This is a genomic window from Collinsella sp. SGI.180 (assembly GCF_050313455.1).
In the GTDB taxonomy this organism is placed as follows: domain Bacteria; phylum Actinomycetota; class Coriobacteriia; order Coriobacteriales; family Coriobacteriaceae; genus Collinsella.
Genome location: NZ_JBNPLL010000002.1, coordinates 1 through 57,671 on the forward strand (window position 1 = coordinate 1; position 57,671 = coordinate 57,671).

Consider the following 57,671-nt stretch of genomic DNA (forward strand, 5'->3'; position numbering starts at 1 on the left):
TTTGCGTGCGGAACTCGCGACAAACTTAACCGCCCCGCCCGGCAGGCGAGCTGCGGAAACTCGGTCGGTCCAGAGCAATATCGTGCGAACGAAATTTTGGCTGATAATTTGTTCGCCTGGTTGATCTGGTTGATGCGGTTGTCTATACCCTCCTGTGAACTGAGGAGTATCCCGAACTGTCGGCAGGAAGGAAATGTCCCTCAGTACCGGGTTACTTGAAAAAAGGCGGGGACCCCTGATGGAGTCTCCGCCTTATATACAGGGGGCGATGTTATTCGCAAGCTGCGGGATTAGACCAGACGGGCGTTGATCGTCTTAGCGATTTCGGCAGCGTCGGTAGAACCCTTAACGGTGGCACGGAAGCCCTCGTCCATGAGCGCCTCGGCGACCTTGGACAGGATCTTGAGGTGCGTGGTGCCGGCCTGGGCACCGGGGATGAGCAGGGCAATAGCCACGTTGACGGGAGCGCCGTCCATGGTGTCCCAACCGGTCACGCCAGAGTCGTCCTTGACGACGATGACGGCGGCCTCGGTAATGGCACCAGACTTGGCATGCGGAATAGCGAAGCCCTCCATCATGCCCGTGGTGCCCTCGGCCTCGCGGGCCAGGAAGGCGTTCATTACGGCGTCGGCGTCGTCAGCGATACCGGCCTTGACAGCCTGGTTGGAGACAAAGCTCAGGGCCTCGTCACGAGAAGCAAAATCCTCGGCGACAAAAACGTTCTCGACCTTCACGAAGTCGGAAGCCTCAGCCTTGGGGGCCTCGACGGCAGCGGCCTTGGCAGCCTCGACCGGCTTAGCGGCAGCGGCGGGAGCGGCCTTCTGTTTCTTCTCGAAGTCATACTTCTTGAAAGCAACGAACAGGATGCCACCGACCACGGCGCCGATGAGGATCGCGAGGACCCACAGCGGACCGTTCTCGACAACGGGCAGGACCAGGAAACCACCGTGAGGCGCCGGATCGTGGACGTTGAACATAATGGTCAGGATCGAGGCGATGGAGGAACCGAGCATCATGATGGGCATGACGGGCCAGATGTTCTTGGTCATGAACGGAATGGCGCCCTCGGTGATGTGGGTGCAACCAAGGATGAGGTTGACGATACCGGCGTCATGATCCTCCTGGCTGAAGTACTTCTTGCCGACGATGACGGCGAAGGTGGTGATCAGCGGCGGAACGATGCAGGCGGCGGAGACGGCAGCCATGAAGTTGGTGCCGAAGTTATAGGTGTCGGTGCCGACACCGGCAGCCAGGGCCTCGGTGAGCATAGCGGTACCGGTGACGTAAGCAGCCTTGTTGACCGGGCCGCCCATATCAAAGGCGCACATGCAGCCAATGGCAAGACCCAGGACAACAGCGCCAGAGGCAGACAGACCCTTGAGGAAGTCCATCATGGCGGTGTTAATGGCAGCCATGGGGCCGGAGATGCCGAGCATGACCAGACCGACGATGGCGGTCGAGAACAGCGGGTACAGGAAGATAGCCTTGAGGCCGTCCAGGTTCTTGGGCAGCTTGGCAAAAACCTTCTCGAGCAGCAGGATGACATAGCCAGAGAGGAAGCCGCCGACGATGCCGCCCAGGAAGCCGAAGCCCACGCCGGCACCGCCGGCATCGATCATGCCGGTCTCGGCATTAACGGGCAGGCCCTGGATGGCGATCATACCGGCGACAAAGCCGGGAACGAGCGCCGGGCGCTTGCCGATGGACTCGGCGATATAGGCGGAAAGCACGGGAACCATGAGGTTCATGGCGATGCCGCCGATGATCTTGAGCATAGCGGCAAAGCTGTTGTAGTCGGCAGCCGTCGAATCGAAGGACGTGATGCCCCACAGGAACGAAACGGCGGTCAGAACACCACCGGCAACGACGAAGACCAGCATGTGGCTGACGCCGTTCATGAGGTGCTTATAGATGATGTGACCGATGGACTCCTTCTCCTCGACCTCATCCTCGACATCGGCAGCAGCCGCAACCGTGTCGTCGCCCTTGGCGGCGAGAGCGCGGTCGATCAGCTTACCGGCAGCCTCGACGGACAGGGCCTTGGAAACACCGACGGAAACCATGGGCTTACCGGCGAAACGCTCCGCCTGGACATCCTTATCGGCTGCGACGACGACGGCCTTAGCACCGGCGATCTCACCCTTCGTGAGTTCGTTCTCGACACCGACCTGGCCATGAGTCTCGACCTTAATGGTCAGACCGCGCTCGGCTGCTGCCTTCTCCAGCGCCTCCTTCGCCATGAAGGTGTGCGCGATGCCGGTCGGGCAACCGGTGGCGGCGATGATGTCAAACTTAGCCATGTGTCCCTCCTTCTTGAGTACTGCGCCCGCGGGCGCTCCCCTACACGCGCTACGGTGCGCGCTTTTCCACTCCTGAAAGATACCAAGCCACCGCTTATATGAGAAGCAATCAAGCCTATTTCTCCGGTGAAAGGTTCTTTCACAACCGTAAACGGTCGATGAAAGTTTACCATCAACTTTTGAAACAGCAAGGTGTATCTTGTAATTGAAATCCCCGTATACTAGAGCGGCACACAACAAGACAGCTTTTAATGCCAACCAGGAGTCATCCATGTCCGATAGCAGCAAGAGCGCACTCTCCCTTATTAGCACGCACAAGGGATACAGCGAGTCCGAGCAGCGCATTGTCGACTATATCCTAGAGCACCAGTCCGAGGCACCGCTCCTAACAGCCGCGCAACTCTCGCGCGCCGCCGCAACCTCCGAGGCCACCGTCTCGCGCTTCTGCCGCAAGCTGGGCTTTGGAAGCTTTCGCAGCTTTCAGTTTTCGCTGGCGCGCGATCTGGAGAGCCAGCGCAATGAAGGCCTCACAGACGAGGTCTCGCTCGATAATATGGAGCAGAGCCTCAAAAACATCCTCGCCGCAAAGGTCAGTGAACTCAATGCGACCATCGATGGTATTGATCACGATACTCTGGCAGCCGTCGTGCACGCGTTTAAGAACGCAGGGGCTATCGAGTTTGCAGCCGTAGGTAATACCAACGCCGTTGCGCTTGACGCGACGTTTAAGTTTTCGCAACTGGGCCTTCGCTGTGTGTCAAGCACCATCAGCGAGACATCAATCGGCTTTGCGCTCACGTTGCGCCCCGGCGACGTTATCGTGCTGATCTCGAACTCTGGCAAGTCGCGTCGACTGAATCGCATGGCAAAAGCGGCTCGAGGCTGTGGTGCCACCGTAGTCGTCATCAGCAGCGACAGCAAGTCTCCGCTTGCTCGCCTAGCCGACTACACCTTTAATACCGTGAACCACGAGGCGCTGCTCACCACGGGCGACTTTGCGTTCTCCAAGATCAGCGCCACGATGATCATCGAGGTTATCTACAACTTCCTGCTGCCCGAAATCGAGGACGCCCGAGAGCACATTAGCTACTACGAGGAGCTTATCCAGCCGGATAAGGTCGTGGAATAGAAATTTTGGCGAGCCGACAAACGCCACTCGCCACGAAACCGGCCCATCTACTACGTTTTATCAATATAGCCCAACCACAAACCGAAAAAAGAAAAACCGCAGGCGTTCTACCTGCGGTTTTCTTTTTACAATTCAAGGCGTGGTTGCCGATAGCCTATTAAACGTAGTAGATGGGCCGGTTTCGTGGCGGCCGGGTCGAACATACATGTAACGGCTCGGCCTAAGCACGCGCTTCCTCGAGCATCTGCTTAGCGTGGGCCAAGCTCGCCTCCGATTGATCGCCGCTCAGCATACGGGCGATCTCTGCGGTACGGGCGTCCCCGGCCACCTCATCCAGATGGGTTTGGGGAACGTCGCCGGGCTCTTTGCTCACCACGTAATGTTTGTCGGCCATGACGGCGACCTGCGCCAGGTGCGTTACGACAATCACCTGATGCGTTGCGGCAAGATCTGCCAGAACGCTCGCAAGGGCGCGTGCAGTAGAGCCGCCAACACCGGCATCGACCTCGTCGAACACCAACGTATCCACGCCGTCCGCGTTACCCAAAACAACCTTGCTCGCCAACATGACACGGCTCAGCTCGCCGCCAGACGCAATGCGGCGCAGGGGGCGCGGCGTCAATCCGGCACCGCTACGATACAAAAGCTCGTAGCTCGACGGGCCCGCCGGCGTCCACTCGGCGCGCGGAAGATCGCGCGAGTCCCAAACGAGCTCGGCGCCGCCCATCTCCAGGCGCGCCATCTGACGGCCAACCTCGTGGCAAAAGCGCGGGGCTGCCGTATTGCGTGCACGCTTAAGTGCCTTGGCGGCGGCGAACAGTTCGCGCTCTGCCGCGCCAAGCGCTTCGCGCGCCTTCTTAATCTGCTCATCACCATCGTCTACCAGCGACAACAGCTCTCGCGAGCTATCGCGCATGGCAAACACGTCGTCCATGGTGGGACCCCACTGACGCAAAAGTCCCTTAAGGTCGGAATACCGCTCGCGCATACGAGCCAGCTCGCGCGGGTCGAAGGCGACCCCATCGCGATAGGCGCGCAGCTCGTTGGCACAATCCTCGAGCGAGATGCAGGCATCCGAAAGGGCATCGGCGATATCACCCAACTTGCGATCGACAGTAGCCATACGCGAAAGCTCCGCGACGGCACTGTTCACGGCATCGAGTGCTCCCCCTTCGGCAGCAAGCGACGCATGGGCATCGTTGGCCGTTGCCACCAGCACCTCGGCATGCTCGGAGCGCGGCAGCAGCTCCTCGAGCTCCTCATACTCACCCGGCTTGGGGTCGACCTCGGCGATGCGCTCCAGAACGAAGCGCGCCTCCTCGACACGACTCCCCTGCGCGCGTGAGGCCTCTTCGACGCGACGGACCTCTTTGGCAGCCGCGCGAGATGCCCTAAGGCAAGCACGATAGCGATCGAGCGCCTCGAGCGCCGGGCGCCCCGCCCATGCATCGACCATGGCAACATGATGCGCAGGGTCGAGCAGGCGCTGGTGCTCGTGCTGGCCGCAAAGATCCATCATCACGCCGACGCGCTCCGAAAGCTCACGCACGCTGGCGATGCGGCCGTCAATTTTTACGCGGCTACGGCCCTCGGCAGAAAGGCTGCGCTGCACGGTGAAGCCCTCCGTGTCGTGCGGACCGTCAAACAGGCGCGCCTCGACGTTGGCAAGCGTCTCGCCCTCGCGCACCGTCGACGAATCCGCGCGCTCGCCCAAAATGAGCTTAAGCGCCGAGAGCAACGCAGTCTTACCGGCGCCGGTCTCGCCGGTCAGAACCGTTAAGCCCGCGCTCGGAACCAACGTCGCCTCGCGAATGAGGGCAATGTTGGAAACCTGCAGCTCATCGATCATGACGCACTCCGTAGAACACGCGGCTCACCGAGTTATAGAAGCTCTCGGGGCCGTAATCCAGCAGCAGAACATCGCCGGGACCGCGACGCACGGCCACGCTCTCGACCGTGCCATCGCAGGAAATAAACTGTCCATCGATGGCGATCGCAGGCACGCTCGGGCGGTCATCGGACATAAAAATCTCGACGACATCGCTTGGCGAGGTCAAAAAGGCGCGAGCCTGAATGGTATGTGGGGCGATGGGCACGCAAACCATGCCCGTGTAATCGGGACTGACGATGGGGCCGCCGGCGGAAAGCGCGTAGCCTGTGGAACCGGTCGCTGTCGAAACGACGACGCCGTCACCGCGCAGGCGGTCGATATGATGGCCAGACACCGTGATGTCGAACTCAACCATATCGGACAGGGGCCCGCGCGTAAGCGCCATATCGTTAAGGGCAAACGTGCGCACGACATCCTTCGTGCCATCTTCGCGCACCGAAACGATATCCGCGGCGAGGGTGGCGCGGCGACTCACATGGAGCTCACCGGAAAGGGCATCGCTCACGACCTGCAAAATATCGCGATCCTCGGGGCTCGCAGCCGTCAAAAAACCCAAATGACCATAGGAAAGGCCCAGAATGGGGATCTCGCGGTAGTTGAGAATGCGGGCGGCACGCAACAGCGTGCCGTCGCCGCCGAGCGTAATGACCAGGTCGGCATCGTCAACATCGGGCGCACGCTGGATCTTGGAACGCTGATCGGCAGCCCATGCGACCTCGTAGCCCTGGCGCGAAAGCCAAAGCTCGAGCATTAGGCCGCTCTCGACCGCCTCTTGCTTGTAGTAATTGGGAACCAGAAAGACCTTCATAGCGTTGCAGCTTTCTCGCTCAAAGCCGTTACCTGTGATTGCAGTTCATCGTCGGCACGCTCGCCAGAGGCAAACCTCGTGCCGTACAGGAAAAACTCGACGTTGCCCTTGGCGCCATGGATGGGCGACACGCACACGTCGAGCGGAAACAGACCCTTGGCGGTAAAGAGCTCAATCGCCGCCACAAGCGTATCGCGGCGGACGGAGGGGTCGGTCACGATACCGCCCTCGCCCACCAGCGCAGCCGGCGCCTCAAACTGCGGCTTTACGAGCGTGCAAAACGAACCCGAAGGCTTCAGGCACGCCAACACGGCGTCGATGATATTCGCGATACTCGTAAACGACACATCGCAGACAGCCAAGTCGATAGCGCCGCCGTAGCCAAGCTCGGGCAGTTGTGTCACGTTGGTGCGCTCATGAAGCCTCACCCGCTCGTCTTGGCGCAGCGACCAATCAAACTGAGCGCGACCCACATCGACCGAAACAACCGTTGCGGCGCCACGCTTGAGCAGGCAATCGGTAAAGCCGCCCGTGGAGCAGCCCACATCGAGGCAAGCAAGGCCCATGGGATCGATCCCAAACGCATCGAGCGCGCCCTCGAGCTTGAGCCCGCCGCGCCCCACGTAGGGAATACGGCCCTTCACGTGCAGGGGCAGACCGGGCGTCACCTTAAGGCCCGGCGAGGTCAAACGCTCGCCGCCACTCGAGACTAAGCCGGCCATAAGAGTGCGAAGGGCATCCGCGCGATCGGCGCAGATGCCCTGTGAAATCAGTTCGTCATCGAGACGCACGCGTTTCATGAATGCCATCAACCATTCGTATCCGGAGACGCGGCCTGGCTATCCTGGGATTCGTTTGCCGCATCCTCATCGTATTCCTGCTCGAGCTTATCGGCCTCACGAGGCGTCAACTCAAACTTGTCGACCATATCGACCGCACGGGAGCCAAGTTCGATCGCCTCGTCAAACAAATCGAGCGAACGCTCCAAGGACGTATCCTTGGAGCGAACGGTAGCGATGATCTGGTCCAAGCGGTCCGAGATCTCATCGAAGTTGCGGACGGAACCCTCTGGCATGGCTACTCCTCGACGGTACCGGTCTCGACCTCGGCGACCTCGGTACCCTCGTCGAGAACGCCGGCCGCAGCCTGAGCGGCTGCAACCTTGGCGGCAGCCTCGGCGGCCTGGGCCTCCTCGCGGGCGCGGTCCTCGGCCAGCAGCTCCTGATACAGGTCCTCGCCCGGCAGCTCCTCGCTACGCGCGATCTTGCCCAGCACGCCATTGACAAACGACGCGGACTGGTCGGTGCCATAGGCCTTGGCAAGCTCTACAGCCTCGTTGATCACGATGGCGTCCGAGACCTCCTCGTCGGTGAGGAAGCGCATCTCATAGACGGCGATACGCAGCAGATTGCGATCGGCGCCGGGCATGCGCATAAGATCCCAGTTCTTGGCGATGGAGCGCAGGGCGCAGTCGATGCGGTCGATATACTCGTAGGCACCGCGGCACAGCTCCAGAGCGTAGGGGTCGAGGGGACCCTTCGAGATCAGGAAATCGCCCTCGAGGACGCGCTCGAGCGGGCTGTCCGTGGCCTCGGCCTGGAACAGCAGCTGCAGCGCCTGACTGCGGGCAAGCGTACGCCCGCGATAAACCTTAAGGCTCAAAGGTTACTCCTTGGGGAAAACGAGGCCGTCGATGCAAACGTCAACGCGCTCGACCTCGACGCCTACCTGGGCATCGATAGCTGCGACCACGGCGGAGCGAACGGCCTCGGCGAGTTTCTTGAACGGATAGCCAAAGAACACCACGACGCGCACGGTGAGTGCGAGCTTGTCGCCGATGACCTCGGCCTCTACCGGCGGCTCGGAAGCCGGGGCCTTGGACGAAAACATCATGGAGACAAGGTTGGTGGCAAGGTCCTTGACGCCCACGGAGGCGATGCCCTCGACATCCGTGACGGCGCGCGAGACGATGGCGGTCAGAACATCGGGCGAAATACCGATGCCGTCAATCTTGATTTCCTGGGGCATGAGTCCTCCTAGAAGAGTTGGTTGCTAGACGCGGGAGACGAACTTGCCGTCGCGGGTGTCAACCTTGATGACCTCGCCCTCGTTGAGGTACATAGGGACCTGGATGACAGCACCGGTGTCGATGGTGGCCGGCTTGGTGGAACCCTGAACGGTATCGCCCTTAAAGCCCGGGTCGGTCTGGACGATGGTGGTCTCGATGAACATCGGCGGGGTCACGCCCATGAGCTCGTCGTCGGCGAAGAGCAACTGGCAGGTGTCGTTCTCGCGCAGCCACTTGGAGTTCTCGCCCACCATGTCCTCGGGAACGGGAACCTGCTCGTAGGACTCATTGTCCATGAAGATGTAGTCGGCACCGTCGTTGTAGAGGTACTGGAACTCACGGGTGGTGAGCATGACGCTCTCGAACTTGGTACCGGCGTTGCAGGTGTTCTCGACGACACGACCGCTCTTGATATCGCGGGTCTTGTAGCGCACAAAAGCACCGCCCTTGCCCGGCTTGACGTGCTGGAACTCGACGATGGTGTAGACCTTGTCCTTAATGCGGAGACCGAGGCCGTTCTTGAAGTCGGCGGTAGAAATGGTAGGCATAGCGACCTTTCTTGTTATGGGTAGAACGCACAAGCGTCCAAATTACATACGAGCGAAATTATACACTTGCAGGCGGCGCCTGCGGCGAGCGCATAAAAAGAGAACGCGGGGCGCCCGAATCATTTCGGACGCCCCGCTTCCAAAATCAAACTGAATGTCTTAGCAGTCGATGACGTGCAAGTCGTGCGGGGTCTTGGTGAAGGGCTCATAGCCGTTCTCGGTGACAACACCGTAATCCTCCAAGCGCACGCCGCCCACGCCGGGCAGGTAGACGCCGGGCTCCATGGTGACAACCGAGCCGACCTCGATGATGTTCTTGCTGCGGTTGAAGTTGGGCAGCTCGTGGATGTCGATACCGACACCATGGCCCAGGCCATGGTTGTAGTAATCGCCATAACCGGCATCGCCGATGATCTTCTTGGAAAGCTTGAAGATATCGTTACCCTCGACGCCCGGATGGATAGCGGCGACGCACTCCTCGTGGGTGCGGCGCACGAGCTCGTACAGGTCGAGCTGTTCCTGCGTGGGCTCGCCCATCACGACGGTACGCGTCATATCGGAGCGATAGTCGCAGTAGCCCGCGCCATAATCCATGAGGACGAAATCGCCCTTCTCGATGACACGGTCGCTCGGGACGGCATGCGGGTTGGCGGTATTGGGACCGCTCGCGACGATGGAGCCAAAGGCCAAGCTGTCGGCACCGTTGGCGAACATAAAGTTCTCGAGCTCGTTGCGAACCTGCTTCTCGGTCATACCGGGCTTAATAAAACCGAGCATGTGCTGGAAGGCGGCATCGGTGATCGACTGCGCGTGTCGCATGAGCTCGATCTCCTCGGCATCCTTGATGGCGCGCATCTTACGAATGTCGTCATGCATCAGCGGCAGCATGCAGGCGACGGAGCGATCCTCAAGACCACGCTGAATACCCTGGTAAAAGTTAATCTGCATGTCATCCTCGACGGCGCAGACACGACACTTGTTAGCCGCGATCTTGTCGGCAACCCAACCGGGGATGGTGCCCTCGTCCATGTCGTAGACCCAGGGGCTGCCGGCGGGCGTGTTCTCCTCAAAGCTGTTGAGATAGCGCGAGTCGGTATGGAACAGGCACTGATCGGCCGTAATAAATGCGGCGTGCGGAAACTCGAAGGTGTAATCGAAGACGCCCTTCACACCCGTGAGCCAACGGAGGTTGGCCTCATCGCGCACGACGATGGCATCGTAGCCGCGCTCGACCATCAGGGCACGGACACGCTCGATACGACCGGCAGGACCGGCAGCAAACTCAGACATTCAGATTCCTTTCTTATTGTCCTCAAAAAGAGCAGGACGGGCTTCAAACGAATAGCCGAACCACAAGCGATTCGCAACCGATTGAAAACCCGTCCCTCAAAATGATACGAAAGACGATGGATGTCAATAAAGTTAAAAAAGTTCCTTGCGAGAAGCCAGATACGCCTGCGCATGGCGTTCGAGAATCTCGTCCTCGACATTTGTCAGGCGAATGGCGCCGAGCGCCGCGGGCAGCGGCAGCATGCTGCGGTTTGAGCGGGCAAACTGCTGCTTGCGGAACTCCTCGATAAACGCGGCGGGCTCCAAGTCGAAGGCAAGCTCTTCGATGCCAAAGTCCTCCAGGCAATCGTCGAGATCAAACACATTGTCGATATCGAAGTCGCAGGCATCATGTGCTAGGCGCGCCTCAAAGCGCATACCCTCGGAAAGGAGCTGGTATGCGGGAACGTTAGCCGCGGCCTCGCCCAGGCAGGCGCGAAGGGTGCGCTCCCCTGTCTTACCAAAATCGAGTGCATGGCGAGCACTGGGGTTCGTGGCCATGAGCACATCTTTGCGCGCGGTCTGGGACCACTGCACAGCATTGACGAGCGCGACCTCCTCGCCGGAAAGAATCTCGGGAACAGTCTCGGTAAACTGATTCCAGCGGGACTTGCTGCTCGAAAGCATGGTGCCAACAAGCACCACATAGCCGAGCTTGAGATCCTCGGGGTCCGCCTCGCGAACAAGGTCGAGGTCACACACGACCAAGCCCGATTCGGGACGGAACGCGATAGCGGGAAGCGCATTCGACGACGAGGCGACGAGCGGCTTCATGGTCGTCGCGACCGTGAGCATGGCGTCGAACGTTGTCGGCAGCAAGGCGCACTCGGTGCGACCGCACCACTGATTAGCACACCAGCTAACAACCGAGCAGGTTGCGGCATCACCAACGGCGACAACCAGATCGTCGCAGGTAATGCCGTTGGCAGATAGGGCGCCAAAGATGGCATCGGCATCGGCCAGCGTGGCACCAGCAGGCGAAATCTCGAGTGGGAGCTGCGACACGACAAAACCGGCATCAACCAGCGCATGCTCGACGACCTCGCCAAAACGCTCTGACGTGGCGTCGTTCCAAACCACCAACGCGCGCTTAGGCTTGCCCACAGCCGAGGCAAACATGCGCGACAGCTCCTCGAACGCGCCCAATCCGACGCGGACATCGACACTGCGGTTTTGGAAATTGATCAGTTGACGGCGAATCATAGCAGCCCACGCTCCAAAAGCATCTCGGCACAAAGGTAGGAAACGTCCTCGAAGGACTTGTTGCGAATATCAAGAGTAATATCGGCGGCCTGGCGATATAGCGGACGGCGATGCTCAAACAGGCGCGCGGCATGCTCGGGCGAACGGAAATCGGGACGCGTGTCGGACCGACGAATCTGGCGAATCGAATCCTCAAAGTCACCTTCGAGATACACACAGATACCCATCTGGTGCATAAGCTCAATATTCACCGGAGTCTCGACGATACCTCCGCCGCAGGAAACCAGCAGGCTGCGCTCGCTTTGGAGCGAACGGAGCGCCGAGGTCTCGAGCTCGCGAAAACGCTCCTCGCCCTCGGTCTCAAAAATCTCGGTCACCGATTTACCGCAACGACGCACGACAAGGCGGTCGGTATCGATAAAGCGACGTTTGAACATAGTGCCCACGTTGCGCGCAAGCGTCGATTTGCCCGCGCCCAAAAAGCCGATAAAGAAGATATGGTCGCAGCCGTGTTTGGTGTGCTGGGACATAGCGAGACCTATTCCTCGCAGGGAAGGTCGCGCAGGGCCCGGCGCTCAAAGATACGGAAGATCTGCGTATACCACAGGTCCTGAGTGGCCTGCGGCTTTACCAGGATGGTATCGACGCCGGCGAAATTGCCGCTCCACACGTCGGTGTAGAGCTGATCACCGATCAGCACCGCCTCGTCGGCCGTGGCGCCGAGGCGCTTAAGACCCGCCTTGAGGGCAAACGGAGCCGGCTTCATGGCGTGGCTAATGGCCTCGAGTCCCAGCTCGCGCGCAGAGCTCATGACCTGGTCGCGATGCCAGTTGTTAGACACCATGCACAGCTTAAAGCCTTTGGCGCGGGCGGCGTCGAGCCAAGCGGAAACCGCGGCGGGAACCTGCTCGGTGTCGCGCGGCACCAGGGTGTTATCGCGATCGAGCAGAATGGCGCGTTTGCCGTCGGCCCACAGGGTATCAAGGTCGATGCGGTCGACGGATGCAACATATCGTTTGGGGCTGAAAATCCTCATGTTTAATTCCAAGACTGTTGGTGCTCTTCGTAGGTTTGCGAGAAGTACTCCTCGTCCTGCGTAATGTAGAAATACAGGTCATCGGAGTCGGTCGGCTCAAGCGTGGCCTTGAGTGCCTCGAGCGACGGGGAGCAGATGGGCGTGGGTGGCAGACCCTCGTGCTTATAGGTGTTGTACGGGCTATCGCTCTGCAGGTCGTCGGCGGAAACCTCGCCACCGGTGACATACATCATGGTCGCATCGCTGTTGAGATAACGCAGACCGTCGAGCTTGCCGGCAAGGCGGTTGTAGAAGACCGAGGCGACATGTGCGCGCTGCTCGGCGTTGAGACCCTCGCGCTCAACGATGGAAGCGAGATTGATGATGTCGTAATCGGACATCTCCACGCCGTAACGCTCTTTGATCTTGGCCTCGCACCCGGCAAAATCGAGAGACTTGTACTCGGTGTTGAACTGATCGAGCATGGCACGGATAACGTCATCGGCGCTCGGGTCCTTGCCCAGCGAATAGGTCTTGGGGAACAGAAAACCCTCGAGCGAATCGTTGGCGGCGCCCTTAAGGAAGCTATAGTCGTCCACGTAGTTGGAGGCCTTGGCCTGGTTGAGGAAGTCTTCCTTAGAGATGCTGTCGTAGGCCTGGGCCACACGGTCGGCGACTTGATCGACCGTTAGACCCTCGGGAATAGTAAGCGCATTGGAGCCCGCATTGGGGCCTTCCATGAGCTGCTGAACAACCTTGGTCGCATCCATGAATGTGGTGAACGAATAGGTACCAGGCTTGAGCGACATATCGGCATTGAGCTTTTTGACCGCCGCATAGTAATCCTTGGGATTTTCGACGATATGGTTCTCGGAGAGGATCGAGGCGATGGTGTCGCCCGAAGCACCGTCGGGAATGGTCACCGTAACCTGCTGACCAGCCGTAACCTTCGTATCCTCACCGGCAAAGAAGCCCTTGACGGCCGGCACGACAAAGAAAGCGATCGCAGCAAGCGCGAGCACCGCCACCACAACGCCGATGATCATGGGAACCGGAGAGGCCTTCTTTTGAGCACCGCGTCGAGCACGCGTGTCGTAGCTCGAGCGGGTCGCCGGAGCAACGCCATGCAAACCGCGAGCATGATGCGAATGCGATTGGGTAGCCTGCGTTCGCCGGACAGGTGCCTGCTGCTTAAAGCGGGTACCGCCTGCAGGCTGGGCCGTACGAGCAGTGGGCTGCTGAGCCGCGCGAGAAGCCGGATGCTGAACCGAACGAGCAGAAGGCTGCTGACCCGTCCGTTGAGCAGGTTGGGCCGAACGAGCGAAGGACTGCACCGGGCGCGCGCCAGGCTGAGCTGCGCGCTGCGTCGGCTGTGCCGGACGCTGGCCAGGCTGGGCAGGGCGTGACGCGGTCTGACGTGTACGATTCGGCTGGCGCGGATCGGAAGCGCTAGGCATGCGAAACCTCCTCGTTTTTGCGATCGAGCCACGTCTGCAAAAACAGGCTGGCGGCAATCATGTCAATCTTGCCCCTCATCTGCTTTTCGTTGAGGCCCTGCTCGCGCAAGATACGCTTTGCCTCTTGCGAGGACAGACGCTCGTCCTCAAACTCCAACGGAAGATCGAGCTCGTCGGCGATCTTTTGTGCCACGGCGGCAACGCGCTCAGCCTGGGGGCCAGGCTCGCCGGCCATGGTCAAGGGACGTCCGCTTACCAGGATGTCGGGATCATAGTCCTCGACCAGGTAACGGAACGTCTTGGCCATACCGGTGACCTCAGCGGCCGGAAGCACCTTGACGGGCATCGCCATCTTGCCATCACGGCTCGAGACGGCAATGCCAATCCTGGTCTCCCCTATGTCCAGCGCGAGCGCGACCACAGCGACTACTTGGGTTCTTAGGCGCCCAGCGCGGTCTTAGCGGCCGCGAGGGCATCGGCGATACCGGCGGCGTTCTTGCCACCGGCCTGGGCCATGTTGGGACGGCCGCCACCGCGACCATCGACCAGGCCCGCGATCTGCTTGATCACGTTGCCGGCGTGGAAACCGGCCTTGACGGCGTCATCGGAGCCGGCGGCGAGCAGCGCCGGGGTGCCCTTCTCGGTCACGCTGGCGACGACGCAGGCGACAGGGCCGGCGACCTTCTGGTGCACGGTATCCCAGAAGTTGCGCAGGTCAGCAGCCTCAAGGCCCTGAAGCTCAGCGACGACAAGCTTGTAGCCATCAAGCTCGACGGCGCCCTCGATAGCATTGGAGATAGCATCGGAGGAGCCACCGGTCAGGGCCTTCTTGAGCTTATTGGACGTCTCGCGCAGCTCGGCCTGCAGGTTCTCAACGCGGGCGGGAACCTCGTCGACGCGGCACTTGAGCGCAGCGGCAGCGGCGTCAACGAGTGCCAGGCGGTCGGCCATGTAGTCGAGGGCGCCCTTGGAGGTTACGGCCTCGATACGGCGGACGTTGGAGCCCGTGGAGGACTCGGAAATGATCTTGAACAGGCCGATCTCGGCAGTGTTGGCGGCATGGGTGCCACCGCAAAGCTCACGGGAGAACGGCTGGTCCTCGGCGCCCACGGAGACAACGCGGACAACGTCGCCGTACTTCTCGCCAAAGAGGGCGACAGCGCCGGCGGCCTTGGCCTCATCGATGCCCATGACGCGGGTAACGACCGGCTTGGAAGCGAAGATCTGCTGGTTGACCAGGTCCTCGACAGCCTTGAGCTGCTCGGAGGACAGGGCCTCAAAGTGCGTGAAGTCAAAGCGCAGGTGCTCGGGCGTCACCAGCGAACCGGCCTGGGAAACATGCTCGCCCAGGACCTGCTTAAGCGCGGCGTCGAGCAGGTGCGTGGCGGTGTGGTTGCGGCGCAGGAAGCCACGGCGCTCGGCGTCGAGCGCGGCGGTCACGGTGGCGCCGACGGTCAGCGTGCCCTCGGCAACGTGGGCGACGTGGGCATACAGGCCGTTGTGGTTCTTGGTATCGGAAACCGTCAGCGCAACGCCCTCGGCAGAAAGCTCACCGGCGTCGCCCTGCTGGCCGCCCATCTCGGCATAGAACGGGGTGCGGTCGAGCACGACCTCGATATCTTCGCCCGCAGCGGCGGACTCTACGGACTCGCCGTTGCGCACGATGGCGACAACCTTGGCACCCTCGATGACGTCGTTGTCATAGCCGTCGAACTCGGTCGCGGCAACTTTGTCGGAAAGCTCGACCCACACGTCGTTGAAGCTGCCCCAGGCGTCGCCCTTGGCATTGGCGCGGGCGCGGGCCTTCTGGTCCTCCATGCAGGCGGTAAAGCCGTCCATGTCGACGTCGTGGCCAGCGGTACCGGCGATCTCGACGGTCAGGTCGATGGGGAAACCAAAGGTGTCATGCAGCTTAAAGGCAACATCGCCCGGAAGGACAGCGCCGTCGGCGAGCGCGGCCAGGGCCTCGTCCAGGTAAACGCGGCCGTTGTCGAGCGTCGTGGAGAAGCGCTCCTCCTCGGAGGCAACGATGCCCTTGACGAGCGCGACGTTCTTGAGCAGCTCGGGATAGGCCTCGCCCATCTGAGCGTTGACCTCGTCGATGAACTTGGTCAGGAAGGCGCCCTCGATACCCAGCAGGCGACCGTGGAACACGGCGCGGCGGAGCAGGCGGCGAAGGACGTACTCGCGGCCCTCGTTACCGGGGAGGATGCCGTCCGAGATCATGAAGTCGACGGCACGGGAGTGGTCGGCGATGATACGCAGCGAGCGGCTGGCACCGGAGTAATCGTCGGCGTCATAGGTCTTGCCGCTGATCTCCTCGCCCAGCTTGATGAGGTGCTGCATCAGATCGCCGTCGTAGTTGGCGGTCTTGTGTTGCATGATAGCGGCCATGCGCTCCAGGCCCATGCCCGTATCGAGGTTGCGGTGCGGCAGCTCCGGCATGGAGCCGTCCTCCTGGCGGTCGTACTGGGTAAAGACGAGGTTCCAGAACTCCAGGAAGCGGTCGCAGTCGCAGCCGGGCTTGCAGTCGGGGCTGCCGCAGCCGACCTCCTCGCCCATGTCAAAGTAGATCTCGGAGCACGGACCGCAGGGGCCGGTGGGGCCGGCGGCCCAGAAGTTGTCGTCCTCGCCCAGACGCGAGATGTGATCCTCGGCAACGCCCAGAGAGCGCCACACGTCATGGGTCTCGTCGTCCTCGGTAAAGACGGTGAAGTACAGGCGGTCGAGCGGCAGCTTGAACTCCTTGGTGATGAGCTCAAAGGCCCAAGCGCAGGCCTGCTGCTTGGAGACGCCGCCAAAGGAGAAGTCGCCGAGCATCTCAAAGAAGGACAGGTGACGGCCATCCTCGCCGATGCAGTCGATGTCGTTGGTGCGGACGCACTTCTGGCAGGAGATCGCGCCGATCTCCTTCATGGTCTTCTTGCCCTGGTAATACTCCTTAAACTGGTTCATGCCGGCGTTGGCAAGCAGCAGCGAAGGATCGTCGGGGACGAGGGACGAAGAAGGATAGAGCTTAAGACCGCGCTCCTCAAAGAAGTTGAGGAACTTAGAGCGAATCTCAGCCGTAGTCATTGACGGGTAGTCAGCACTCATAGAGGGAATCTCCTCGGTTTCATATCGAAACAGTTCAAACGTAACGATATTACCATCCCACCGCGCAAGTGCAAAAAAGAGGGCCGCCAAACAGCGACCCTCCAGCGAATTTGCACGTTATTGCCTATGAACTTGAACTTGAAATGACTTACTGCTCATCATCGTCCATGGAACCGTCGATGCCGGTATTGGTGTCGTCGTCCGAGTTGGAATCGTCGTCTTTGGCGAAGGGATTCTTGAAAAAGCCCGTAGCATCGGGCTGAAGGCCCGAGAGCTTGATCCAGGGGTTATCGAGCTCGGGCCTGGGCATGGCCTGGGCCTCGGGCGCAGTCTCGTTACCGATGAGCTCGGACTCATAGATGAACGTATCGTCTCCAAGCGCGTCATAGGCGGCGACCGGGTTACCCTCGGCATCGCGATAGGGCGTGCCCTTAAACACGGCGCCGTCGTATGCCACGAGCTGGCGGCCGGTCTCGTTCTCAAAGTAGTAGACGAAAATGCCCTTGAGGGCCGCGCACAGCGGAATGGCGATAACCATGCCGATGGCGCCCATAAGCGCCGAACCGATAACGAGGGCCGTCAGGCTCATGATGGGATGCACCTGCACCGAGCTCTGCATGACCTTAGGCGAAATGACGTTGTCGGTGACATTTTGTGCCACCATGGTCACGACCAAGGTCCACAAAGCCAGCATCGGGCTGAACATAAAGCCGAGCACCGTGGCGATCGCCGCGCTCACCCAGGGGCCAACAACCGGAACCAAGTGCATAATGCCCGTAAAGATGGCCATGAGCGCCGCGTAGGGATGGCCAATGAGCGTAAAGCCGATAAAGGCGAGGATGCCACCGCAGATGGACGTCACGACCATGCCACGCATATAACCGCCGACCGAGCGCGAAAGAATCGCAACCATAAAGCGGTACGAGGTCTCCTTTTCCTGCCCGATGATGGTGCAGACCTCGTGGTGCATACGGGGATAGTCGCAGGCCAACCAATAGGCAAGCACCAGACCGAGGAAGATGACGAACAGCTGCGAGGCCGTATTGGTAATGAACGGGAATACACCGCGACCAAGCTCAGCGGCAATCTGAGATACATACTTGGACGCCACGGTAACCAGCGAAGAAAGATTATCGTCCAGATACTCTTTGAGCGGCGTGTTGTTGAGCGTCTTAGCATGCGAGACCATCTCGTTGAGATCACCGCCCGCAACACGAAGCTGCTCAGGCAGGCGGCTCAAGACTTCCATGATCTGGCCAAAGAGAATCGGCGACAAGATGCAAACGACACCGACGAGCACAGCAACGACCACGATCAGCGCGATGAGCGAACCAATGCCACGGTTGACGCCGTGATGCTCGAGCCAGTTAGTGATCGGCGACATCACAAAAGCGATGATGGAACCGACAGCTAGAAACTCGATAACCGGCGCCAAGATACCCATAAGGTTAAAGATGACGGCGGCGATGACAATGCAGCCGACGACGGCCCAAATGCGAAGCGTCAGAATACGGGTATCGCGCAGCGCGCGATCGGTTTGTTGGGGGTGTTCACTCATGAACGAACCATCACTCCGTCGGGGTCGATCTTGTCCTGAACCTTCTTAAGGGTACGGCGCAGCAGGCGCGAGACCTGCACCTGCGAGATGCCCAGCTTCTTGGCGATCTCGATCTGGGTCATGCCCTTTACGAAACGCAGCTCGATAACCTCGCGCTCGCGCGGCGAGAAATCGCGGATGGCCTCCTCAATCACCAGGCGGTCATCGGTGAAGTCGAGCTCGTTGTCGTCGTCGGCGTAACGGTCGAGAATTGAAGGCGCGTCGTCAGAATCGGACGCACCGGGGGCCTCGATGGGCACCGAGGTATAGGCCGAGGACGATTCCATGGCCTCCAGCACCTCGTCAACGGTCACGTCTAGGTACTCAGCGATTTCCTCCACCTTAGGCGAGCGCTGCAGCTCGTTAGTGAGCTTGTCGGTGGCCTGGTTAACCTTGGCAGAGAGCTCCTGTAGGCGACGCGGAACGCGCACACTCCAACCCTTGTCGCGGAAGTGACGCTTGATCTCACCCAAGATGGTGGGCGTGGCAAACGTGGTGAACTCAAGTCCGCGCTCGGGGTCAAAGCGGTCGATAGCCTTGAGCAAACCCAGATAGCCGACCTGCATGAGGTCGTCGAGCGGCTCGCCGCGATTCTTAAATTTGTTGGCAAGAAACCTTACCAGGTTCATATGGGACATGACGAGCTGCTCGCGGGCGTCCGGATCACCGGTCTCTTTGTAGCGACGAAACAGCTCGCGGGTTTTCTCCTTGTCCCAAGCGGTCTTACCGCTCCGGGAACGTTCGGTCATATTAGATATCCGCCTTGAGATCGAGGGAAAGCGTCAGGGGCGCCGCAGTCTTTTCGTAGGAATCGCACACGCTTGCCAGAATGAGCTCGGCATATACGGCGGCCTGGTCATCCTCATCGACAGTCGCCTGGTCGCCAAAGGTGAAGGTCATGCCCACGTGAGACTCGTCGACATCGAATTTGATCGAGATAACGTCAGAATCAACGGCCGTGCAGCCAAAGATGAAGGCCTCCTCGGCAGCCATACGAATGTCCTCGATGCGATCGACGGACATGGAACACAGCGCGCCGACATTAGCCGCCGTCATGCGTACCAGGCGTGCCAGACGCGGATCCCCGGCAACAGTCAGCGTGATAGAGCAAGTTGCTTCACTACTCATCGCAGGACTCCTCGGAGGTCTCGGCGGGCGTGTAGGTGTAATACCGGGCCGCTTTAGCAGCAGGCTTCTGTGCATCATCGTCACCAGCAGCGGCATCGTCCCCGGCTTCGCCAATCAGGACACGCTCGGTCGGCTGCTCGGCTTCGGCGGCAGCGGAAAGATTATGCTCGGCGCCGACCGCGGGAGCCTTCACCTTGTTAAAGAGTTTCTGAACGGCACCGGCCGCAGAGTCGGTCACACTCGACACGGCATTGCTGGCCTCGGCCATGCTGCCCGTAACCTCGGAAATGTCACGAACCACGGCTTCGACCTCTACGAGATTGGAGGTAAGGGCGTCGACGGCGGTCTTGCTCGACTTGAGGAGCGGCTCAACCTGCGCCAGCGCGGGGGTGAGCTCATCGACGGCGCCATCGAGCTTTGCTACCACGGGCTGAGCCTCGGCGATGGTGTTGTTAAGGTCGCTCACCGTCTTGTCGAGCGAATCAACGACAGTGCGGGTCTTTCGCAGCGTGAGCGCGAGCTCGATGACAGCCCACACGCCGGCAACGGCGAGCAGCAGCAGGGCGATTTGGATGGGACTCATACAAGCCTCCCGAAGGAATCGAAATACAGACGCTGTTCATGGTACCCCAAAGGGGACCGAACATGCCAAGAGCAGCAACGTGAGACAAAATTACCAGCAGCTACTTCGGTGCATTCCCGCTACGGTCGCGCTCGCTTTGCTCTACACGCCACTCTTCCCAGCCGCGGCCGGCAGGCTGCCAAAACGCACCGCGCTCCAGCCCCTCGGGCAAATAGCGTTGATCGACCCAGCCTTCGGGATAATCATGCGGATACTTATACACACCGTATTCGTCACTGCCCGGGCGATGACGATCGCGTAGATAGCTCGGCACCTCGCGCAGCCCACTTGAATGAATATCGGCCAACGCCGCATCAATCGAGGCCTCACACGCGTTGGATTTTGGCGCCAAGCACACATAGAGTGCAGCCTGAGCCAGATTAATGCGGCACTCGGGATAACCGATGACCTCGGCAGACTTAAACGCGGCATGCGCCACCAATAGCGCCTGCGGGTCGGCGTTGCCAACATCCTCGGAAGCCTGAATCATAATACGGCGAGCGATAAACTTAGGATCCTCCCCCGCATCGATCATGCGCGCGAGCCAATAGATTGTGGCATCGGGGTCGCTGCCGCGCATAGACTTAATAAACGCGCTGATGATGTCGTAGTGCATGTCGCCGTTTTTGTCATACGAAAAACCACGGCGCGGATTGGCAATCTTTACGTCATCCACGGTAATGGGATAACGCTCCCCCGCCGCCGGCGCTGGCGTCCCTTCCGTATCGGGACGCGTGACGGCAATCTCGCTCGCAAGCTCGAGCGTCGTGAGTGCCGAGCGGGCGTCACCCGCAGCCAGCGTGCAGATGGTCTTAACCGTATCCTCATCGGCCGAGAACTCGCCGTTCAAACCCTGCGGCGCCTCGAGCGCACGCTCGATAAGCGTGGCGATATCCTCGTCCTTTAAATGTTCAAGTTCCACCACGCGACCGCGCGAGAGCAACGCCGAGTTGACCTCGAAGTACGGATTCTCCGTCGTGGCGCCAATCATAATGACGGTACGGTTCTCAACCGCATGCAGCAGGGCATCCTGCTGCGACTTGGAGAAGCGGTGAATCTCGTCGATGAAAAGAATGGTGCGACGGTCGTACGTATTCAGGCGCGTCTTGGCCTCGTCAATCACGCGGCGCAGGTCCTTCACAGTGCCCGTCACGGCGCTGACCTCGACAAACTCGCTCTTGGTATGGTTGGCGATAATGTGGGCCAGCGTCGTCTTGCCCGTACCGGCCGGCCCATACAGAATCACACTCGACAGCACGTCATGCTCAATCGCGGCACGCAACCACGAGCCCTTACCGACGGCCTTTTGCTGGCCCACGTACTCGTCGAGCGAATTGGGCCGCATGCGCACCGCAAGCGGCGCATTCTGAAAGGAACGCTCACGCGTCGAAGCAGAAAAAAGGTCGTCCATAGCCATCCCGTGCATCAATCAAAAACGTTTTCCATGAACAGTATACCGAATATATACGAACTACCGTTCGTTAATATAGGTACGGTGCGGAAACATCAATCCCGGGAACAGCTTGCTCGTGAGCTCGCAGAAATAACCGTCCGTCATGCTCGCAATGTAATCCACGACCGTCTGGTCCTTATCGTCCTGCCATGCATAGGTGCGATCGTAGTAGGAAAGCTGCTGCTCAATGCGAGAAATGTGGTGCTTAAAGATATACGAGGACTCGTCGCCTTCGTTTATATCCCGCAGGCAACGGTCATAGAGCTTTTCGAAGGCCTCGCGCAGCTCCGCTTCGGAGTCGCCTTCTATGCCGCCCTTGCTATAGATCTTCTCGTAGTTCTCGCGCTTGGCCCGGCGGATCTCCTCAAACAGGTCCTCGCTCATCTCGATGCGCGGCTTGCCATAGCTGTGCTCGACGATATCGATAGAGGCATGCGTAAGGATCCAGCTGTTGTATGCACCGCCCAGGTCATCATCAAAGGCGTCGGGTGACAGCAGGCCCGCCGCAATGGCGTCTTGGCGATCGCGCCCAACGTAGGCAAGGATATCCGAGATGCGAACCACGCAGCCCTCGAGCGTCATGGGGCGCAGGTGCTCAATTGCGCTATAACCCGTGGCAATGCATTCCTCGACGGTTCGGTCGAACTGGTCAAAGGAACCCATGTCCGAAAGCTCAAAAACACGCTGTTCGTACTCGCCGTTGTGGCACAGTACGCCATCGAGCGTCTGGAGCGACACGTTGCGGCCGTACAGCGCGTCGAGCACGCGGACCGACTGCACATTATGGAAAAAATAACGCCCCGTGCGCTCATGATAGATGTCGTTGAGGAAACGCTCGCCGGCATGGCCAAAGGGCGTGTGGCCCAAGTCGTGGCCTAAGCCAATCGCCTCGATCAGATCGCAGTTGAGGCCCAGAGCACGCCCGATATCGCGAGCGATGCGCGAGACGAGCTGCACGTGCAGGCCGCGGCGCGACAGATCGTCGTTGCTGCGAAAACTGAAGACCTGCGTTTTGCCTGCATAACGTGTGTATGCTGGCAGATGCAGAATCTTTTCGATATCGCGCATAAAGGCCGGACGCATAAGCGTGCCCTCGTCTGCGGCCCGATCGACACGGCGGATGGCCTGGTCGTCACCGCATCGATAGGGATTAACGACACCCGAGGCGCGGTCGGCGGCAATGCGCTCGACCAGCTCGGGCGACAACGCCGCGGGAATGCGATCCAGGCGCGCCTTGATGGCGGCTGTCTGTTGATTGATTGCCATGGCATGCTCCTTAAAAAGGGCGCGCAAACGGTTACAGCGTACTACCCACGAACTCGATTATGGCAAATATTGGCACCAAAAACGGCAGCAAAGGCAGCGAGCGCGATTTTACGATGAGACAGGCGGCGGCAAGGGTCAGGAGCGCAACCGCAAACGCGACGACGCCGCCCAGGGGATCGAAGGTGCAAAGGGCAAAGAGCGCCTTGGCATCCCCCATGCCAACGCCGGGAGCATGGCGAAGGCGACGCCAGAGTGACTCAGTAAGCACAAGGGCAAGGTAGACGATGACCGCAAGACCGGCGTGGTCAAGCGCCATGTTAACGCCCTTGTCGAGCCAGACGCCTGCAAACGCCGCCACCGCACACGCGCCGGCAAGCTCATTGGGAAACCGCCGCTCGCGGACATCAATCGCCGCGCCGGCAAAGATGCAAATCCAAAACGGGATATAGAACATCGAAACCCCTCAACTGAGCGCTCAAACGTAAAAACCACCGCAAAGGTTCTATCCCCTTTGTGGCGGTTTTGATGGTGGTTATTTGGCGCCCTGCATGACCTCGTCGAGGGTAACGCTTACGGCGTGCTGCGTCGGCACCCAGTCGACCTTCAAGAACAGCGCTGCCACCGTAATGGGGATATAGCTGAACATAAAGATCGGGAAGGTAAACAGGTTGGTTACCAGACGCCACTTTTGCGCGCAGTGAATATGCTTGTATTCAAAGATAGTCGTGAGCAGCGCCAGGATAAAGAAAGTCTGATACATCATAGCGAAGGTCATAATGAGCGAAGCGGCACACGCCTGCATCTCGACTTCAGTAGCCAAGAAACCGTGCGAAAGGCCGCCCACGATGAGGAACGTCGCATTAGCGAGCATCGAGATCAGAGAGAGCAGCATGCCCGGTGCGATCGTCATAAACATGTCGTAGGCGGCAAAGCGATGATAGCGGAAGGTCGATTTGACCAGGTGCTTACCGTACGTAAAGAACACCTGGTAGAACCCCTTGGTCCAACGCATACGCTGTTTCCAGGATGCCTTAAACGTCACGGGCTGTTCGTCAAAGAACTCCGCCGGCGCATAGCCAATGCGAATGCCGTGAATGGCACAGAACGTGGTGAACTGAATATCCTCGGTCAGCGTGTGGAACTGCCAGCCGTGCATACCCTCGATAACGCTGGCGGAGATGAGGTAGCCCGAACCCGAAACGGCGCAAGACGTCTTACAGATGTTGCGCGCATTGTTGAGAAAGCGCGCCTCGCGCAGGTACCACGTGGCATTAGCTGCCGAGATCCACGAGCTGCCAAAGTTCTTGGAATTGCGATAGCTCGTAACAACATGGAAGCCCTGGTCAAAAGCATCGTTCATCTTGGTCACGTAATCGCGGGCGATAACGTTATCGGCATCGAAGATAAAGTAGCCTTCAAACGTATCGGGATACTCGTTAAGGATGCGGTCGAAGCCATAGTCCATGACCCAGCTCTTGCCTTTACGGGCCAAGTCATTGCGCTCATAGACGACGGCGCCCGCCTCGCGCGCGAGCTGCGCCGTGTTGTCGGTGCAGGCATCGGCGACCACGAAGACCTCGATAAGCTCGGACGGATAATCTTGGTCCTTAATGGAGCGCACGAGGTTGGCGATCACGGCCTCCTCGTTATGCGCCGCGATAAAGAAGGCATAACGATGGAGCTTCTTGGCCTTGGGAGGCGCGACCTCACCACGAAGAGCACCGATGACAAAGAAGACCACCTGGTACAGAAAGCAGACCGTAAGCAGCGTGACGACAATCTGGTTGAAGATCACGATGGGTGTGTTGGTTTGTAAAAAGGCGAGCATGCAGGCTCCCAGGAACGCGTGACGTAAACAACCGTATATCTTACCGCAGGCTTACGGAGTTCAAGAAACCACCTAATACTGGCTAGGCCTCGAGCAGACCGAGCTGAGGGACGATTTCGTTGCCAGCGGCAGTGCGACCAAGCGAACGCGGGGCCAGATCATCCAGAACCGCCGCAAGATCCCATGGCAGCTCGTCACGGCACTCGATGTGCTCCCCCGTCACGGGATGACCGAACGCCACACGCCAGGAATGCAGGAACTGCCTGGTCAAACCCTGATCGGCACGAGCATCGCACTTGCCATAGAGTGGATCGCCCACGCAGGCGTGGTTGATATGGCGCATGTGAACGCGAATCTGATGCGTGCGGCCGGTAAACAGGTGACACTCGACAAGCGTGTAGCCGTCGTCGAAACGCGTGGAATCAAAGCGCTCAAGGACCTTAAAGGTCGTGATGGCCTGGCGCGCAAAGGGGTCATCGGAAACCGCCATCTTCACGCGGTCGCGCGTCGAGCGGGCAATACCGGTGTTGATAGTGCCCTCGTCCATGGCGATGTGCCCATGAACGAGCGTAATGTAGCGACGGTCGAGGGTACGCGTGCGGATGAGATTTTGGAGCGCGCGCTGGGTGTCGTCGTCTTTAGCCGCGAGCATAAGACCCGAGGTATCGCGATCCAGACGATGCACGATGCCGGGGCGGTCCTCGCCCTGCACGGTACCCAGATGGTCGATGCCGCAGTGATAGACCAAGGCATTCGCAAGGGTGCCGCTCTCATGACCATGCGCAGGATGGCACACCAGGCCGCGCTGCTTGGAGAGCACCATGAGATAGTCGTCCTCATAGCGAATGTCGAGCGGGATGGCCTCGGGGATCACGTCGGTCGGGTCATGCGGCTCGGGCAGGTCGACCGAGATGCGGTCACCGGAGCGTACGGCATACTTTTTAGATAGGCAGGTCTCGCCGTTGACGGCAACGGCGCCTCCCTCGATCAGATGCGCGCAGGCAGAGCGCGTGGGACAGCCATCGTTGGCGCCCAGATAGGCGTCGAGACGTTGACCGGCGCAATCGTCGGCAACGAGAATATGGATGTCGGCCATTAGCGCTCATTCCTTTCGCGAATCTTGCGGGCACGCTCCCCGCGCTGCTTAGCTTTACGTTTGGCGCGGGCCTCGTCACGGGCGTTGAGCTCGGCGGTCGCATCGACCTCGCGAGCGGCGGGACTCAAGAACATGTATCCGATGAGCGCCAGCACGACACCGGCGGTAATGCCGATATCGGCCACGTTAAAGACGGGGAAATCAATGAAGGTAGTGGCAATAAAATCAGTCACAAAGCCCATGGCCAGGCGATCGATCGCGTTGCCGATGGCGCCGCCCGCAACCATGGCCATACCCACGACCTCTAGTCGAGCGAGCTGAGGAGCACGGAGCAAGTACACGGCAATGGCGGCAATGGCCGCAAGCGCCAGCACGGCAAACGCTATGCCATGGCCCTCGCCCATGCTAAAGGCAGCTCCGATATTGCGGACAAACACAAAATCGATCACGCCGGGGATAACAGTCATATGCAGGGTATCGCCCACGGCACGAACCGCAAGCTTGGTCAGCTGGTCAACAAGCAACACAAAGAGGGCCACCCCACCAGCAACACCTAACCGCCAACGCAAAGGCGGCGTCATATCCGCACCACGACCCAAAGAAATCCCCTACCCTCAAAACAATCGAATTCCATTTAACGCGAATAACCATCTTATATTGCCATACGCAGAACGCACGACATATCCACCAATGCGACAAAGGGGCTGTCCCCTTGTCCCTTCACCGGGTAGTCTTTTTGGGACGGGGCTTTTTTAGCTACCCAGTCCAGCGCTTTCGAAGATTAAGTCCTTATTTGAGGTAGGGCAGCTAAAAAAGCCCCGTCCCAAAAAGACTACCGAAAGCGAAAACCCGCCAGAGCGAGCAAGGTGCCTTGAAACGAGGCGGCATTGACCTTCTGGTCATGCCGCCGAAGCTGAAAGGCAGATTGCCGCTCTGGCGGGTTTGCAGCGTCAACCTGTTACGCGGTTTGGTAAAACCGCGTAACTACAAGGCATTCGCGCAGCGCTTGCAGATATGCGCGTGACCGTTGTACTCGCCGACGGTGGTGCGATAGTTCCAGCAACGGTCGCAGCACTCGCCCTCGGCGGCCTCAATAGCAACGGAAAGCTCCTCGCCCTGGGTTAGCTCAACATCGGAGACGATGTAGAACTCGGCCAGATCGACGGCCTTGTCGCCGGTCAGCAGCGCATACATCTCGGCGGGAACGACCGCCTTGACGCGGACCTGCTGGCTCTTGGTGAAGGTGCCGGCGGAGCGGGCATCCTCAAGGGCCTTGGTCACAGCGCTACGGAGCTCGAGCGAGGCCTCGAGCACGCCCTCGAACTCATTGGCCTCGTCGACCGTGATGGGCGACTTGTACCAATCGAGCAGCGCGGCGTACTTCTGGTGATCGACGCAGCCGGCGGGCGCATAGGCCATGGCCTCGTCGACCGTGTAGGACAGGATCGGCTGCAGGTCGCGCATGAGCATCGAGAAGAGCTCAGCGAGCACGGTCTGGGCGCTGCGGCGCTCGAGCGAGCCGGGCTTGTCGCAGTACAGACGGTCCTTCAGGGCGTCGAGGTACACGTTGGAAAGCTCGGTAACCACAAAGTCGTAGAGCGCACGGTAGGCGCGCGGGAACTCGTAGCTGGCGTAGGCGTCGTCGACCTCGGCCTGGACCTGGGTCAGACGGGCAACCATGAGCTTGTCGAGCGGCAGCAGGTCGGCAAAGGCGACGCCGTCGGTCTCGGGCTCAAACTGACCCTCGAGCTCGGAGAGCAGGAAGCGCAGCGTGTTGCGGAAACGACGGTAGGCATCGGACGTACGAGCAAGGATCTCGTGGTCGATGGAGACGTCGGAGCTGGTATCGACCGAGGCGACCCACAGGCGGATGATATCGGCGCCCATCTCGTCGCAGACCTTGTTGGGGTCGATGACGTTGCCGAGCGACTTGGACATCTTGCGGCCCTGGCCATCGAGCGTGAAGCCCTGCGAGACGACCGCCTTGTACGGGGCGTGGCCGTTGGCACCCACCGAGGTGAGCAACGAGCTCTGGAACCAACCGCGGTGCTGGTCGGAGCCCTCGAGGTACACATCCGCCGGGTACTCAAGCTCGGGGCGATACTCGCAGACGGCCTTCCAGGAGACGCCGGAATCCCACCACACGTCGAGGATGTCCTTATCGGCCTTGAGGTGATGGCCGCCGCACTTGGGGCAGACGCAAGCCTCGCCCAGGTAGCTCTCGGGAGCGTCGGTGAACCAGGCGTCGGAGCCCTTCTCGTGGAAGAGCTTGATGACGGCGTCGAGCGTGGCGTCGTTCATGACCTTCTCGCCGCAGTCGGCGCAGGTGTAGCTGGGGATAGGCACGCCCCAGTTGCGCTGACGGCTGATGCACCAGTCGGGACGCTGCTCGACCATGGCACCGATGCGGTTGGCCGCGTGGGCCGGATACCACTTAACGTTCTCGCGGATCTCTTTGCCAGCCTGCTCGCGCAAACCGGTCTTGTCCATCGAGACAAACCACTGGTCGGTAGCACGGAAGAGCACCGGGTGCTTACAGCGCCAGCAGTGCGGATAGCTGTGCGTGATCTTCTTCTCGAGGACCAGGGTGCCGCGCTCGCGCAGGAACTCGATGATGTGCGGATTGGCCTCGTCGGTATCCATACCGCTGAAGGGGCCACCGGTACCAAACTCCTCGCCGGTGTAGAACTTACCGTCGTCATCGACCGGCATGCAGATATCGGTGATGCCCTCCTTGAGACAGGCGAAGTAGTCGTCAACACCATGGCCGGGCGAGTTGTGGACGATACCGGTACCGTCATCGACGCCGACGTAATCGGCCAGCAGTGCCACGCCCTCGACACCGTCAAAGATCGGCTGCTTGTAGTGGATGTGGTGGAAGGTCTCAGCGGGAACCACATAGGGCTTACCGTCGACCATGACCGGGGTGTACTCCCAGCCAAACTCCTCACAGCACTTGGGAGCCAGGTCCTCGAGCATGACCTCGGCACGGCCATCGTGCTCAACGGCAACATAGGCGGCGCCGGGCTTAAGGGAAACGGCCTGGTCGGAGGGGATGGTCCACGGCGTGGTCGTCCAGATGATGAAGTCAACCGGGCCGTCGAAGTTCTCGAGACCGGCAGGCTTAGTGGTCATCTCAAAGCGCACGAAGATGGACGGGCTCGTCTCGTCGGAGTACTCGATCTCGGCCTCGGCCAGCGCGGTGTGGCAGTGCTTGCACCAGTGGACGGGCTTATGACCGCGATAGATCATGCCCTTGTCGAACATGGCCTTGAAGACCTCGATGTCGGCGGCGTCATGCTGGTGATAGAGCGTCAGATACGGGTTGTCCCAGTCGCCAAGCACGCCCAGGCGACGGAAGCCGGCCTTCTGCAGCTCGATGTTCTCGACAGCGAACTTATTGCAAAGCTCGCGGATCTTAGCCGTGGAGGTCTGGTTGAACTTCTCGGTGCCGAGCTTCTCCTCGACCTTGTGCTCAATCGGCTGACCGTGGCAGTCCCAACCGGGGACATAGGGAACCTCATAGCCCTGCATCATCCAGTAACGGTTGATCATGTCCTTAGAGATCTTGTTCATGGCGTGGCCGATGTGGATCGGGCCGTTGGCATACGGAGGGCCGTCGTGCAGCACGAACTTCTTGTGACCCTTGTTCTTCTTTAGAACTTGCTCGTAGACCTTGTTGTCCTGCCAGTCCTTGAGTCGCTTGGGCTCGGACTTGGAAAGACCGGCACGCATGGGAAAACCGGTCTTGGGCAGATTCATCGTCTGCTTGTACTCGTTTGCCACGGTACCCCTTTCTTGTCATGGGCGCGCACGCCCTCTGGGCACCAAAAAAGCGCCCGTCCCTGCAAGCTGGGACGAAGCGCCACAAGACAGGCAGTCTGCCCGTAAAAGCTCTTCGCTTAACCACCCAGCTTAGATGCCCTCGCCCGCGTCGCCGCGCGCTCGCATCCGTTACTCGGCTGGCCTGTATCGACGACCATCTCGGCGGTATCTACTAAGACGTGCCTGCGCGGCACGTCCGTTGGGACCGCAGCTCCGGGGTGATTTTCATCGGTCGCATGCACGGGTTCTCAGCGCTCCCCGCTCTCTGTAGCATGCGGACGGCCGACTACTCGTCCCCATCAACGCTTATGCGGAGTATGCTAGCACGTTCCGCGCCGACGAAAAACCCTCAACACTGGTTTTATACGTTCGAAATTTCTCGCGGCTGTGGACCTTCTCTAGGAGCAAAATACCTGAAAGTACTTTATCGGACGAAAGAAGGTTGCTATGCGCACGATCGGAATGAGCGACTATACCGTCGGCGAGGACTGCTTCGACGAGCTGCCCGGCGCGCTGGCCGAATACGGAGCGACCAAGGTCGCAATCATCGGTGGCAAGCGAGCACTGGCTGCAGCACTTCCCGGTATCGAAGCCGCGCTGGCAGGCACCGGCGTCGAGGTTCTGGAGACGCGCGTCTACGGCACCAACAGCACACGCGCCAATATCGCCAAGGTCGTAAACTCCCCCGCCTGCCAGGAAGCCGACGTGCTTATCGCCTGCGGCGGCGGCAAGGCACTCGACACCGTGAAGACCGCAGCTATCGAGCTCAAGAAGATCGTCTTTACGGTGCCGACGATCTGCTCCAACTGCTCCGCCGCGACCGCCATTGCCGTTGTCTACAACGACGACGGCTCGCTCGAGGGCTATTCGTACCCCAACCGCCCCGCGCACATCTTCATCAACCCCAAGATCATCGCCGAGGCACCGGCAGAGTACTTCTGGGCCGGCGTGGGCGATGCCCTGTCCAAGCAGCCCGAGGTCGAGTACGCCACGAGCGCCGGATATTTGGAGCACACCGCCGGTCTTGGCCTGGCACTCGCCCACACCTGCTCCGAGCCGCTGTTTACCTATGGCGTCCAGGGTCTTGAGGACGTGCGCCAGGACCTGTCGAGCGAGGCCGTCAAGCAGATCGCGCTCGACATCGTGGTCAACACGGGATATGTCTCGAACCTGACCAACCAGAACGATTACTACTACAACTCGAGCGTGGCACACGCGTTCTACAACGCCACTTGCAGCATTCCGCGTGAGGGCACCTACCTGCACGGCGAGGTCGTAAGCCTGGGCGTGCTCGTGCTGTTCGCCTACACGGGCGACACCGAGAACCTTGAGCGCTATGCCGCCTTTAACAAGCAGATGGGCCTGCCCGTGACGCTTGAGCAGGTCGGGCTTTCCGAGGCCGATATCCCTGCCCTGTGCGAGTACGCGCACGCCACCAACGAGTGGAAGCAGGGTAACCCCGAGCCCTTCACCGACGAGAAGTTCGCCGCCGCCATCAAGGCAGCCAACGCCTACGGCCACACGCTCCTCGCCTAACCTACCAAAAAGGGACAGGTTTATTTTGGCAGGTTTTATCTGGGCAAACGCCATTGAACATCTGTTGAAATTGTTTAGCTTGCCATTAAAGGGGGCGACCATCTACTCGATGGCCGCCCCCATTCTTTTGCTATTCCAACATGCTCGGGTCAAATTCACTTGCGGGAATCACACGGTACCCGTGACGCAGCAGCAGGTCGACGAAGACACCGTTGCCCGCAGTGAGCGTGCCGCTAAAGGTGCCATCGTAGATGCGACCTGCACCGCACGAGGGACTACGGTCCTGTAAGATGCACGCGGCGATCTCTTCCGGCCCACCCGCCTGCTCGCACATGTCGAGTGCACGCTCAGCACCCAGGCGAAACTCACGATCGACCGAGGCGCCCTCGCGGGTACGGACCTCGCCGTTCACAATCTCGGACGGCTTGCGCGGTGTGGGCAAGCCACCAAAAACCTCGGGGCATACCAACAGGACCTCGGTTCCCGTGCGCTCACAAGCCTCGACCAGCTCGCGATGGTAATTATCGAGCCCGTTATACTTGCAGCTCTCGCCCATCAAGCAGGCACTTACCACGATCTTCATATACAACCCTTCCCAAGCAAAACGCCCCATTTGAGGTGGACACTCAAATGGGGCGAAAGCACTGCGCAACTAGTATTACTGCTGCTTTGGCATCAGCGGATTCTCACGCGTGAGGAGATTCATAAACTCCTCGCCCGTGATCGTCTCCTTCTTGTACAGATAACGAGCCAGCTCGTGGAGCTTAAACTTGTTCTCCTTCAGGATCTGCAGGGCGCGGTCGTGCGCATCCTCGATCAGCTTGGCGACAATCGCGTCCACGCGCTCGGCCGTACCGGGGGCGCAGGTGAGCGACGTATCCTGGTTAAGGTACGCGTTCTGCACGGTACCGAGCGCCATCATGCCAAACTCATCGGACATACCAAAGCGCGTCACCATGTTACGGGCGAGCTTGGTGGCCTGCTCGATATCGTTGGCGGCGCCGGTCGTCATCTCGCCAAAGATGAGCTCCTCGGCTGCACGGCCACCGCAATAGACGGCGAGCTTGTCCAGGATCTCCTGGCGCGTGGTCAGGAAGCGCTCGTCCTCCTCGACCTGCATGGTGTAGCCCAGAGCACCGCTCGTGCGCGGCACGATGGTGATCTTCGTGACCGGCGCAGAGCCCTTCTGGCGAGCGGCAACGATGGCATGACCGATCTCGTGATAAGAAACGACCTGCTTCTCGTGGTCGGACAGCACCGTGGACTTGCGCTGCTGACCGGCGATGACGACCTCCACCGACTCCTCAAAATCGTCCTGCGTGGCGCGCTTGCGACCCTCGCGGACGGCTCGCAGGGCACCCTCGTTGATAATGTTGGCCAGGTCGGCGCCCGAGGCACCGGGCGTGGCGCGGGCAATCGCGGTCAGGTCGATCGGCGGCTGCGTCTTCACGCTCTTGGCGTGCAGCTCAAGAATGTTCTTACGGCCGGTCAGGTCGGGCAGCTCAACGGGAATGCGGCGGTCAAAACGACCGGGGCGCAACAGGGCCGGGTCAAGGCTGTCGGGACGGTTGGTGGCAGCGAGGACGACGATACCCTTGTGGTTATCGAAGCCGTCCATCTCGGTCAGCAGCTGGTTGAGCGTCTGCTCGCGCTCGTCGTTGCCACTAAAGCCGCCGCCGTCGCGCTTCTTGCCAATAGTATCGATCTCATCGATAAAGACGATGCACGGGGCCTTTTCCTTGGCCTGCTTAAACAGATCGCGAACCTTGGCGGCGCCGCGGCCGACGAACATCTCAACAAACTCAGAGCCCGAAATACTAAAGAACGGAACACCTGCCTCGCCGGCCACAGCCTTGGCAAGCAGGGTTTTACCGGTACCCGGAGGGCCGACAAGGAGGGCACCGCGCGGCAGCTTGGCGCCAATCTCCTCGTAGCGCTGCGGCTTCTCCAGAAAGTCGACGACCTCCTTGAGGGACTCCTTGGCCTCTTCCTGGCCAGCGACATCCTTAAAGGTCACGCCCACATCCTTGGAGGCAATCACGCGCGCGCCGGACTTGCCCAGTCCACCGCCGCCAAAACCGCCGCCGCCAAAGTTCATCGACGGGCCGTCATCACCCATGGCCTTCTTCATGCGGCGGTTGAGCCACCAGCCGATCAGGAAGAAAATCGCCATAGGAAGAATGAGGGTGAGCAGGTAGTAAGTCATCAGACCCGAGTTCTTATCGGGAACGACCGACTCAAGCGAGGCGCCAGATTCAAGCACGCGATCGGTAAAGCCCGCATCATTCGGCACACCGGTCGTCTTGTAGGCGATGTTCTCGTCCTCGCCCTTCTTGGTGTAATAAATCGAGTAATCGTCCGTGTTGTACTCGACCTTATCGACGCTCTTCTTGTCGAGCGCTTTGACAAACGTCGAGTAATCGGTCTTCGTAATCTGCTGCGTGTGACCGATGTTGGGGAACAGAACGGTCGAGAGCACGAGGTAGACGACGAAGGCGATGAGCACGTAGAGGATCATATTCCGTCTACGTTTGTTGTCATCCATCTCCATCTGCTTGAACTCCATCTACTGGGGTTGATAATGCTAACTAGAATACCCAACCCGGCCGGTGATAAACCGACACCGGGCACGAAAGGACAGAGATGGCATCACTGGAAGTCGGCAAGGTTCAAATCTATACGGGCGACGGCAAGGGCAAGACGACGGCTGCGCTGGGGCTCGCGCTGCGCGCCACGGGCTATGGACTTAACGTGCTCATGCTTCAGTTTGCCAAGAAGCTGCACTGCGCCGAACATGACGCTGCTCCTCGATTGGGGCTTTGCATCGTACAAGCCGACCGCGACACGCCCGAAGCCTGTGCCGCACAGATCATGGAGCTGGCGCGCGAGCAGATTAGCCAAGTTGACGTGCTGATCTTGGATGAGCTGGGAGAAGCCATGCGACGGGGCTTTGTGACGCGCGAAGATGTCGAAGCGTTGATCGCGATGAAACCAACCACCACGGAGCTCGTGCTCACTGGCCGCGGCTTGCTGCCCCTCGCCGACCTTGCCGACCTCGTAACCGAAATGCGCCCCGTCAAACACTACTTCGACGAAGGCCTCCTAGCCCGCCAAGGCATCGAATACTAATTGATCCAAAGGGGACGGAGGAAAACGAATCATCGACATCACCACGGAGAGCAATGATCCGTTTTCCTTTGTCTCATATGGATCATTAGGCAGTGGCGCGGCCTAGCCAGTTGCCGCTGTGGTGGTAGATGGTGAACATCGCGGCCGTGATGAGCCAGGTTACGGGGTAAACCAGCAGCAGGAGCTCAAGCGACGGATCGAAAGGCATGATCGCAAACACCCAGATCACCCTGAGCACGACGGTGCCGAAAATCGTGAGAATCATGGGCTGCAAGCTCACGCCGGCACCGCGAATGGAGCCCGACGCGTTTTCGATAATCGAGAAAATCGCATAGAACGGCGCAATAAAATGGATGATGGTCGTGGTGTAGGCCGAAATCGAAGCATCGTCGACAAACAGACGCGACAGAGGACCCGAGAACACCAGCAGCACGGCAGACAGGCCACCAATGAGCATAAACGACAGCACGAGCGACGTATGGTAGCCCTTGCGCATGCGCTCGTAGTTGCGCGCGCCAAAGTTCTGTGCCGAGAACGTGGTGATCGACACGCCAAGCGCCTCGGTAACCATCCAGACAATGCCATCTAAGCGGCCCGAAAGACCCCAAGCCGTGGTGACATCGGCACCAAACGAGTTGACCGACACCTGAATCAAGACATTGGAAATCGAATACGCAGCAGACTGAAAGCCAAGCGGCAGACCACACGAGATCATGCTCTTGCAAATACCAGGATCAATGCCGAGTTTGGACAGTGAAAGCCGCCACGCACCCGGTGCGTGCATCATGCGAATCACGATCATCGTGGCGTTGGAACAAATGGTCAGCGCCACCGCGATACCACAGCCCAAAGCCTCCATATGCAGCACGGCAACAAAAATGATATCCAGTACCACATTAACGAGGCAGCCGGAAGCGATGATCACGGCAGGGCCACGCGTGTCGCCCACGGCACGCAGCAGTGCCGTTCCCATATTGAGCAGCAGCGCCGCAACCATCGCGGCAAAATAGCAACGAGCATAGGCCACACCCTCGGCCAATAGTTCATGCGGCGTATTCATAAGCACCAGCATGGGCTCAACGAACACTATGCCCAGAATCGAGACGACGATACCGCCCACCAGAGCGAGCGTCATGGCCGTATGGACCGAACGACTCAGTCGCTCATCATCGTGCTGGCCAAAATACTGACCCGTAATAACAGCACATCCAGCACCCACACCGACGCAAAAACCGATGCAGAGCTCCGTGAGCACCATCGTGGCCTGGATGCCGCCCAGCGCGAGCTTGCCGCCAAACTGACCGACGATATAGGTACCGATAAGCGTGTATGCCTGCTGAAAGAACGAACTAAAAAAGATGGGAACGCACAGCGAAAGCAACTGCTGCCAAATAACACCCTGTGTTACATCGATAGCCGTAGATTTCTTAGCCACACGCCCTCCCCACCAGCGCACGTCAAACAACAAAACGTCAATTTAAGACCAAGGCCAGAACCAGCTTAGCACCGACCGGCGTCAACCGAAACACACGGAATCAGAGCCCGGTGCAAAATATCTGCCTAGTGATACAGTCCCGGCTGGTAGTGATACTCGTTGCTCACGTGCGGACACAACTGCCAAAAAGCGACAGCACTCGCCGCGGCCACGTTGAGCGAATCGACCCCGTGCGCCATCGGAATACGCACAGCCCGGTCACAGCCCGCGATGGTCTTGGCGCCCAGGCCGGCGCCCTCGGTGCCCATAAAGATCGCCAACCGGTCAATCTCCCGCAACGCGGGATCGTCCAACGACACCGAATCATCCGTCAATGCCATGGCGGCACACGAAAAGCCGGCATCGTGCAGCGCCGCCAGCCCATCATGCGGCCATACGCGCGCCTCGCTGCCAATGCGCGTCCAGGGCACCTGGAACACCGTGCCCATGCTCACGCGGGCCGAGCGGCGGTACAGCGGGTCACAGCAAGTGGGGCTTACCAAAATGCCATCGACATTCAACGCTGCCGCCGAGCGGAAAATCGCACCCACATTAGTATGGTCGACAATACCCTCGAGCACGCACACGCGCACCGGGCGCTCACCCGCCACCTCGACGACGCCGTCCAAGAACTCATCAACCGGAATCTGACGCGGGCGACGGAACGCCGCGAGCGCACCGCGCGTCACGTTAAAGCCCGTCAACTGCTCCATGAGCTCCATGGAGGCCACGAACACAGGAACCGGACCTGCGCCCTCGCGTACAACCAGACGCTCGAACAGCGGCATCATCTGATCGAGCCAGCGCTCACCCAAAAGAAAGCTCACCGGCTCGTATCCGGCACGCACCGCGCGCTCGATGACCTTGGCGCTCTCGGCGATAAAGATGCCCTTTTGCGGCTCCAGCACGCAGCGCAGCTCGCGCTCCGTCAGTCGCACGTAGGCGTCGAGCCGCTCATCATTAAGGGAATCGATTCGCAGCACCTCAACGGCATCAGTCATAGCAGCCAGCCCGTACCCTTCTTTACAGCACATCTATACCAAACGAGGCGACGCTAAGCGCCGCCCCATGCATTCAATCAACCCGGTGATACCGTTCACGCCAGACGATTTAAGCATCAACACGACGATATGTCACGAACTCATAATCGAGGCCTTCGTCACCCTCGCCCGCGGCAATCGTGGCAACCCCGTCGCGCCGCGCAACTTCCCACGCAGGATCGACATCCAAATTGGGAAAATACGTGTCCACGGCATGGGTGCAATGGTTGTGCGTGACCTCGGCCTCCACGCAGTACGGCAAAAACTGCCGATAGACATCGCCGCCACCGATCACCCACGCAACGGGCTCATCGGCAACCGCGGCGAGCGCCTCATCGATACTATGCACCACGTCGACGCCCTCGGGGGCAAAGCCCTCGTCGCGTGTGAGCACAATGTTGCGACGGTTCTTAAGCGGACGCCCGCCGGGAAAACTCAGCAGGGTCTTGCGTCCCATAATGACCGGACAACCCTTGGTGCACGCCACAAAATGGCGCATGTCGGCACGGTTGGACACGACCATGTCACCCTCGCACCCAATGCCCCAGTCATCGCACACGGCGACAATGGCAGAAAGCTTACACGTCATGCGCGTCACCTACACCGCAATGGGGATGTTCTTGACCTGCGGGCCGTGCTCATAGTCCTCAACGATCAAGTCGTCGGTCGTAAACGCGTAGAAATCATGCACATCGGGGTTGAGCGTTACCTTAGGAGCCGCAAACTGCGGACGCTCGATGAGCTCGCGGACGATATCGACATGACGGTCGTAAATATGGGCATCGGCGATCACATGCAACAACTCGCCAGCGATCATATCGACCGACTGCGCGACCATCATCAGCAAAATGGCGTACTGGCACACATTCCAGTTGTTCGCGGCCAAAATGTCCTGGCTACGCTGGTTAAGAATCATGTTGAGTGTGGGCTTGTCATCCTGCGGGCGCTGCGTGACGTTATAGGTCACGCTGTAGGCGCACGGATACAGGTGCATCTCGGACAGGTCGCTAAACACGTACGTATTGGTCATGATGCGGCGGCTGTACGGCGTGTGCTTAAGGTCGTACAGCACGCGGTCCATCTGGTCAAAGTCACCCTCGGCATAATGGCTCTTCTGCCCAATCTGGTACCCGTAGGCCTTTCCGATGGAACCGGTCTCGTCGGCCCACTCATCCCAAATATGGCTGTTGAGGTCATGCACGTTATTGGACTTCTTTTGATAGATCCATAGAATCTCGTCCATGGCAGATTTGAGGGCCGTACGACGCAGGGTAAGCGCCGGAAACTCCTCACGCAGGTCGTAGCGTGCCGTAACGCCAAAGTTTTTAATGGTATAGGCAGGGGTGCCGTCCTCCCACACCGGACGAACCTTTTGGCCCTCGGTAGTGGTGCCATGGTCCAGAATATCGCGGCACATGGCTACAAACTGTTGATCAGCTTTGCTCATTGACCCTCCTGTCAGTCGCCTATAAGCGATTTTTATTGTAGCCCAGGCGCGCAGCATCGAATTGCACACTTGGGGCGGCACACGCAATGCACGGCAGTACGGCACCGCATTCGTAAATGCTGCACCTTTAGCTTTTTTGACATATGCCAAAAATAGCTTGAGCGGTTTCGTATACGCGCTATCCTATTGTTGACATATGTCAGATTTGGAGAGTGTATGGCAGGAAGACGCGAAAAATTGCGCCGTGTTGGGATCATTCCCGAATATCGCGGCTTTACCCCTGACGGCCTTGCCAGCGGAGACGCCATCGACATGACGGTCGATGAGCTCGAAGTCCTACGGCTTTGCGACCTGGAAGGCCTCAATCAGGAGGCCGTCGCCCAGCAAATGGGCATCGCCCGTGCCACCGTGGCGGCCATCTGCAGCCGCGCGCATCGCAAGGTGGCAAACGCGCTGGTCAACGGGCGAGCACTTAGTATCGAGGGCGGCAATATCGCATACTCCCCTACACCTACGACGACGGCCATATGGCCAGCAAAGGAGGTCGGCACCATGAGGGTGGCAACGACGTACGACAACGGCAACATCTTTATGCACTTTGGCCGCAGCGAGCAGTTCAAAATCTATGACATCCAGGATGGCAAGGTACTCAACGAGCAGGTCGTAGGCACCGGCGGCACTGGTCACGGCGCCCTAGCGGGTCTGCTCGCCAACGGTGGCGTCGATACGCTCATCTGCGGCGGTATCGGCGGCGGCGCCATCAACGCGCTCACCCAGGCAGGCATCACGGTCTATGCGGGCGCCCAGGGCAGCTGCGACGCCTGCGTCGAGGCCCTCATTGCCGGCACGCTCGCGCAGACCGGCGAGGCCACCTGCGACTGCCATGGGCACGAGCACGAGCACGCCCACGAGCATGGCGAGTCCTGCAGCTGCCACGGCCACCACGACCATGATGGGCACGAGGGCTGCGGCTGCCACTAGTGGCAAGCACCTCAACGCCAACACGCTTCCGCGCGTGAGAAAACCTGCGAACGAACGGCGAAGGCCGCCTGGAGTACCATCCAGGCGGCCTTTGCCATACTCGACTCAACCAGTCGTTACTTTTTATTACGCATCTGCGCTTCCATCTGGCGCAGCAGGTCCATATCGGACTTGGGACCACCTGTTCCCATGCCACCCAGGCCACCCAGGCCGCCCATGCCGCCCAAGCCCATGGCATCCAGACCGGGAATATTGGGCATGCGCATCTTTTTGCCTTTTTTACCCTTCTTGCCCTTCTTGCCGCCGGCTTGCGCCTGGTTGGCCATCGAGCGCATGCGGCCCATCATCTTGTTCATCTCGCCCCACTGCTTCATAAGGCTATTGACCTCGGTGGGGGTCACGCCGGCACCCTTGGCGATGCGGGCGCGACGCTGGCCGTTGATGATGGAAGGACGCAGGCGCTCCTCCTTGGTCATCGACATGATGATGGCCTCGTTCTTGTCGAAGATGCCCTCATCCAGGTTGCCGCCCATCTGGTTGAGCGCGCGCTGGCCGCCGGGAAGCATGCCCAGAATGCCCTTCATACCGCCCATCTTCTTGACGGCCTTCATCTGGTCGAGCATGTCGTTCATGGTAAAGCCCTCGCGCAGCATGCGCTCGGCAGCCTCGAGCTGCTCGGCATCGGCTGCCTCCTGGGCTTTCTCGATAATGCCGACGACGTCGCCCATGCCCAAGATGCGCTTGGCCATGCGATCGGGATAAAACGGCTCCAGCGAATCGGGCTTCTCGCCCATGCTCACGAACTTGATGGGCTTGCCGGTCACCTGGCGCACCGAAAGCGCGCCGCCGCCACGGGCATCGCCGTCGAGCTTGGAGATGATCACGCCGTCAAAGTCGGTGCGCTCGGCGAAGGTCGAGACAACGTTGACGATATCCTGGCCGGTCATGGCATCGACGACCATCAGCACCTGATCGGGCTTGACGGCCTTCTTGATGTCCACGGCCTCCTGCATCATCTGCTCGTCGATCTGCAGACGACCGGCGGTATCGACGATGACCACATCGCGCAGGTGGTCGACGGCCTCCTGGATGGCGCCCTTGGCAATATCGACCGGGTGCTCGCCGTCACCGCGGAAGACCGGCACGCCGATCTCTCCACCAAGCGTGGCCAGCTGGTCGGCAGCGGCGGGACGGTAGACGTCGCACGCGGCGAGCAGCGGCGAGCGGCCCTGCTTCTTGAGCAGGTATGCCAGCTTTACAGCCGCCGTGGTCTTACCGGAGCCCTGCAGGCCCACGAGCATAATGACGTTGGGAATGCGGTTGCTAAAGACGAGCTTGCTCTCGGTGGAGCCGAGCATCTCGGTGAGCTCGTCGAGCACGATCTTGACGACGTTTTGCGCCGGCGTCAGCGATTCCATGACCTCGGCGGTCATGCAGCGCTCCTTGGTCTTGGCGACAAACTCCTTGACGACCTTAAAGTTGACGTCGGCCTCGAGCAGCGCCATGCGAATGTCGCGCATGGCCGAGGTGATATCGGCCTCGGTCAGCTTGCCCTTGCCGCGCAGGCGGTCAAATGTGTCGTTGAGGCGATCGCTCAGAGAATCAAACACTGGTCACTCCTTAGTTGGACTCGCCCACCAGGGCGCGGCAGAAATCTTTGGCATTAAACTCCTGCAGGTCATCGACCTGCTCGCCAACGCCCACGCGCAGGATCGGGAGCTTGAGCTTCTCGGCTACGGCCATGGCGATACCGCCCTTTGCCGTGCCGTCGAGCTTAGTCATGATAATACCGTCCAGACCCAGCGCCTCATTAAACTCGAGCGCCTGGTTCAGGCCGTTTTGGCCCGTCGCGGCATCGATCACGAGGACGACCGAGACGGGCATGGGGCCGGCGGCCATATTGGCGGCGCGCTTACGCGTCACGTTGACCACCTTGGCAAGCTCGCGCATGAGCTCGGGGCTCGTGTGCAGACGACCGGCGGTGTCGATGAGCACCAGGTCGCTGGCGCGCTTATCGGCCTCGTCGAGCACGTCGTAGCAAACGCTTGCCGGGTCTGAGCCGCGGTCGCGCTTTATGACGGGGACGCCGGCGCGCTGGCCCCACACATCGAGCTGTTCGATGGCGGCAGCGCGGAAGGTATCGGCCGAGCCGATCACGACGTTCTTGCCGCGGGCGGCCATGGCGCTCGCGATCTTGCCGACCGTAGTGGTCTTGCCGGCACCGTTGATGCCCACAAACAGCACGCAGCTCGGCGTGTCGGCGAACGGATCGCGCTCGACGGGTACAAAATGCTGCTCGAGCTGCTCGGCCAGGGCCCGACGGAGTTGCGGGGCGGTCTTGAGGTTCTTCTTGGCCGCGGCATCGCGCAGGTCGTCGGAGACCTGGATGGCGACCTCGGCACCCATGTCACCCATGACGAGGGTGTCCTCTAGGTCCTCCCAAAAATCCTCGTCGACCTCGCCGCCAAAGTAAAAGACCTCGTTGAGGGCCTCGCGGCTGCGCTCAAGTCCGCGCGAGAGAGCATCGAAGAATCCCATTATGCATTCACGACCTTTCCGGTTTCGCGATCGAGTTTTTGCGAGACGACGCGACTGACGCCGTCAGCTTGCATCGAGACGCCGTAGAGGACGTCAGCGTCCTCCATAGTACGGCGCTGATGCGAGATAACCAAGAGCTGCGTATCGGAACGCAGCACGTCGAGCGCGCCGATGAGCTTGGACAGGTTGGCGTCATCGAGCGCCGCCTCGACCTCGTCCAGCACATAGAACGGCACCGTACGCGTGCGATACACGGCAAAGAGCAAGGCAAGCGCCGTCAGGCTCTTCTCGCCGCCCGACATGAGCATCATCTTGGTGATGCGCTTGCCGCGCGGCTGCGCCACGACCTCGATGCCCGTCTCGGCCGGATGCTCAGGGTCGGTCATCTCCAGATGTGCCTGGCCACCCGGGAACAGCATGGCGAAGATCTCGCGGAAGTTCGCATCGACCTTTTCGAAGGTCACCAGGAAGGCTTTACGCATCTTACGGTCGATGGCCACGGTAATCTTGGTGAGCGCCTTGCGCGCGCTCTCCAGATCGGCCAGCTGCTCCTCGATGTAATCGGCGCGGCGCTTGAGCTGCTCGTACTCCTCCATGGCAACCTGGTTCACAGGGCCCAGGTTGTTGATCTGGCGCACGAGCTGGTTGAGCTCGCGCTCGGCGGCGTCGCGATCGGTGGGAGCAGGAAGCATGAGCGCTTCCTCAAGCACCGTGGTGCCATCGGCGGTAATGGCCTTGATGGCCGCCTCTACCTGCACCTCGAGCTTGCCGCGCGCGACCTTGAACTCGTTTTGTGTCGCCGTGGCGGCATCGACCCGCTCCTTGGCGCGGGAGACCTCGGCCTTGGCATCCTCGATGGTTTTCTTGAGCGAAGCCGAGTCTGCCTCCTCGAGTGAGGCCTGGTCACGCAGGCGCGCAGCCCAATCAGATGCACGCTCCAGCAGGGCCGAATAGCGCTCGTGCATGGGATCGACACGCAGGCGCAGCAGCTCGAGCGAGCGCGAAGCCTGACGTGTTCCGCGGATACGGCGGTCAATGCCCTCCAGGCGATGCTCCAGATCGGGCACGCGGCCCTTCAGCGAACGCAGGCGCTCGCTCGTCTGGGCCAGGCGCACCTTGGCATCGGCGAGCTTACCGGCTGCCTCGGAATCGTCACGGCGCACGCGATCGAGCTCGTCGTTGGCTTCGGCAATCTGGAGACCCAGGTCGCTTGCCTGCGCACGGGCCTCGTCGCGCGAACGGGTGAGCTCGTCAACGCGCGGGCGCGCGGCGCGAACGGCCTCGGCCGCCTGCTCGCGGCGCCTGGAGATGCGCGCACGCTCGACCTCGGCGTTGTTGGCGCTTTGCTCCAGGCGGCCAATCTCGGAGAGCAGCGAGCGACGCTCGCCCTCAAGACGGGCGATCTCGCCGGCGGCATCACCCTCGGCGGCACGCGCCTCCTCGACGGCCGCATTGGCCTCGATAACCTGGTTCGACACATGCTCAAAAACGGCAGCCAAATCGGGCTCCAGGCCTTCGAGCTCGCGAATGCGGCGCTTCCGCTCCAGGGCACCCGAGGCCTCGCCGGCATCGAGCCCCACGCGCACCAGGCCACCAAAGCTCACGCGAGCGCCATCGGGCGTCACATAAGTCACACCGTCAACGACTGGTGCCGCCAGCGCACAAGGCAAGTCATCGACCACGTAATAGCCGCCGAGCAGTGCCTCGACAATCGGGCCATAACCGGCACGCACGGACAGGCGATCAACCAGACGCGAACCGGCAGCGCCCTCGGCAGCAGCAGAGCCGCTCACACCACGCGCCACCAGCAGTGCCTCGCCCGAGGCCTTCTTTTGGTCCAAAGCCGCACGACCGGCACGCTCAAGCGTGGCGGCGTCATCAAACAACAGGGCATCGATATCGCCGGCAAGCAGCTGCTCGACCAGGCCCTCAAGCTCACGCGGCGCCTCGAGCACGTCGCCCAGACGGCCCGTTACGTCATCGCCCAATGCCCCTACCAGACGGCTCACCAACGGCGAGCTATCGGCCATACGGGCATCGAGCTTCTTTTGGCTCGCAAGCTCAGAGCGCACCTCGGACAGCTTGTTGCGCGACTCGCTCTCACGGGCGCGCAAGTCCTTCAACGCCGCACGGGCGACCTCGGTGGCCTGGCGCGCATCGGCCTGGGCTTGGCGAGCCTGATCGAGCGCGCCGTCGAGCTCCTCGGCGCGGTCGCGACGGCTCTCGAGCGAGGCCGTGACCTCCTCGAGCTGCTCGTCAATCTGCTCCAGGCGCGAGGCATACATGTTGTCCTCGACCTCGGCATTGCTCAGCGAGTCTTTCACCTTGGCAAGCTCGAGCGCAGCCTTGTCGGCCACGCGCTGCACATCGCGTTGCTCGCGCGTAAGCTGCGAAATCTGATTGTCGAGCGCAACACGGCGCTCATGGAGCTCGGCGGCGGCAGGGCCGGCGGCGTCAACGTCGTCCTGGGCCTGCATGTGCGCACCGGTCACTTCCTCTAGCTGGGCACGAGCATCCTCGAGCTCCTCGACCACGCGACGACGCTGATGCTCGGAGCTCGAAATCTGGCCGCGCATATCGGACAGGCGCGACACCATATTGTGGCCCTTTTCCTCGAGCAGGCGCATATCGGAGTTAATACGGCCGACCACATCTTGCATATGACGGCGCTGCTCGCCCAAGTCACCCACAAACAGGCCCTTTTCCTCGAGCATCACCTGGAGCTTCTCGAGCTCGCGCTCCTTTTCGCCCAAGCGGTACTGCGCAAGCTCCAGCTCGGCGGCACCCTCTTTGGAACGGCTCTCCAGATCGTTCCACTGCGACTGCAGCGAACGAAGCTCGTCAACGGCCAGCATCTGCGTAAGCTCGTTCGCGCGCGAGGACAGCTCTTTGTACTTGCGCGCGCGATCGACCTGACGCTCCAACGGTCGCAGCTGACGGGCAATCTCCTTATTGATGTCGCGCGCACGAGTAAGGTGCTCGTCCATCGACTTAATCTTTTTGAGCGCACGCTCCTTGCGGCGCTTGTGCTTGGAAATGCCGGCAGCCTCCTCGATAAGGACGCGGCGCTCCTCGGGACGGCTCTGCAAAATGGCATCGAGCTTGCCCTGGCTGATAATGGAATGCGTATCCTTACCCAAGCCCGAATCGTGCAAAATGTCCTGGATATCCATCAGGCGGCACGGACTCGAATTGATGAGGTATTCGCTCTCGCCCGAACGATACATGCGGCGGGTGATGGCAACCTCGTCAAAGTCGACAGGCAGCACATGGTCCGAGTTATCGAGCACCAGCGTGACCTCGGCAACGCCCACCGGCTTGCGCGCCGACGAGCCCGAGAAGATGACGTCCTCCATGGCCTGGCCGCGCAGCTGCTTGGCGCTCTGCTCACCCAGTACCCACAGAATCGAATCGGAGATATTCGATTTTCCCGAGCCGTTAGGACCGACGATGACGGTCAGGCCCGGCTCAAACGTCATATGGGCGCGGTCGGCAAACGACTTGAACCCTTTGAGCGTAAGGGACTTGAGATACACGGTTCCTCGCTTAAACGGGCTTCTTGTTGAGAATCACACCGTTGGTGGTGTAACCCATGCGGTCGAGCGCCTCGAGTGCAGCGGCTCCCTCGGCCTCTTTCTTAGAGGCGCCGGTGCCGCGGCCCTGACGGATACCGTCGACAAGCACCACGGCGGTAAAGGTGGGCGCATGTGCCGGGCCCTCGGAGCCCACCAGCTTGTATGCCGGGGGCTCGTGACCGTCTGCCTGCACGCACTCCTGCAAGAACGACTTGGGGTTCGCGGGGTGCTCGGCACGCTCGGAGGCCAAATGGGGCTTAAGCGTGCGATGGATGAACTCCGCCGCCGCATCCCAGCCGGCATCGAGGTACAACGCACCCACGAGCGACTCATAGACGTTCTCGAGCGCCGAGTTAAGGCCGCGCGCGCCGGTACCGGTCTCGGAGGCGCCAAAGATGATGATGTCGTCGATGCCCAGCTCGTGCGAAACCTCGGACAGCGTGGCACCCGAAACAAGCGATACCTTCAGACGCGTGAGCTTGCCTTCATCGAACTCGGGATAAGACTCAAAGAGCGAACGGGCAACCACGGCGCCCAGAATGGAGTCACCCAAAAACTCAAGCCGCTCATAGCTGGCAGAGACCGGCTGCCCCTCTACTGCCGAGGGGTGGGTGAGCGCCGCGCGTAGCAGCACCTTGTTATTAAACTCATGGCCCAGGATTTCCTGAGCGCGCGTGAGTCGCTGAGATAAAGCCAAGACCTAGGCCTCCCTGGCGTTTTCGATAGCGTCGACGGCGTCGGCAACGGAGGTGAGCGACAACAGGGTCTCGTCATCGATCTCGAGGTCAAACTCGTCCTCGATGGCCGTCACCAGCTGCAGGCGCTCGAGCGAATTGGCATCGAGGTCGTCAAAAGTCGTCTCATCACTGATCTCGGCAACGTCAACACCCAGCACGTCGGCAGCGACCTCGGCGATCTTGTCAAAGATTTCGGAGCGATCCATAGCGCGTCCTCTCATAAGTCGTGGAATACAATGTGTCGCGCGGGCGGAAGCCGCATTGCAGCACGGCTCCGATTCTACCCCACGATGCATAGCTTGAGCCACGTAACGGAGCTCTTGCTAAACGATACCTTCCATGGAATTGGCAATGCTTTCGATAAGCCCGGCTCGAACGGCCTGAGCCGCGGCGAGCGTACCGTTTTTAACGGCTTCGGCCGACGTGGCGCCATGGCCAATCAAAACGACGCCGCGAAGGCCCAGCAGGATCGCGCCGCCCTTGGCATCGCCCGAGAGCTTGGCTTTCATCTGGCGCATCTGCTTTTTGATGAGCAGCGCGGCGATCTTGGTACCGAGCGAAGACATAAAGGCGCCCTTGAGCTCTTGCAGCAAAAACTTGGCAGCGCCCTCGGTTGCCTTGAGCGCAATATTGCCCGACATGCCGTCGGCGACCACAACGTCAAAATTGCCCGACGTAAGATCGGTGCCCTCGCAGTTGCCCACAAAACCGGGGACCGCGGCTTTCATAGCCGGGAAGCACGTCTTGGTAAAGTTAGAACCCTTCTCGTCCTCGGTGCCGTTGCCAAGCAGGCCCACACGCGGATGTTCGATGCCCAGGACCACGCGAGCATAGGCTGCACCCATCTGGGCAAAGCGAACCATGTCGTCGACCTCGACATCGGGGTTGGCCCCCATGTCACACAGTACCGTAAGGCCACCGGCGCGGTTGGGCAGCGCATTGGTGAGGCATGGGCGCACCGGCTGCTTCTTACCCTCTACCAAATATCTAAACGGCGTCACGTAGGCGGTGGCGGCAGCCGTCATGGCGCCGGTCGACCCCGCGGAGAAAAACGCGTCCGCGTTGCCCTTCTTAATAGCACGGCAGGCAAGCACGATCGAAGACTTACGCTTGGTCATCACGGCGCGGATGGGATCGTCGTCCATGGCGATGACATCGGGGGCCTCCAGAGCCTCCACGCGCGCGTGCGCCGCGGCAAAGGGGTTGACGATATCGGCGGGGCCAACAGCAATGACCTCGATATCGGGATCGGCGGCAAGTGCGGCCTCAATACCGTCGAGGACAACTTGGGGCTTCTCGTCTCCACCCACAACGTCTACACAAACGCGAACGTTACTCATTTCAAGTGCTCCTTATACAAAAATGGCCGACTCATTGAGCCGGCCATTATGGTTCCAGTTGGAATGGCATCGTATCCAGAGTATACAGTTACTCGGTAACGATAACCTCGCGGTCCTTGTAGAAACCGCAGCTGGGGCACACGTGGTGCGGGAGCTTGACAGCGCCGCAACGGGGGCACGTGGACTGAGCCGCAGCCGAGATCTTCATGTTGGCGGAACGACGGGTATGGGTACGGATACGACCCTGCTTTTGTTTAGGTACGGGCATAGTGACCTTCCTTATGAACTATCCAGTGTGGCGATTACGCGCAAGTAGCGATACTACCACATTTTTACTCATCAAGATTGAGATTCTTCAATGCTGCAAATGGATTTTCCGTGGCAGCGGCCCATTCGGCCTCGGCCTGGGCGGCGCAATCGCATTGCTCGACGTTGAGATTGATGCCGCAGGTGGGGCACAGGCCGCGGCAATCGGGCTTGCAGAGCACCACAAACGGCGTGTCCATGACAACGGCGTCGTTAATGGGCTCCCCCAGATCGACAATGCGGTCCTCGCCCAAAAGCTCGTAACCGTCCTCGTAGGCCTCGGGATCCTCGGGCTCCTCAAAGAGGTAGAACTCCTCGATCTCGCCGGCGATATCAAACGAGGCGAGCTCAAGGCAGCGGTCGCATTCGCCGGTGGCGTGCGCTCGAACCATGCCGGAGAGCAGAACACCGGTGCCCGCATTGGTAAAAACCACGTCGTAAGCAATGCCGTCCTGCAGCTGGTACTCCTTCTCGCCCACCGTGTAGGTGGCGACATCGACCTTGCCGGTCAGCGGATACGAGTCTCCGGGAAACTCGAGCTGCTCGGAAAGATCGACGGTAACGCTCGGGAACTCAGCCATTACCACTGACCGTTCTGCTGGGCGGCACCCTCGTTGAGCTGCTGACGGCAACGGGTAACGGTGCCGGTCAGGCTCTTGAGGTTCTCCTCGAGATGCGTAAAGACCTGCTCGGCATAATCCTCAGCCGCATAGCGCGTCTCGCGCTCGTACTGCTGGGCACGATCACGGATATCGTCGGCCTGCTGCTGCGCCAAGCGGACGATCTCCTGCTCACCGGCAATGGTGAGTGCCTGCTGCTGAGCATCGGCAATGATGGAATCGGCCTGAGCGGCGGCGGAAGCCATAAGCTCGTCGCGCTCCTTGAGGATGCGACGGGACTTCTGCCACTCCTCGGGATAGCTCATACGGATCTCGTCAAGGATGTTAAAGAAGACGTCGGCATCGATAACCTTCATCTGGGCATTCTTGCCGAACGGCGTCTTAGCCTCTTCGATGAGCCCCTCGAGCTCCTCGACAAGGCTCACGATCCTGTCGCCAGGAAAATTCTCGCCCGGCATCCGGTCTCCTTTCATAGGTAACATGTCATCGTGTTAGTTTACCACATGCCATCAGGCAATATGAAACGTCACGAAAAGCGATGTTTAAGCGCTTCGACCACATTGGGCGGCACAAACGTCGACACATCGCTTCCGAGCGATGCGATCTGACGAACCACCGAGCTCGAGATATAGCCGTACTGCGGCGCACTCATGACAAAAATGGACTCAAGCTCGTTGTCCAGGCGATAGTTGAGGTCCGCCTGCTGCAGCTCGTACTCAAAGTCGGTCATGGCGCGCAGGCCCTTGACCACAGCACCCGCACCCTGCTCACGGGCAAAATCGACCAACAGGCCGGTAAAGGGCAGTACCTCGACACCGTCAATATCGCCCAGGGCCTCGCGGGCCAACGCCACGCGCTCATCGAGCATAAAGGTGGTGCCCACGCCGTTTTTGCCCTGCGACTCCGCCACGGCGACAATCACGCTGGGAAAAATGCGGCGGGCGCGGCGGATTACATCGATGTGACCAAACGTGATGGGGTCAAACGTACCCGGAACGATCACGCGGTTGATAGTGTCATTCATGGGTATCCTCCAAAGGCACGTCCTCGTCAATATCGCTGTCATTAGCATGGTCGCACTCGTCCGCGGCCACCCAGCGCAGCAAGTCAACCGAGGTAATGCCGTAGCGTTTCTCTCGCACGGTCTCAAAACCAGCCGGATGAGCGCCCGCGTCGCTTGCGGCATGCTCAAACAGGGCAAAGGCCCCTGGTGCCAGCAAGCCCTGCTGGGCAAGATTGCGCAGCAGCTCCTCGACCGGCTCGGCGCCAAAGGCATAGGGTGGATCGAGCAGGACCAGATCAAAGGGGCCGCCCGGAACACGGCCGCGCGAGGCGCTCGCCAACACATCGCCGGTAACGACGCGCCAACGTGAGCGGTCGCGACACAGCGACTCGATATTCTTAGTGATCAGTCGGGCGGCATTGCGATCGATCTCGAACGTGATGAGCGAGCGAGCACCGCGCGAGAGCATCTCGATTCCCAGGGCACCGGAGCCGCCAAAGGCATCCAGCACGCGGACCTCGTCCAGATCGAAATCGAATGCCGACATGACCATGGACGCACATGCCTCGCGCACGCGGTCGGTCGTGGGACGGGTGACATCGCGCCCACGCGGCTCTTCGATCTTGCGGCCGCGCCATTCACCGCCGATGATTCTCATCCTCCGCTGACCTCCTTGAAGATATGTCGATAACGCGTGGCGACCGCATCGCGCAAGGGACGCGTCGCCACGGAGTCAAGGTTGCAAGCATACCGCAAGAGCTCGACCGCGTCCAAATGGGCCCATTCGATAAGATCCTCGTCGGCGTCCAGGTCCACAAAACGCAGCGTCACACCGCCATGTTGGCGATAACCCAAGATTTCGCCCTCGTGGCGCAAACGCAGGTCCATCTGCGCAAGTGCAAAACCGTCAGCGGTCTTTTCGAGCGCCCGCAGGCGGTCTTGCGCAGCAGACACACCGCCATTGCCCTTGGAATGCGTCATGACCAGGCACGTGCCCGACACGCTGCCGCGGCCCACGCGGCCTCTAAGCTGATGCAGGGCCGCCAAGCCAAAGCGCTCGCCGTTTTCGATAACCATGACGGTGGCGTTGGGCACGTCGACGCCCACCTCGACCACCGTAGTCGAGACGAGCACGTCGATCTCGCCGCGCTTAAAGGCGTCGATCACGCGGTCCTTCTCCCCCGCCGGCATGCGGCCGTGAAGACGCTCGACGGAAAGCCCCGGCAATGCCAGACGCAGGCGGTCGAGCTCGGTCGCGGTGTCGTGCAACGGCACGGGCACCGTTACGCGACCTTCATCGTCGCGAGCAATGCCGGGAACGTCTTCCAAATCGTCCGCGGAGTCACTCGGCTCCACAAGCGGGCAGATAACGTAAGCCTGCTGTCCTTGGGCATGCGCCTCGCGAATGGCACCGTAAGCCAGGTCGCGGCTCGACTCGGTGAGCACGCGCGTCGAGACGCCGGCCCCAGGGACGGGGCGATGACGAATGATGGACGTGTCCAGGTCGCCATAGACCGAAAGCGCCAGTGTGCGCGGAATAGGCGTGGCCGTCATAACGAGCAAGTCCGCACCTGGGCCTTTGGCACGCAAGGCATTGCGCTGCCCCACGCCAAACCGGTGCTGCTCGTCGATAACGACGAGTGAAAGATGTTTAAACGTTACGTTATCCGAAAGGACCGCATGGGTACCAAAGAGCACATCGAGCTCACCAGACTGCAGCTGTGCATGGATGCGCTCGCGCTCGGCGGCCGGGGTAGCACCCGTCAGGAGCGCCCAGGACATACCGGCCTGCGAGAGCAAAGGACCGGTCTTATCGGCATATTGACGCGCCAGCACGCCCGTGGGTGCCATGACGCAGGACTGGGTACCCGAATCGGCCGCGACTGCCAGCGCGCAGGCGGCGACGGCGGTCTTGCCGGTACCGACATCGCCCAGCAGCAAGCGGTTCATCACGTGGTCGCCATCGCACATGTCATGCAGGATGTCTTGGAACGCGGCCTCCTGCTCGTCGCTCAGCGAAAACGGCAGGGCCCGCCTAAGCGCCGTCAAATGACCACCCGCGGTATGGGTGTAGGGAACCACCTCGACCATACCGCCGTCGTTGCGCAGACGAAGCGCCAGCTGAAGATAGAGGCATTCCTCATAGGCAAGCCGTGCGCGCGCGATATCGCGCTCGGCCATACTCGAGGGAAAGTGAATCGAACGCAGCGCACGGGCGCTGCTCATAAGGCGTCGCTTGGCGCGCAGGGGCGCGGGAATCGGGTCGAAGGGATTGCCGACAATCTCGAGCGCGCCGCTCACGATACGGCGCATCCAAGCCTGGCTCACACCGTCGCTCACATAGTGAACCGGAAGGATGGTGCCCGCGGCACGCCCGTCCTCGAGCTTTTCGAAATGCGGCGAGGCCATCTGCTTAAAGCCGTAGGCAAATTCGACCTTACCCATCACGGCCAGGCGATCGCCCTGCTTGAGCTGCTGGGCAATCCAGGGCTGGCGGAAAAAAGCGACTTGCAGCACGCCCGTCTCGTCCACAAGCGAGACCTCGGTAACCTGCATACGCGGGCGGGGCTGCTTTTGAACGATACGATCGACCGTGGCGACGATCGTGCACACCGTACCGATAGGCGCCATCTCGATGGACCAGGAGCGTGTAAAGTCCAGATATCGATGAGGGATATGGAGAAGGAGGTCCCCCACCGTCCTAATTCCCAGACGGCGAAGGGCCTCCTCACGTTTACCCGAAACATATTTGAGTCGCGCGATATCCTCGTCGAGCGCATTGCTCTGGGCAAAGCGCTCCGAGACGCGCGGCACGGAGCACAGCTCGGACATGGGCAGATGCCTACTCGATCGAGAAGATCACGGGATAGAGCGGCTGCTCGCCACGATGGGCGTCAATCTCGAGGTCGGGCTGAGCCTCCTCGATGGCGTCGACGATCTCCTGGAAGGCCTCATCGGACAGCTCCTCGCCGGCCAGAATCGTCAGCGCGTCGCCCTCCTCTTCCTCCTGCATGCGGTTGATGCAGTCGAGCGTGACCTGCTTCACATCGGAGCCGACCACGTCGATGGAGCCGGCAATGATACCCATGACGTCACCGGAGTGAATCGGCGAGCCGTCAGAGGCGCTGGAATCGCGCACGGCACGGGTGACCTCGCCATCGCGAACCTCGCTGATGGCATCGACCATGGCGGCGACGGCGTCCTCGAGCTCGGAATCGGGCAGCACCGCGAACAGAGCGGAGAACGCCTGCGGAACGGTCTTGGTGGGAACCACGGCGACCTTTTTGTCGGTGCAGGCAGAAGCAGCAGCCTCGGCAGCCATACGGATATTGCCGTTATTGGGCAGGATGATGACCGAAGTCGCGTTGACCTGGTCCACCGCGCCCAGCAGGTCGGCGGTCGAGGGGTTCATGGTCTGGCCACCCGAAACGACCACGTCGACGCCGAGGGACTTGAGGATGTCGGCCTCACCGGAACCGGCGGCAACGGCGACAAAACCCAGGGCCTTGGCGGGCTCGGCAGCCTTTTGCTGGTCCTCGTGGATCTTAGCGGTACGGTCGTGGGCCTCCATCTCCATGTTGTGGATAAAGACCTCGTAGATCTGGCCAAGCTGCAGCATGTGCTCGAGCACCAGGTTGGGGGTGTTGGAGTGCACGTGGATCTTGTAGTCGGGGTAGGCGCCCACGAGCAGCTCGCAGTCGCCCATGGAACCCAGGAACTTAAGGCACTCGTCCTCGTCAAACGGGGCGTCGGCCTTAAAGAGGAACTCGTTGCAGTAGCGGAACTCCGAGCCCTCCCAGTCGTCGTTGGCCTCGATCTCGACGCGACCGAGGGCCGCATCGCGGGCAGAGCCAGCGGAATCAAACGTGGTGGAGAAATCCTCGACAACGGTGCTGCGGCCCAGAGCAGCGGCAACGAAGTTTTCCAGGAAGATGGCGAAGCCAAAGGCGCCGGAGTCGACCACGCCGTTCTCCTTCAGAACGGGCAGCAGGTCGGGCGTGCGAGCCACAGACTGGTAGGCCTCGACGACGATGGCGTCGAGCGCGTCCTCGGCCGAGAACTTCTTCTTCTCGCACTCGTCGGCCTTGGTCGAGACGTCGCGCAGGACCGTAAGAATCGTGCCCTCGATGGGCTTGCGGACGGCCTGGAAGGCGACCTTGACGGCGCGACGGAAAGCATGCGCGATGTCGGCAGACGTGATGGGCTCATCGACAGAGACGAGCCCCTCGGCCACGCCGCGCAGGATCTGCGAGGTGATAACGCCGGAGTTGCCGCGGGCGCCCATGAGGGAGCCGTGGGTGATGGCGCCGGCGATGGCCTCCATATCGGCATCGGCGGGAAGGGCGGAAAGCTCCTTGGTCACCGAGGCGAGCGTGAGCGACATGTTGGTGCCGGTGTCACCGTCGGGCACGGGAAAGACGTTGAGTTTATTGATCTCCTCGGCCTTGTCGGAAACGGCAGCCGCAGCGATCGGAAAACAGGTGCGAATGGTCTTTACAATCATGAGTATTTGAATCTCCGTTTTCGGATGCTAGTTCAGACGGCTCTTGAGCGCGTCGATATGAATGCCGATCTTAAGGCTGGCGGGATCGATCTGGGCGATCTCCTGCAGGGTGAAGGCAACGGAGCTCGAAAGATTGTGGCAGACGGACTTCATGTTGACGCCGTTCTCGAGCACGACGTGAAGGTCGACCGTAAGGCCGTTCTCGTCGGCGGAGACAAGCACGCCCTTGCGGAGGCGCTGACCGGCAAGCAGGCGCACGCTCTCGGCGCCCTGGAGCTGCTCGGCCATACCGACGACGCCATAGCACGTCATCGCGGCATAACCGGCAATATCGGCAATAACGTCGTTCGAGACGCTCAGGCTGCCGTTAATGGTCTCAGACACAAGAATCTCCTTATCTGGTGCTCGCGGCACCATGTCGTGGGAGCAATCATTGCAATATTCTACAACGACCGCGCCATGTTGAGGTGGTGGGTCGCGGGATTACATCCTCGACACGAAATGTTGATATGGCAACGTTTGCGTTAAGCAATCGCGGCATGAAAAAACCCGCCGCAAAAGCGACGGGTTTTACAATCTGGCTCCCCGGGTAGGACTCGAACCTACAACAGCGCGGTTAACAGCCGCGTGCTCTACCATTGAGCTACCGAGGAATTTAAAGCCCAGCAGATTGGGCTGAGAAATTCTGGCTCCCCGGGTAGGACTCGAACCTACAACAGCGCGGTTAACAGCCGCGTGCTCTACCATTGAGCTACCGAGGAATAGGTGCATGCTCTCAAGCAACGAAGTTTATTATACGGACGAATCAGCTCAGGGCAAGAACTTTTTTGAGAAATTTTCCGACCCAGTCGTTGGGGACGTTCTTAAACGACTAGTCATTCAAGAACGTCCCCAACGACTAATCAACCAGACGCCCAGGGTAGTCTTTTTGGGACGGGGCTTTTTTAGCTACCCAATCTGGGGCTTTTAAAGCTTGAGCCGCGCATTGAGATAGGGCAGCTAAAAAAGCCCCGTCCCAAAAAGACTAAAAAAGCCCCGTCCCAAAAAGACTACCCGTGCCCCAACTGCCGGCCCTTGTTACATGAAAGCGCCCTCAAGCGGATGTGCTTGAGGGCGCTTCTTGCATGACTAGCTTTCGATATAGTCTTTGAGCTTACTGGAGCGGCTGGGGTGGCGGAGCTTGGCCAGGGTCTTGGACTCGATCTGGCGGATGCGCTCGCGCGTGACACCAAACTCGCGGCCGACTTCCTCGAGCGTGCGGGGATGTCCGTCGACAAGTCCAAAGCGCAGCTCAATAACCTTGCGCTCACGATCGGCAAGCGAGTCGAGCACCTGGGTGAGCTGCTCCTGCAGCATGGAGAAGCTGGCGGCATCGGGCGGAACGATGGCCTGGGAGTCCTCGATAAAGTCGCCCAGCTGGGAATCCTCTTCCTCGCCGATAGGAGTCTCGAGCGACACGGGCTCCTGCGAGATCTTCTGAATCTCGCGGACGCGGTCGGCACTCATGTCCATCTCGGCACCGATCTCCTCGGGGGTCGGGTCGCGACCCAGATCCTGGAGGAGCTGGCGCTGCACGCGGACAAGCTTGTTGATGGTCTCGACCATGTGTACGGGAATACGGATGGTACGGGCCTGGTCGGCGATAGCGCGCGTGATGGCCTGACGGATCCACCACGTGGCGTACGTGGAAAACTTGAAGCCCTTCTGGTAGTCGAACTTCTCGACGGCGCGGATCAGACCGAGATTGCCCTCCTGGATCAGATCCAGGAACAGCATGCCGCGACCGACGTAGCGCTTGGCGATGGAGACGACCAGACGGAGGTTGGCGCTGATGAGCGCCTGCTTGGCCTCGAGGCCCACGTTCTCGATACGAGTCAGACGACGCATCTCGGCGCGGGTGAGCTCGATCTCGCCCGCCTCGGCGGCCTCGAGCTTCTCGGTGGCATCGAGACCGGCCTCGATCTTCATGGCCAGATCGACCTCTTCGGAGGCGGTCAGCAGGTCGACTTTGCCGATCTCCTTAAGGTACATACGAACCGGGTCACCGGTCAGCATCACCGTGGAGGCATCGATGCCACGCACGCGAGAACGCGAACGGGACGTGCGGACGGTGCGCTTCTTTTTGCTCTTGCAAGAACCCATCTCGGCATCGGCCTGACGGGCCATCTTAAGCTCATGATCGTCGAGCGAGCCGGAATCGTGCTCCTCGTCGTCATCGAAATCGTCGGTATCGTTATCGTCATCGTCGACGTCCATGGGGGCGTCGTCGTTTCCGCTCGCGGAGATAATCTGGATGCCGCTGTTGCGCAGCGCGGAATAGACCGCGTTGAGCTGCTCGTCAGAAACATCGATATCCTTCAGGACGACCTGGATCTCGTCCTCGGTTACCGAAGTCCTGTTTGAGCCGTTGCCCATGAGCTTAGCAACGTAGGATTCCAGCCCAGTACCCGTGCTCTCAGTCTTATTTGGCACAGATTCTCCCTTCGTAGTCCACAGGACACATTACTTTAGCACACACTTACACGTCTATACCCAAAATTCAGACTGGATATAGCAGATAACATGCCGATTGACCACAACATCTAGGCCTGATCGGGACCCGCGGCCTCCAAACCAATCAACCGGAACGGATCGGCCACGCCGCCAATCGACTTCTGGAGCTCGCGCTGGCGCAAAGAATCCTGCGCGGCCTGCATGGTCAATGCACGGCGCGCGTCATCGTCGAGCGACCGGTCCTGGCGCAGCTTGGCCTGGGCAGCCCGCATACGGCGCTTGATGGTGTAAAGCTCAAGCGTATCGAGCATAAAGACGATGTTCGTCTCGGTGGGGTGCTTGCTCGTCGCCGAGATGCGCCCGGCGCTGACAAGCGAAGCCGCCTCGGGACACACCGCGCGCGCGGCGTCCATGCACGCCGCGGGGTCGGTGCCCGGCGGCGTCGCGAGCACGGCCCACGCGATGGACTCGTGACGGGGGTCTACCCACTCAATCGAGCAGATGCGATCGGTGTACGCGCGGAATAGGTCGGGGTAGCTGGTGAGCATCGTCAACAGCTCGCGCTCCCCCGCCAGAGACTTCCGCTCCAGATCGGTCAGCACAATCGGCGTCGCCGGAACGGAAGCGGTCGAAGCAGACCCCGCGGGCGCCGCGTCCATGCCAGCAGGCACATCGATCGGCGGCATATCGTCGACGACCTCGACCGGCGCGGCCCCGTAGGCCTCGAGCGGCACATAGTCGTACGGTTCCTCCTCGACCGGTGCGGATACCGGCGGCGTCGTCCCCGACGCCCAGGCGCCGCGAGATGCCCCCTGCGGACCGGACACCCGACCGCCCGCGCTGCCTGCGCGCTCGGCCTGTGCCCGCTGGCGCTCGTAGTTCTGCTCGCGACGACGCTCGGCGTCCTCGCGCTTGGCGACATCGCGAAACACACGGCCCGAGCTCGAGCGTACCGTCTCCAAATCCAGGCCCAGAAGGTCGGCTATCTGGATAAAGTACGTATCGATCATGTAGCTATCGCGCAGCGGATAGATGAGCGTCAGCGCATCCTCGAGCGCCTTGGCGCGACCGCCCGGCGTGGTAATGTCGCTCGACTCCTGCAGTGAGCGGTACACAAAGTCCATGAGGGGCTCGGCGGCGGCGATACGCGCCTGCAGTGCCTCGCCACCATGCGCGGAGATGAACTCCATAGGGTCGTTGCCGTCGGGAAGCACCACGCAGCGCAGGTCCATCGAGTCCTGCTCGATAAACTGAATCGCGCGGCGCGCGGCCTTTTGACCGGCGGCGTC

At 60.4% G+C, this 57,671-nt stretch carries 52 protein-coding genes and 2 tRNA genes (1 of these 54 running past the window's edge); 4 read left to right on the forward strand and 50 right to left on the reverse strand.

Annotation, left to right across the window (positions count from 1 at the left end; translation table 11 throughout):
* Positions 1-290 precede the first annotated feature (290 nt).
* Positions 291-2,300, reverse strand: coding sequence for a fructose-specific PTS transporter subunit EIIC (locus ACQRAP_RS00840; protein ID WP_427747364.1), 2,010 nt, complete (start codon positions 2,298-2,300; stop codon positions 291-293).
* A 271-nt stretch (positions 2,301-2,571) separates the two neighbouring features.
* Here ACQRAP_RS00840 and ACQRAP_RS00845 point away from each other — a divergent pair, with 271 nt between their 5' ends.
* Positions 2,572-3,429 (forward strand): MurR/RpiR family transcriptional regulator, encoded by an 858-nt coding sequence (locus ACQRAP_RS00845; protein ID WP_427747362.1) that lies wholly within the window; start codon positions 2,572-2,574, stop codon positions 3,427-3,429.
* Positions 3,430-3,649: 220 nt separating this feature from the next.
* On the opposite strand, the gene ACQRAP_RS00850 is transcribed toward ACQRAP_RS00845, so the two are convergent.
* From ACQRAP_RS00850 to ileS, 25 genes are all read right to left on the reverse strand, one after another.
* A complete protein-coding gene (locus tag ACQRAP_RS00850; RefSeq protein WP_427794663.1) occupies positions 3,650-5,278 on the reverse strand; it encodes a DNA repair protein RecN in 1,629 nt (542 codons plus the stop codon).
* Positions 5,268-6,128, reverse strand: a complete 861-nt coding sequence (locus ACQRAP_RS00855; protein WP_427794664.1) for an NAD(+)/NADH kinase — start codon at positions 6,126-6,128, stop codon at positions 5,268-5,270. The genes ACQRAP_RS00850 and ACQRAP_RS00855 overlap by 11 nt, the downstream gene beginning before the upstream one ends.
* Positions 6,125-6,928, reverse strand: a complete 804-nt coding sequence (locus ACQRAP_RS00860) for a TlyA family RNA methyltransferase (RefSeq protein ID WP_427794733.1) — start codon at positions 6,926-6,928, stop codon at positions 6,125-6,127. Before ACQRAP_RS00860 ends, ACQRAP_RS00855 begins: the two co-directional genes overlap by 4 nt.
* A gap of 8 nt (positions 6,929-6,936) precedes the next feature.
* Positions 6,937-7,203: an exodeoxyribonuclease VII small subunit gene (locus ACQRAP_RS00865; RefSeq protein WP_154515533.1), complete on the reverse strand. Its 267-nt coding sequence runs from the start codon at positions 7,201-7,203 to the stop codon at positions 6,937-6,939.
* Positions 7,204-7,205: 2 nt separating this feature from the next.
* Positions 7,206-7,790: a transcription antitermination factor NusB gene (nusB, locus tag ACQRAP_RS00870; protein ID WP_427793768.1), complete on the reverse strand. Its 585-nt coding sequence runs from the start codon at positions 7,788-7,790 to the stop codon at positions 7,206-7,208.
* Positions 7,791-7,793: 3 nt separating this feature from the next.
* Positions 7,794-8,156 (reverse strand): Asp23/Gls24 family envelope stress response protein, encoded by a 363-nt coding sequence (locus tag ACQRAP_RS00875; RefSeq protein WP_427793770.1) that lies wholly within the window; start codon positions 8,154-8,156, stop codon positions 7,794-7,796.
* Positions 8,157-8,180: 24 nt separating this feature from the next.
* Positions 8,181-8,744 (reverse strand): elongation factor P, encoded by a 564-nt coding sequence (gene efp / locus ACQRAP_RS00880; protein WP_154515524.1) that lies wholly within the window; start codon positions 8,742-8,744, stop codon positions 8,181-8,183.
* Between the two features lie 159 nt (positions 8,745-8,903).
* Positions 8,904-10,034, reverse strand: a complete 1,131-nt coding sequence (locus ACQRAP_RS00885; RefSeq protein WP_427717316.1) for a M24 family metallopeptidase — start codon at positions 10,032-10,034, stop codon at positions 8,904-8,906.
* A gap of 132 nt (positions 10,035-10,166) precedes the next feature.
* Complete coding sequence (locus ACQRAP_RS00890) at positions 10,167-11,276, reverse strand: hypothetical protein (RefSeq protein WP_427794665.1); 1,110 nt, start codon at positions 11,274-11,276, stop codon at positions 10,167-10,169.
* Positions 11,273-11,806: a shikimate kinase gene (locus ACQRAP_RS00895; RefSeq protein WP_154515515.1), complete on the reverse strand. Its 534-nt coding sequence runs from the start codon at positions 11,804-11,806 to the stop codon at positions 11,273-11,275. The genes ACQRAP_RS00890 and ACQRAP_RS00895 overlap by 4 nt, the downstream gene beginning before the upstream one ends.
* A gap of 8 nt (positions 11,807-11,814) precedes the next feature.
* Positions 11,815-12,312, reverse strand: coding sequence for a YqeG family HAD IIIA-type phosphatase (locus tag ACQRAP_RS00900; RefSeq protein WP_117646451.1), 498 nt, complete (start codon positions 12,310-12,312; stop codon positions 11,815-11,817).
* Positions 12,313-12,314: 2 nt separating this feature from the next.
* The gene (gene mltG / locus ACQRAP_RS00905; protein ID WP_427794666.1) at positions 12,315-13,748 is read right to left on the reverse strand and encodes an endolytic transglycosylase MltG; all 1,434 of its coding nucleotides are present in this window, start codon (positions 13,746-13,748) and stop codon (positions 12,315-12,317) included.
* The gene (ruvX, locus tag ACQRAP_RS00910; protein WP_427794667.1) at positions 13,741-14,169 is read right to left on the reverse strand and encodes a Holliday junction resolvase RuvX; all 429 of its coding nucleotides are present in this window, start codon (positions 14,167-14,169) and stop codon (positions 13,741-13,743) included. The genes mltG and ruvX overlap by 8 nt, the downstream gene beginning before the upstream one ends.
* Positions 14,170-14,186: 17 nt before the next feature.
* A complete protein-coding gene (alaS, locus tag ACQRAP_RS00915) occupies positions 14,187-16,844 on the reverse strand; it encodes an alanine--tRNA ligase (protein WP_427794668.1) in 2,658 nt (885 codons plus the stop codon).
* Between the two features lie 148 nt (positions 16,845-16,992).
* A complete protein-coding gene (locus ACQRAP_RS00920; RefSeq protein WP_427728156.1) occupies positions 16,993-18,402 on the reverse strand; it encodes an AI-2E family transporter in 1,410 nt (469 codons plus the stop codon).
* Entirely contained in the window at positions 18,399-19,190 is a 792-nt protein-coding gene (locus tag ACQRAP_RS00925; RefSeq protein WP_427717298.1) for an RNA polymerase sigma factor SigF, read from the reverse strand. The genes ACQRAP_RS00920 and ACQRAP_RS00925 overlap by 4 nt, the downstream gene beginning before the upstream one ends.
* 1 nt (position 19,191) lies before the next feature.
* A complete protein-coding gene (locus ACQRAP_RS00930) occupies positions 19,192-19,569 on the reverse strand; it encodes an ATP-binding protein (RefSeq protein ID WP_154515503.1) in 378 nt (125 codons plus the stop codon).
* Positions 19,562-20,152: a hypothetical protein gene (locus tag ACQRAP_RS00935; RefSeq protein WP_427728155.1), complete on the reverse strand. Its 591-nt coding sequence runs from the start codon at positions 20,150-20,152 to the stop codon at positions 19,562-19,564. The genes ACQRAP_RS00930 and ACQRAP_RS00935 overlap by 8 nt, the downstream gene beginning before the upstream one ends.
* Positions 20,153-20,252: 100 nt before the next feature.
* Complete coding sequence (locus tag ACQRAP_RS00940) at positions 20,253-21,602, reverse strand: replication-associated recombination protein A (RefSeq protein WP_427728153.1); 1,350 nt, start codon at positions 21,600-21,602, stop codon at positions 20,253-20,255.
* A 60-nt stretch (positions 21,603-21,662) separates the two neighbouring features.
* Complete coding sequence (locus ACQRAP_RS00945; RefSeq protein ID WP_427728150.1) at positions 21,663-22,910, reverse strand: deoxyguanosinetriphosphate triphosphohydrolase family protein; 1,248 nt, start codon at positions 22,908-22,910, stop codon at positions 21,663-21,665.
* A gap of 31 nt (positions 22,911-22,941) precedes the next feature.
* A complete protein-coding gene (locus ACQRAP_RS00950) occupies positions 22,942-23,364 on the reverse strand; it encodes a prepilin peptidase (RefSeq protein ID WP_427728148.1) in 423 nt (140 codons plus the stop codon).
* Positions 23,365-23,442: 78 nt separating this feature from the next.
* Positions 23,443-24,738: a glycosyltransferase family 2 protein gene (locus tag ACQRAP_RS00955; RefSeq protein ID WP_427793780.1), complete on the reverse strand. Its 1,296-nt coding sequence runs from the start codon at positions 24,736-24,738 to the stop codon at positions 23,443-23,445.
* Between the two features lie 82 nt (positions 24,739-24,820).
* Complete coding sequence (locus tag ACQRAP_RS00960; protein ID WP_427793782.1) at positions 24,821-25,834, reverse strand: RluA family pseudouridine synthase; 1,014 nt, start codon at positions 25,832-25,834, stop codon at positions 24,821-24,823.
* A complete protein-coding gene (gene lspA / locus ACQRAP_RS00965) occupies positions 25,834-26,373 on the reverse strand; it encodes a signal peptidase II (protein WP_427747344.1) in 540 nt (179 codons plus the stop codon). The genes ACQRAP_RS00960 and lspA overlap by 1 nt, the downstream gene beginning before the upstream one ends.
* A 445-nt stretch (positions 26,374-26,818) precedes the next feature.
* Positions 26,819-29,596: an isoleucine--tRNA ligase gene (gene ileS / locus ACQRAP_RS00970; protein WP_427794734.1), complete on the reverse strand. Its 2,778-nt coding sequence runs from the start codon at positions 29,594-29,596 to the stop codon at positions 26,819-26,821.
* A 510-nt stretch (positions 29,597-30,106) separates the two neighbouring features.
* On the opposite strand from ileS, the gene ACQRAP_RS00975 reads away from it, so the two are divergent.
* Positions 30,107-31,195 carry an iron-containing alcohol dehydrogenase family protein gene (locus tag ACQRAP_RS00975; protein WP_427794669.1) on the forward strand — a complete coding sequence of 363 codons (1,089 nt, stop codon included), beginning with the start codon at positions 30,107-30,109 and terminating at the stop codon, positions 31,193-31,195.
* A gap of 130 nt (positions 31,196-31,325) precedes the next feature.
* On the opposite strand, the gene ACQRAP_RS00980 is transcribed toward ACQRAP_RS00975, so the two are convergent.
* Together ACQRAP_RS00980 and ftsH are read right to left on the reverse strand one after the other, a co-directional pair.
* The gene (locus ACQRAP_RS00980; protein ID WP_427728138.1) at positions 31,326-31,778 is read right to left on the reverse strand and encodes a DUF523 domain-containing protein; all 453 of its coding nucleotides are present in this window, start codon (positions 31,776-31,778) and stop codon (positions 31,326-31,328) included.
* Positions 31,779-31,853: 75 nt separating this feature from the next.
* Positions 31,854-33,746, reverse strand: coding sequence for an ATP-dependent zinc metalloprotease FtsH (gene ftsH / locus ACQRAP_RS00985; protein WP_195838531.1), 1,893 nt, complete (start codon positions 33,744-33,746; stop codon positions 31,854-31,856).
* Positions 33,747-33,838: 92 nt separating this feature from the next.
* On the opposite strand from ftsH, the gene ACQRAP_RS00990 reads away from it, so the two are divergent.
* Complete coding sequence (locus ACQRAP_RS00990) at positions 33,839-34,324, forward strand: cob(I)yrinic acid a,c-diamide adenosyltransferase (RefSeq protein ID WP_154515476.1); 486 nt, start codon at positions 33,839-33,841, stop codon at positions 34,322-34,324.
* A gap of 85 nt (positions 34,325-34,409) precedes the next feature.
* Here ACQRAP_RS00990 and ACQRAP_RS00995 read toward each other — a convergent pair whose 3' ends face one another.
* The 4 genes from ACQRAP_RS00995 to thyA form a co-directional block, all read right to left on the reverse strand.
* Positions 34,410-35,759 carry an MATE family efflux transporter gene (locus ACQRAP_RS00995; RefSeq protein ID WP_427794670.1) on the reverse strand — a complete coding sequence of 450 codons (1,350 nt, stop codon included), beginning with the start codon at positions 35,757-35,759 and terminating at the stop codon, positions 34,410-34,412.
* 125 nt (positions 35,760-35,884) lie between these two features.
* Positions 35,885-36,799 carry a TrmH family RNA methyltransferase gene (locus ACQRAP_RS01000; protein WP_427728133.1) on the reverse strand — a complete coding sequence of 305 codons (915 nt, stop codon included), beginning with the start codon at positions 36,797-36,799 and terminating at the stop codon, positions 35,885-35,887.
* A 109-nt stretch (positions 36,800-36,908) separates the two neighbouring features.
* Positions 36,909-37,427, reverse strand: a complete 519-nt coding sequence (locus ACQRAP_RS01005) for a dihydrofolate reductase (RefSeq protein WP_427793790.1) — start codon at positions 37,425-37,427, stop codon at positions 36,909-36,911.
* Positions 37,428-37,436: 9 nt separating this feature from the next.
* A complete protein-coding gene (thyA, locus tag ACQRAP_RS01010) occupies positions 37,437-38,285 on the reverse strand; it encodes a thymidylate synthase (RefSeq protein WP_427794671.1) in 849 nt (282 codons plus the stop codon).
* 216 nt (positions 38,286-38,501) lie between these two features.
* On the opposite strand from thyA, the gene ACQRAP_RS01015 reads away from it, so the two are divergent.
* Positions 38,502-39,266 (forward strand): NifB/NifX family molybdenum-iron cluster-binding protein, encoded by a 765-nt coding sequence (locus ACQRAP_RS01015; RefSeq protein ID WP_427794672.1) that lies wholly within the window; start codon positions 38,502-38,504, stop codon positions 39,264-39,266.
* Between the two features lie 116 nt (positions 39,267-39,382).
* On the opposite strand, the gene ffh is transcribed toward ACQRAP_RS01015, so the two are convergent.
* The 18 genes from ffh to dnaG form a co-directional block, all read right to left on the reverse strand.
* A complete protein-coding gene (gene ffh / locus ACQRAP_RS01020; RefSeq protein WP_427747339.1) occupies positions 39,383-40,876 on the reverse strand; it encodes a signal recognition particle protein in 1,494 nt (497 codons plus the stop codon).
* A 10-nt stretch (positions 40,877-40,886) separates the two neighbouring features.
* Positions 40,887-41,804, reverse strand: coding sequence for a signal recognition particle-docking protein FtsY (gene ftsY, locus ACQRAP_RS01025; RefSeq protein ID WP_427794673.1), 918 nt, complete (start codon positions 41,802-41,804; stop codon positions 40,887-40,889).
* On the reverse strand, positions 41,804-45,340 hold the full coding sequence (gene smc / locus ACQRAP_RS01030) for a chromosome segregation protein SMC (RefSeq protein WP_427794674.1): 3,537 nt from the start codon (positions 45,338-45,340) through the stop codon (positions 41,804-41,806). Before smc ends, ftsY begins: the two co-directional genes overlap by 1 nt.
* 10 nt (positions 45,341-45,350) lie before the next feature.
* Positions 45,351-46,076, reverse strand: a complete 726-nt coding sequence (rnc, locus tag ACQRAP_RS01035) for a ribonuclease III (protein ID WP_154515455.1) — start codon at positions 46,074-46,076, stop codon at positions 45,351-45,353.
* 3 nt (positions 46,077-46,079) lie between these two features.
* A complete protein-coding gene (locus tag ACQRAP_RS01040; protein ID WP_154515452.1) occupies positions 46,080-46,322 on the reverse strand; it encodes an acyl carrier protein in 243 nt (80 codons plus the stop codon).
* A gap of 117 nt (positions 46,323-46,439) precedes the next feature.
* The gene (gene plsX, locus ACQRAP_RS01045; RefSeq protein ID WP_427794675.1) at positions 46,440-47,456 is read right to left on the reverse strand and encodes a phosphate acyltransferase PlsX; all 1,017 of its coding nucleotides are present in this window, start codon (positions 47,454-47,456) and stop codon (positions 46,440-46,442) included.
* An 88-nt stretch (positions 47,457-47,544) separates the two neighbouring features.
* Positions 47,545-47,724 carry a 50S ribosomal protein L32 gene (gene rpmF, locus ACQRAP_RS01050; RefSeq protein ID WP_022094017.1) on the reverse strand — a complete coding sequence of 60 codons (180 nt, stop codon included), beginning with the start codon at positions 47,722-47,724 and terminating at the stop codon, positions 47,545-47,547.
* A gap of 64 nt (positions 47,725-47,788) precedes the next feature.
* The gene (locus ACQRAP_RS01055; RefSeq protein ID WP_154515446.1) at positions 47,789-48,343 is read right to left on the reverse strand and encodes a YceD family protein; all 555 of its coding nucleotides are present in this window, start codon (positions 48,341-48,343) and stop codon (positions 47,789-47,791) included.
* Entirely contained in the window at positions 48,343-48,840 is a 498-nt protein-coding gene (locus ACQRAP_RS01060) for an ATPase (RefSeq protein WP_154515443.1), read from the reverse strand. Before ACQRAP_RS01060 ends, ACQRAP_RS01055 begins: the two co-directional genes overlap by 1 nt.
* Positions 48,841-48,908: 68 nt before the next feature.
* A complete protein-coding gene (gene coaD / locus ACQRAP_RS01065) occupies positions 48,909-49,406 on the reverse strand; it encodes a pantetheine-phosphate adenylyltransferase (RefSeq protein WP_154515440.1) in 498 nt (165 codons plus the stop codon).
* The gene (gene rsmD, locus ACQRAP_RS01070) at positions 49,399-50,043 is read right to left on the reverse strand and encodes a 16S rRNA (guanine(966)-N(2))-methyltransferase RsmD (protein WP_154515437.1); all 645 of its coding nucleotides are present in this window, start codon (positions 50,041-50,043) and stop codon (positions 49,399-49,401) included. The genes coaD and rsmD overlap by 8 nt, the downstream gene beginning before the upstream one ends.
* Positions 50,040-52,217: an ATP-dependent DNA helicase RecG gene (gene recG / locus ACQRAP_RS01075; protein ID WP_427794676.1), complete on the reverse strand. Its 2,178-nt coding sequence runs from the start codon at positions 52,215-52,217 to the stop codon at positions 50,040-50,042. Before recG ends, rsmD begins: the two co-directional genes overlap by 4 nt.
* A 10-nt stretch (positions 52,218-52,227) precedes the next feature.
* On the reverse strand, positions 52,228-53,889 hold the full coding sequence (locus ACQRAP_RS01080) for a DAK2 domain-containing protein (protein WP_427794677.1): 1,662 nt from the start codon (positions 53,887-53,889) through the stop codon (positions 52,228-52,230).
* Positions 53,890-53,916: 27 nt separating this feature from the next.
* Positions 53,917-54,306: an Asp23/Gls24 family envelope stress response protein gene (locus tag ACQRAP_RS01085; protein WP_187361832.1), complete on the reverse strand. Its 390-nt coding sequence runs from the start codon at positions 54,304-54,306 to the stop codon at positions 53,917-53,919.
* Positions 54,307-54,467: 161 nt separating this feature from the next.
* Positions 54,468-54,542: transfer RNA gene (locus ACQRAP_RS01090), tRNA-Asn, on the reverse strand.
* Positions 54,543-54,575: 33 nt separating this feature from the next.
* A tRNA-Asn gene (locus tag ACQRAP_RS01095) sits at positions 54,576-54,650 on the reverse strand.
* 367 nt (positions 54,651-55,017) lie between these two features.
* Complete coding sequence (rpoD, locus tag ACQRAP_RS01100; RefSeq protein ID WP_427794678.1) at positions 55,018-56,361, reverse strand: RNA polymerase sigma factor RpoD; 1,344 nt, start codon at positions 56,359-56,361, stop codon at positions 55,018-55,020.
* 110 nt (positions 56,362-56,471) lie between these two features.
* A protein-coding gene (dnaG, locus tag ACQRAP_RS01105; RefSeq protein ID WP_427794679.1) for a DNA primase crosses the window boundary here: on the reverse strand, positions 56,472-57,671 show its 3' portion. Its footprint extends 909 nt past the window's final position; the window shows 1,200 of its 2,109 coding nt (coding positions 910-2,109); the start codon falls outside the window, past its right edge; the stop codon is at positions 56,472-56,474.

Coding starts and splice junctions, on each gene's coding strand:
- ACQRAP_RS00840 (WP_427747364.1), bottom strand. CDS start 2,300: ATGGCTAAGTTTGACATCATCGCCGCCACCGGTTGCCCGACCGGCATC.
- ACQRAP_RS00845 (WP_427747362.1), top strand. CDS start 2,572: ATGTCCGATAGCAGCAAGAGCGCACTCTCCCTTATTAGCACGCACAAG.
- ACQRAP_RS00850 (WP_427794663.1), bottom strand. CDS start 5,278: ATGATCGATGAGCTGCAGGTTTCCAACATTGCCCTCATTCGCGAGGCG.
- ACQRAP_RS00855 (WP_427794664.1), bottom strand. CDS start 6,128: ATGAAGGTCTTTCTGGTTCCCAATTACTACAAGCAAGAGGCGGTCGAG.
- ACQRAP_RS00860 (WP_427794733.1), bottom strand. CDS start 6,928: ATGAAACGCGTGCGTCTCGATGACGAACTGATTTCACAGGGCATCTGC.
- ACQRAP_RS00865 (WP_154515533.1), bottom strand. CDS start 7,203: ATGCCAGAGGGTTCCGTCCGCAACTTCGATGAGATCTCGGACCGCTTG.
- ACQRAP_RS00875 (WP_427793770.1), bottom strand. CDS start 8,156: ATGCCCCAGGAAATCAAGATTGACGGCATCGGTATTTCGCCCGATGTT.
- efp (WP_154515524.1), bottom strand. CDS start 8,744: ATGCCTACCATTTCTACCGCCGACTTCAAGAACGGCCTCGGTCTCCGC.
- ACQRAP_RS00885 (WP_427717316.1), bottom strand. CDS start 10,034: ATGTCTGAGTTTGCTGCCGGTCCTGCCGGTCGTATCGAGCGTGTCCGT.
- ACQRAP_RS00890 (WP_427794665.1), bottom strand. CDS start 11,276: ATGATTCGCCGTCAACTGATCAATTTCCAAAACCGCAGTGTCGATGTC.
- ACQRAP_RS00895 (WP_154515515.1), bottom strand. CDS start 11,806: ATGTCCCAGCACACCAAACACGGCTGCGACCATATCTTCTTTATCGGC.
- ACQRAP_RS00900 (WP_117646451.1), bottom strand. CDS start 12,312: ATGAGGATTTTCAGCCCCAAACGATATGTTGCATCCGTCGACCGCATC.
- mltG (WP_427794666.1), bottom strand. CDS start 13,748: ATGCCTAGCGCTTCCGATCCGCGCCAGCCGAATCGTACACGTCAGACC.
- alaS (WP_427794668.1), bottom strand. CDS start 16,844: ATGAGTGCTGACTACCCGTCAATGACTACGGCTGAGATTCGCTCTAAG.
- ACQRAP_RS00920 (WP_427728156.1), bottom strand. CDS start 18,402: ATGAGTGAACACCCCCAACAAACCGATCGCGCGCTGCGCGATACCCGT.
- ACQRAP_RS00925 (WP_427717298.1), bottom strand. CDS start 19,190: ATGACCGAACGTTCCCGGAGCGGTAAGACCGCTTGGGACAAGGAGAAA.
- ACQRAP_RS00930 (WP_154515503.1), bottom strand. CDS start 19,569: ATGAGTAGTGAAGCAACTTGCTCTATCACGCTGACTGTTGCCGGGGAT.
- ACQRAP_RS00935 (WP_427728155.1), bottom strand. CDS start 20,152: ATGAGTCCCATCCAAATCGCCCTGCTGCTGCTCGCCGTTGCCGGCGTG.
- ACQRAP_RS00940 (WP_427728153.1), bottom strand. CDS start 21,602: ATGGACGACCTTTTTTCTGCTTCGACGCGTGAGCGTTCCTTTCAGAAT.
- ACQRAP_RS00945 (WP_427728150.1), bottom strand. CDS start 22,910: ATGGCAATCAATCAACAGACAGCCGCCATCAAGGCGCGCCTGGATCGC.
- ACQRAP_RS00950 (WP_427728148.1), bottom strand. CDS start 23,364: ATGTTCTATATCCCGTTTTGGATTTGCATCTTTGCCGGCGCGGCGATT.
- ACQRAP_RS00955 (WP_427793780.1), bottom strand. CDS start 24,738: ATGCTCGCCTTTTTACAAACCAACACACCCATCGTGATCTTCAACCAG.
- ACQRAP_RS00960 (WP_427793782.1), bottom strand. CDS start 25,834: ATGGCCGACATCCATATTCTCGTTGCCGACGATTGCGCCGGTCAACGT.
- ileS (WP_427794734.1), bottom strand. CDS start 29,596: ATGAATCTGCCCAAGACCGGTTTTCCCATGCGTGCCGGTCTTTCCAAG.
- ACQRAP_RS00975 (WP_427794669.1), top strand. CDS start 30,107: ATGCGCACGATCGGAATGAGCGACTATACCGTCGGCGAGGACTGCTTC.
- ACQRAP_RS00980 (WP_427728138.1), bottom strand. CDS start 31,778: ATGAAGATCGTGGTAAGTGCCTGCTTGATGGGCGAGAGCTGCAAGTAT.
- ftsH (WP_195838531.1), bottom strand. CDS start 33,746: ATGGAGATGGATGACAACAAACGTAGACGGAATATGATCCTCTACGTG.
- ACQRAP_RS00990 (WP_154515476.1), top strand. CDS start 33,839: ATGGCATCACTGGAAGTCGGCAAGGTTCAAATCTATACGGGCGACGGC.
- ACQRAP_RS01000 (WP_427728133.1), bottom strand. CDS start 36,799: ATGACTGATGCCGTTGAGGTGCTGCGAATCGATTCCCTTAATGATGAG.
- ACQRAP_RS01005 (WP_427793790.1), bottom strand. CDS start 37,427: ATGACGTGTAAGCTTTCTGCCATTGTCGCCGTGTGCGATGACTGGGGC.
- thyA (WP_427794671.1), bottom strand. CDS start 38,285: ATGAGCAAAGCTGATCAACAGTTTGTAGCCATGTGCCGCGATATTCTG.
- ACQRAP_RS01015 (WP_427794672.1), top strand. CDS start 38,502: ATGGCAGGAAGACGCGAAAAATTGCGCCGTGTTGGGATCATTCCCGAA.
- ftsY (WP_427794673.1), bottom strand. CDS start 41,804: ATGGGATTCTTCGATGCTCTCTCGCGCGGACTTGAGCGCAGCCGCGAG.
- ACQRAP_RS01040 (WP_154515452.1), bottom strand. CDS start 46,322: ATGGATCGCTCCGAAATCTTTGACAAGATCGCCGAGGTCGCTGCCGAC.
- plsX (WP_427794675.1), bottom strand. CDS start 47,456: ATGAGTAACGTTCGCGTTTGTGTAGACGTTGTGGGTGGAGACGAGAAG.
- rpmF (WP_022094017.1), bottom strand. CDS start 47,724: ATGCCCGTACCTAAACAAAAGCAGGGTCGTATCCGTACCCATACCCGT.
- ACQRAP_RS01055 (WP_154515446.1), bottom strand. CDS start 48,343: ATGGCTGAGTTCCCGAGCGTTACCGTCGATCTTTCCGAGCAGCTCGAG.
- ACQRAP_RS01060 (WP_154515443.1), bottom strand. CDS start 48,840: ATGCCGGGCGAGAATTTTCCTGGCGACAGGATCGTGAGCCTTGTCGAG.
- coaD (WP_154515440.1), bottom strand. CDS start 49,406: ATGAATGACACTATCAACCGCGTGATCGTTCCGGGTACGTTTGACCCC.
- rsmD (WP_154515437.1), bottom strand. CDS start 50,043: ATGAGAATCATCGGCGGTGAATGGCGCGGCCGCAAGATCGAAGAGCCG.
- recG (WP_427794676.1), bottom strand. CDS start 52,217: ATGTCCGAGCTGTGCTCCGTGCCGCGCGTCTCGGAGCGCTTTGCCCAG.
- ACQRAP_RS01080 (WP_427794677.1), bottom strand. CDS start 53,889: ATGATTGTAAAGACCATTCGCACCTGTTTTCCGATCGCTGCGGCTGCC.
- ACQRAP_RS01085 (WP_187361832.1), bottom strand. CDS start 54,306: ATGGTGCCGCGAGCACCAGATAAGGAGATTCTTGTGTCTGAGACCATT.